The 57,671-nt window shown below is 40.3% G+C and carries 46 protein-coding genes, 1 tRNA gene and 3 pseudogenes (2 of these 50 only partly in view); 7 read left to right on the forward strand and 43 right to left on the reverse strand.

Features of this window, described 5'->3' with window-relative positions; genetic code table 11:
- Positions 1–125, forward strand: a pseudogene (locus PCY16_RS10110) (amino acid ABC transporter permease); the annotation flags it as partial.
- A 73-nt stretch (positions 126–198) separates the two neighbouring features.
- On the opposite strand, the gene PCY16_RS10115 reads toward PCY16_RS10110, so the two are convergent.
- The 9 genes from PCY16_RS10115 to metK form a co-directional block, all read right to left on the reverse strand.
- Positions 199–1,080 (reverse strand): DNA/RNA non-specific endonuclease, encoded by an 882-nt coding sequence (locus PCY16_RS10115; protein ID WP_195414131.1) that lies wholly within the window; start codon positions 1,078–1,080, stop codon positions 199–201.
- Positions 1,081–1,141: 61 nt separating this feature from the next.
- Entirely contained in the window at positions 1,142–1,330 is a 189-nt protein-coding gene (locus PCY16_RS10120) for a DNA-directed RNA polymerase subunit beta (RefSeq protein WP_195414132.1), read from the reverse strand.
- Between the two features lies 1 nt (position 1,331).
- Entirely contained in the window at positions 1,332–2,603 is a 1,272-nt protein-coding gene (gene murA, locus PCY16_RS10125) for a UDP-N-acetylglucosamine 1-carboxyvinyltransferase (RefSeq protein ID WP_064525319.1), read from the reverse strand.
- Positions 2,604–2,670: 67 nt separating this feature from the next.
- Positions 2,671–2,907, reverse strand: a complete 237-nt coding sequence (locus PCY16_RS10130) for a DUF1146 family protein (RefSeq protein ID WP_004182616.1) — start codon at positions 2,905–2,907, stop codon at positions 2,671–2,673.
- 270 nt (positions 2,908–3,177) lie between these two features.
- Complete coding sequence (locus tag PCY16_RS10135) at positions 3,178–4,281, reverse strand: glycosyl hydrolase family 8 (protein WP_004182617.1); 1,104 nt, start codon at positions 4,279–4,281, stop codon at positions 3,178–3,180.
- 8 nt (positions 4,282–4,289) lie between these two features.
- Complete coding sequence (locus PCY16_RS10140; RefSeq protein ID WP_004182618.1) at positions 4,290–5,600, reverse strand: glycosyltransferase; 1,311 nt, start codon at positions 5,598–5,600, stop codon at positions 4,290–4,292.
- A gap of 142 nt (positions 5,601–5,742) precedes the next feature.
- Positions 5,743–6,516, reverse strand: a complete 774-nt coding sequence (locus PCY16_RS10145; RefSeq protein WP_301354553.1) for a hypothetical protein — start codon at positions 6,514–6,516, stop codon at positions 5,743–5,745.
- Between the two features lie 2 nt (positions 6,517–6,518).
- Positions 6,519–7,670, reverse strand: coding sequence for a non-hydrolyzing UDP-N-acetylglucosamine 2-epimerase (wecB, locus tag PCY16_RS10150; protein WP_060972114.1), 1,152 nt, complete (start codon positions 7,668–7,670; stop codon positions 6,519–6,521).
- An 874-nt stretch (positions 7,671–8,544) separates the two neighbouring features.
- Positions 8,545–9,738, reverse strand: a complete 1,194-nt coding sequence (gene metK, locus PCY16_RS10155; RefSeq protein WP_195414182.1) for a methionine adenosyltransferase — start codon at positions 9,736–9,738, stop codon at positions 8,545–8,547.
- Between the two features lie 279 nt (positions 9,739–10,017).
- On the opposite strand from metK, the gene birA reads away from it, so the two are divergent.
- Positions 10,018–10,956, forward strand: coding sequence for a bifunctional biotin--[acetyl-CoA-carboxylase] ligase/biotin operon repressor BirA (birA, locus tag PCY16_RS10160; RefSeq protein ID WP_195414183.1), 939 nt, complete (start codon positions 10,018–10,020; stop codon positions 10,954–10,956).
- Here the strand turns inward: birA and PCY16_RS10165 are convergent.
- The 4 genes from PCY16_RS10165 to miaA form a co-directional block, all read right to left on the reverse strand.
- The gene (locus PCY16_RS10165; protein WP_002883500.1) at positions 10,943–11,128 is read right to left on the reverse strand and encodes a DUF3272 family protein; all 186 of its coding nucleotides are present in this window, start codon (positions 11,126–11,128) and stop codon (positions 10,943–10,945) included. The two genes, birA and PCY16_RS10165, sit on opposite strands and share 14 nt — an antisense overlap.
- 312 nt (positions 11,129–11,440) lie before the next feature.
- A complete protein-coding gene (dnaX, locus tag PCY16_RS10170; RefSeq protein WP_070577309.1) occupies positions 11,441–13,093 on the reverse strand; it encodes a DNA polymerase III subunit gamma/tau in 1,653 nt (550 codons plus the stop codon).
- Positions 13,093–13,593, reverse strand: a complete 501-nt coding sequence (locus tag PCY16_RS10175) for a GAF domain-containing protein (protein WP_301354554.1) — start codon at positions 13,591–13,593, stop codon at positions 13,093–13,095. Before PCY16_RS10175 ends, dnaX begins: the two co-directional genes overlap by 1 nt.
- 33 nt (positions 13,594–13,626) lie before the next feature.
- Positions 13,627–14,538, reverse strand: coding sequence for a tRNA (adenosine(37)-N6)-dimethylallyltransferase MiaA (gene miaA, locus PCY16_RS10180; protein WP_195414184.1), 912 nt, complete (start codon positions 14,536–14,538; stop codon positions 13,627–13,629).
- A 75-nt stretch (positions 14,539–14,613) separates the two neighbouring features.
- Between miaA and PCY16_RS10185 the strand changes: the two genes are divergently transcribed.
- Together PCY16_RS10185 and PCY16_RS10190 are read left to right on the forward strand one after the other, a co-directional pair.
- Positions 14,614–14,790: a DUF3042 family protein gene (locus PCY16_RS10185; RefSeq protein ID WP_002883513.1), complete on the forward strand. Its 177-nt coding sequence runs from the start codon at positions 14,614–14,616 to the stop codon at positions 14,788–14,790.
- 72 nt (positions 14,791–14,862) lie between these two features.
- The gene (locus PCY16_RS10190) at positions 14,863–15,387 is read left to right on the forward strand and encodes a hypothetical protein (RefSeq protein ID WP_070577313.1); all 525 of its coding nucleotides are present in this window, start codon (positions 14,863–14,865) and stop codon (positions 15,385–15,387) included.
- A gap of 173 nt (positions 15,388–15,560) precedes the next feature.
- Here PCY16_RS10190 and PCY16_RS10195 read toward each other — a convergent pair.
- The 18 genes from PCY16_RS10195 to PCY16_RS10280 form a co-directional block, all read right to left on the reverse strand.
- Positions 15,561–15,632 (reverse strand) — tRNA-Arg (locus PCY16_RS10195).
- Positions 15,633–15,682: 50 nt separating this feature from the next.
- On the reverse strand, positions 15,683–16,030 hold the full coding sequence (gene rplS, locus PCY16_RS10200) for a 50S ribosomal protein L19 (RefSeq protein WP_002883489.1): 348 nt from the start codon (positions 16,028–16,030) through the stop codon (positions 15,683–15,685).
- A 127-nt stretch (positions 16,031–16,157) separates the two neighbouring features.
- Positions 16,158–17,384 carry a voltage-gated chloride channel family protein gene (locus PCY16_RS10205; protein ID WP_195414185.1) on the reverse strand — a complete coding sequence of 409 codons (1,227 nt, stop codon included), beginning with the start codon at positions 17,382–17,384 and terminating at the stop codon, positions 16,158–16,160.
- A 9-nt stretch (positions 17,385–17,393) separates the two neighbouring features.
- Positions 17,394–17,666, reverse strand: a complete 273-nt coding sequence (locus PCY16_RS10210; protein ID WP_021145512.1) for a chorismate mutase — start codon at positions 17,664–17,666, stop codon at positions 17,394–17,396.
- Between the two features lie 73 nt (positions 17,667–17,739).
- Positions 17,740–19,275, reverse strand: coding sequence for a ClC family H(+)/Cl(-) exchange transporter (locus PCY16_RS10215; protein WP_175057556.1), 1,536 nt, complete (start codon positions 19,273–19,275; stop codon positions 17,740–17,742).
- Between the two features lie 52 nt (positions 19,276–19,327).
- On the reverse strand, positions 19,328–19,771 hold the full coding sequence (locus tag PCY16_RS10220) for a flavodoxin (RefSeq protein WP_002883520.1): 444 nt from the start codon (positions 19,769–19,771) through the stop codon (positions 19,328–19,330).
- Between the two features lie 85 nt (positions 19,772–19,856).
- A complete protein-coding gene (locus tag PCY16_RS10225) occupies positions 19,857–20,228 on the reverse strand; it encodes a hypothetical protein (RefSeq protein ID WP_021144289.1) in 372 nt (123 codons plus the stop codon).
- A gap of 12 nt (positions 20,229–20,240) precedes the next feature.
- A complete protein-coding gene (locus tag PCY16_RS10230; protein WP_014633224.1) occupies positions 20,241–20,960 on the reverse strand; it encodes a matrixin family metalloprotease in 720 nt (239 codons plus the stop codon).
- A 119-nt stretch (positions 20,961–21,079) separates the two neighbouring features.
- The gene (locus PCY16_RS10235) at positions 21,080–21,862 is read right to left on the reverse strand and encodes an alpha/beta hydrolase family protein (RefSeq protein ID WP_021146944.1); all 783 of its coding nucleotides are present in this window, start codon (positions 21,860–21,862) and stop codon (positions 21,080–21,082) included.
- Between the two features lie 134 nt (positions 21,863–21,996).
- The gene (locus tag PCY16_RS10240; RefSeq protein ID WP_155164676.1) at positions 21,997–23,658 is read right to left on the reverse strand and encodes a ribonuclease J; all 1,662 of its coding nucleotides are present in this window, start codon (positions 23,656–23,658) and stop codon (positions 21,997–21,999) included.
- A gap of 179 nt (positions 23,659–23,837) precedes the next feature.
- Positions 23,838–24,596 (reverse strand): ABC transporter ATP-binding protein, encoded by a 759-nt coding sequence (locus tag PCY16_RS10245; protein WP_002883503.1) that lies wholly within the window; start codon positions 24,594–24,596, stop codon positions 23,838–23,840.
- The gene (locus PCY16_RS10250; protein WP_002883493.1) at positions 24,593–25,462 is read right to left on the reverse strand and encodes an ABC transporter permease; all 870 of its coding nucleotides are present in this window, start codon (positions 25,460–25,462) and stop codon (positions 24,593–24,595) included. The genes PCY16_RS10245 and PCY16_RS10250 overlap by 4 nt, the downstream gene beginning before the upstream one ends.
- Positions 25,463–25,471: 9 nt before the next feature.
- Positions 25,472–26,473, reverse strand: a complete 1,002-nt coding sequence (gene trpX, locus PCY16_RS10255; RefSeq protein WP_073951058.1) for a tryptophan ABC transporter substrate-binding protein — start codon at positions 26,471–26,473, stop codon at positions 25,472–25,474.
- A 136-nt stretch (positions 26,474–26,609) separates the two neighbouring features.
- Positions 26,610–26,831: a DUF4649 family protein gene (locus PCY16_RS10260; protein ID WP_002890796.1), complete on the reverse strand. Its 222-nt coding sequence runs from the start codon at positions 26,829–26,831 to the stop codon at positions 26,610–26,612.
- Between the two features lie 184 nt (positions 26,832–27,015).
- Positions 27,016–39,771, reverse strand: a complete 12,756-nt coding sequence (locus PCY16_RS10265) for a GEVED domain-containing protein (RefSeq protein ID WP_301354555.1) — start codon at positions 39,769–39,771, stop codon at positions 27,016–27,018.
- Between the two features lie 748 nt (positions 39,772–40,519).
- On the reverse strand, positions 40,520–42,022 hold the full coding sequence (gene pyk / locus PCY16_RS10270; protein ID WP_004182640.1) for a pyruvate kinase: 1,503 nt from the start codon (positions 42,020–42,022) through the stop codon (positions 40,520–40,522).
- A gap of 69 nt (positions 42,023–42,091) precedes the next feature.
- A complete protein-coding gene (gene pfkA / locus PCY16_RS10275) occupies positions 42,092–43,111 on the reverse strand; it encodes a 6-phosphofructokinase (RefSeq protein ID WP_013990713.1) in 1,020 nt (339 codons plus the stop codon).
- Positions 43,112–43,203: 92 nt separating this feature from the next.
- Positions 43,204–46,314, reverse strand: a complete 3,111-nt coding sequence (locus PCY16_RS10280; RefSeq protein ID WP_037599189.1) for a DNA polymerase III subunit alpha — start codon at positions 46,312–46,314, stop codon at positions 43,204–43,206.
- A gap of 205 nt (positions 46,315–46,519) precedes the next feature.
- Between PCY16_RS10280 and PCY16_RS10285 the strand changes: the two are divergent.
- A pseudogene (locus PCY16_RS10285) lies at positions 46,520–47,769 on the forward strand (ISL3 family transposase).
- A gap of 120 nt (positions 47,770–47,889) precedes the next feature.
- Here PCY16_RS10285 and leuD read toward each other — a convergent pair.
- The 7 genes and pseudogenes from leuD to PCY16_RS10320 all read right to left on the reverse strand — a co-directional run bounded on the left by leuD (position 47,890) and on the right by PCY16_RS10320 (position 53,911).
- Positions 47,890–48,480, reverse strand: coding sequence for a 3-isopropylmalate dehydratase small subunit (gene leuD, locus PCY16_RS10290; RefSeq protein WP_002890790.1), 591 nt, complete (start codon positions 48,478–48,480; stop codon positions 47,890–47,892).
- Positions 48,481–48,491: 11 nt separating this feature from the next.
- Positions 48,492–49,883 carry a 3-isopropylmalate dehydratase large subunit gene (gene leuC / locus PCY16_RS10295; protein ID WP_037597711.1) on the reverse strand — a complete coding sequence of 464 codons (1,392 nt, stop codon included), beginning with the start codon at positions 49,881–49,883 and terminating at the stop codon, positions 48,492–48,494.
- A 30-nt stretch (positions 49,884–49,913) separates the two neighbouring features.
- On the reverse strand, positions 49,914–50,195 hold the full coding sequence (locus PCY16_RS10300; RefSeq protein WP_037598114.1) for a DUF1294 domain-containing protein: 282 nt from the start codon (positions 50,193–50,195) through the stop codon (positions 49,914–49,916).
- 4 nt (positions 50,196–50,199) lie between these two features.
- Positions 50,200–51,237, reverse strand: coding sequence for a 3-isopropylmalate dehydrogenase (gene leuB, locus PCY16_RS10305; RefSeq protein WP_037599057.1), 1,038 nt, complete (start codon positions 51,235–51,237; stop codon positions 50,200–50,202).
- A gap of 18 nt (positions 51,238–51,255) precedes the next feature.
- Positions 51,256–52,812: a 2-isopropylmalate synthase gene (locus PCY16_RS10310; RefSeq protein WP_195413566.1), complete on the reverse strand. Its 1,557-nt coding sequence runs from the start codon at positions 52,810–52,812 to the stop codon at positions 51,256–51,258.
- Between the two features lie 346 nt (positions 52,813–53,158).
- Positions 53,159–53,482: pseudogene (locus PCY16_RS10315) on the reverse strand (2,3-bisphosphoglycerate-dependent phosphoglycerate mutase); the annotation flags it as partial.
- A 39-nt stretch (positions 53,483–53,521) separates the two neighbouring features.
- Positions 53,522–53,911 (reverse strand): nuclear transport factor 2 family protein, encoded by a 390-nt coding sequence (locus tag PCY16_RS10320; protein WP_002890784.1) that lies wholly within the window; start codon positions 53,909–53,911, stop codon positions 53,522–53,524.
- Positions 53,912–54,056: 145 nt separating this feature from the next.
- On the opposite strand from PCY16_RS10320, the gene PCY16_RS10325 reads away from it, so the two are divergent.
- Positions 54,057–54,386 carry a helix-turn-helix domain-containing protein gene (locus PCY16_RS10325; RefSeq protein ID WP_002890783.1) on the forward strand — a complete coding sequence of 110 codons (330 nt, stop codon included), beginning with the start codon at positions 54,057–54,059 and terminating at the stop codon, positions 54,384–54,386.
- A 97-nt stretch (positions 54,387–54,483) separates the two neighbouring features.
- Here PCY16_RS10325 and PCY16_RS10330 read toward each other — a convergent pair whose 3' ends face one another.
- Positions 54,484–55,176 (reverse strand): phosphoglycerate mutase, encoded by a 693-nt coding sequence (locus tag PCY16_RS10330; protein WP_000240128.1) that lies wholly within the window; start codon positions 55,174–55,176, stop codon positions 54,484–54,486.
- A gap of 255 nt (positions 55,177–55,431) precedes the next feature.
- On the opposite strand from PCY16_RS10330, the gene PCY16_RS10335 reads away from it, so the two are divergent.
- Positions 55,432–56,367, forward strand: coding sequence for a dihydroorotate oxidase (locus PCY16_RS10335; RefSeq protein ID WP_060971492.1), 936 nt, complete (start codon positions 55,432–55,434; stop codon positions 56,365–56,367).
- A 62-nt stretch (positions 56,368–56,429) separates the two neighbouring features.
- Here PCY16_RS10335 and PCY16_RS10340 read toward each other — a convergent pair whose 3' ends face one another.
- Positions 56,430–56,630 (reverse strand): hypothetical protein, encoded by a 201-nt coding sequence (locus tag PCY16_RS10340; protein ID WP_002890779.1) that lies wholly within the window; start codon positions 56,628–56,630, stop codon positions 56,430–56,432.
- 59 nt (positions 56,631–56,689) lie between these two features.
- Entirely contained in the window at positions 56,690–56,965 is a 276-nt protein-coding gene (locus PCY16_RS10345; protein ID WP_002884048.1) for an HU family DNA-binding protein, read from the reverse strand.
- Between the two features lie 136 nt (positions 56,966–57,101).
- Positions 57,102–57,671 carry the 3' portion of a YpmS family protein gene (locus PCY16_RS10350; protein ID WP_064524638.1) on the reverse strand. It continues 3 nt past the right edge of the window, so only the last 570 of its 573 coding nucleotides appear in the window; the start codon falls outside the window, past its right edge; its stop codon occupies positions 57,102–57,104.
- On the reverse strand, positions 57,667–57,671 hold the final stretch of the coding sequence (locus PCY16_RS10355; protein ID WP_073687556.1) for an SGNH/GDSL hydrolase family protein. It continues 871 nt past the right edge of the window; the window shows 5 of its 876 coding nt (coding positions 872–876); its start codon lies beyond the right edge, outside the window; its stop codon occupies positions 57,667–57,669. The genes PCY16_RS10350 and PCY16_RS10355 overlap by 8 nt, the downstream gene beginning before the upstream one ends.

Below are 57,671 nucleotides of genomic sequence, written 5' to 3' on the forward strand. Positions count from 1 at the left end.
ACTACGAACCAAGCCAAATCTTTACCTTATACGGTATCGTGGCTTTAGCCTATTTCGTGGTCAACTTTGCCATCTCTAGCTACTCTCGCTACCTCTCTAAACAATGGGAGCAAGCTAGTGAATAAAAAAAAACTCACCTGAGGGTGGGTTTTTTTTTCTGGATACTAAAAACGACTCCAATCAGAGTCGTTCGTTGCTTTAATTCACCGTTACTTTTCCTGAATAATAATCTAGGGTAATCCCTTCTTGTACATTTGGAACAAAGACATTGAACTCAAGTGAGCCATCAGCTGACTTGGCTTCAAGATGTGATCCTGATGGAATGAGGTTATCCCCTTCATAAATAAGGGTAACGCGATAACGGACACGTTTGTTTTTATCCTGAGCTTTTCGTACCAGGCTTTCATAATAGTTTTGTCCCGTAGAACTTTCGCTATTAGCTTGGTTAGCCCAAGCAGTTTGAACGGCAATATTTTCTGGATTTGAAGTCGAGGCATCAAATCCTTTGAGACCACCTACAAGTGCATAGCCCAACAAATGACCTCTATCTACGGCATGGTTATACTCTCCTGAAAGATTGTGAACTTGATGCCATCCCGCAGGTGTCCAAGAGGTTGAGCCATTCCCTGTTTCTTGACGATTTTTGTACTGTCTGGTTGCTTTACTTAATAAGGCATTCGCAACTGTAGGAACCGTTTGTCCTTGAACCGTTTTGACTTGGTTATTGGCATAGGGTTGGCTAGAAACCTTAGCATTTAGATTAGTCTTATTACCATTAACAATATAAGCCCCTGCCCCATTCCATTCAATGGCGTTTCCTAGTTGACTCTTGACGGAGCTAGTCATCACCGTCTCAGCGAGCTGCTCTTGTGGTGTAGACTTCCCACTTGTTGAGCCGTTTGATTTGACGGAGTTATTGGATTTTCCCGAGACTAGACTGGCTACCTGCTTGATTGGATTATTAGGCGATAACTTATTGCTCGTCCCAATGTAACCTAAAACTGCAATCAAGACCGCTATTAGTAACGAGACTAGCTGACGTTTCTGTTTATTTGTTAAAGATGTCTTTCTTTTTGCCATTGTTCTCTTTCTTTTATATGAATGTCATGACTAAAGGAGCGGGATTACTTCCCACTCCCTTTTAATTTCCTGTAAATTTAGCAACAATTGCCTGCCAGGTTTCTGGTTTTAAGATGCTTATAGGATCCTTGCCCTCTCCTAAAACAGCATAGCCAATCATCAATCCGATTGCTAGAAAAGCAAGGCCAATCACACACACACTCAAAACAAGTAATAATTGACGAAAAACATAGCCTTTACCAGTTTCCATACTAAGCCTCACTTACACGTGAAATATTTGCTCCTAGTTTAGCTAGTTTCTCATGGAATTGATAGTAACCACGATCCAAGTGTGTCAACTTACCAACAGTAGTTGTTCCTTCAGCCACCATCCCTGTAAGAATTAGTGCTGCCGAAGCTCGAAGGTCAGTAGACATAACTTGAGCACCTTGAAGTGGCAAACCACCGTGAATCATAGCCGTATCACGAAGGATTTCTGAATGAAGTCCCATACGACGCATTTCTTCTAAGTGTTGGAAGCGATTCTCAAAGACTGTTTCAATCATGGTTGATTCCCCGTTTACCACTGCCATAAGTGCTGTAAATTGAGCTTGCATGTCAGTTGGGAAACCTGGGTGAGGTAGAGTTTTAACGGTTACTGGTTTCAATTGTGAAACATCAGATTTAACACGAATACCGCCGTCTTCTTCCTTAACATAGACACCCATTTCCAATAATTTTGAAATCAAAGGACGGTTATGTTCCCAAATAGCATCTTTGATAAGGACATCACCAGAAGTCATGGCTGCTGCTACCATAAAGGTACCTGCTTCAATACGGTCCTGAACAACTGCATGTTTAGTACCATGGAGAGCTTTAACACCTTTAATCACGAGTGATTCAGTTCCAGCACCTTTGACATCTGCTCCCATCTCGTTAAGAAGAAGGGCCAAGTCAACGATTTCTGGTTCACGCGCAGCATTTTCAATGGTTGTAACTCCATCAGCCAAAGTGGCTGCCATCATAAGGTTTTGAGTGGCACCGACAGATGGAAAGTCCATATAAATAGTTGCACCTTTTAGTTTTTCTGCTGTCGCAGTGATGTCACCACCAACTTGGGTAATTTTAGCACCCATTGCTTCTAAACCTTTGAGGTGGAGGTCAATCGGACGGCTACCAATCGTACAACCACCAGGCATTGAAACCTTCGCGTGGCCATTGCGGGCAAGAATTGGTCCAAGTACTACGATAGACGCACGCATCTTGCTCACATACTCATATGGCGCCTGATCGAGAATTTCTCCACTAGCATCAACGACAACGGTATTGTTTTCCTCGTCAAAGTCTACAGCAATATCTAAACCACGAACAACATTATTCATCGTGTAAACATCTGACAAGATTGGAACATTAGTTAAGGTTGTTTGACCTTCCGAGGCCAAGATAGTCGCTGCCAACAAGGGTAGGACAGCGTTTTTAGCACCTTCAATGACAACCTCACCACTTAATCGAGTGTTGCCACCCTGTACAATAATTTTATCCATAAGGATTCCTTTCAAGGGTCAATTTCATCTTTTTATATTATATCAAAAGTCTTTTAAATTCACTAATTTAAGATATTGAGCTTGCTAACGATTGACATAGCGTTAAAACATATATAAAGAATGAACTTACTAGAAAACCAATGGCAATACTAATAAAAAGCAAGAATAATCTCAATTTCCCAGTGTTAACAATAACATTCTTGGTTATTTTTTCCCAATCAAAAAGCGTATTCACCATCTGATAAGTTAAACCAATAAAAACCAAGTGGCTCGCTAGAGGAACCATATCATTTAAAATAGTCATCAAACTATTATATCATAGAAGACTTACATAAAACATAAGAAGAATCATTAAAAATACGACTTTTTACATTTGATTTCTTTATTAGTTTCCACCATTAAGAGCCATTGTTAACCAACTTAAGAACCTTTCAAAATGAGATTCCCCCGTGTTCATTCAAGATTGAAATTTAATTTATTTTCAATCATTAGTCATAAGAAAAAATCTTCCCTAATGCTACTGTTTCCAAATAACAGGTTTAGGGAAGATTTTGAGTCATTAGTTAACTATTACTTAGAAGAATTCCATGGCTACTAAAGTAATAATCGCAGAATCATAATAATTCTTAACAGGAAGATCCTGCATAAAGACAATCTTATTCTGCTGAACTAATTTCAAGTACTTTTGATCCTTCTCAGCCGCAAAAGCAATTGGTGCTTTAAAACTTGCAGCTTGGTGGTCGTCTAAAAACTTACCAGACAAATTGTAATTTGAAAAGACATTTTTCTGAGTCATAAAGAAATCCAACATCTTATTAAGGACTTTCTGACTCTTTTCATCGTTACTCTGAGTAAGATTGTATGGAAGACGACAAGCATTATAAGAATACGTTGAATCAAACTGATTTGAGATGGTGTAAGGCTTAACCACACGAGCCCCTGATTCATCCACCCAGATAAAGTCTGGAATTAATCCAGTCTTAGTTTTAGAACTAATCGTTTCAAGACTACTTAACATCTTGTTATTAATATCCAACCATTTTTTATCTTTTGTAACTTCATAAAAAGCTTGGAACTGCTTAGGTACAGTATCTGAAGTTCTCATAAGATTATAATATTTGGAATCTTTGTTCGCCCAGTTCCCAACAGTCAAAATTCCAATATTTTCATTATAGTTATACTTGAGAATATCCTGCAAGAGGGCCTTGGCCTGTGTTTGATACTCATCTTTATGGCTTGGCCATTGTTTTGAGGCTTCAATCAAGGCATAGGCAATATAAAGGTCCCCGTCAGTTGCATTGTGATCATCAACATTTTTAGCACTTTTTTGAACAATTTGTTCCCAAGACATCAATTGATTGCCTTCAATACGATGTGACAAATAATACTTGTAGAGTCTTTCAAAATCTTTTTGATTAGCTAAACCTTTCTTAGCTGCTCGCACGGTGATTAGCATTCCGTAACTTTGTGACTCGGAAAGAACAACATCTTTGTCTTTGTCATTAGTAGTTTTGACATATGCTTCGTTGCCTTTTTTGACTACGAAGTGTTTTTCCCATTTTTGATAAATTCTATCTTGAATATCAGTTTTCGTTTTCATTCTTATGGTAAACATTGAAAAAACAAATAAGCCAAGGATAACTACAAACCATAAATATTTAAAATATTTTGTTTTCATACATACTCCTATTCTGCAAAACGCTTAGTTTTAACCCATGTTGTTCCTTCACGATGAAGAATTTTATCCATGATAATAGACCACAACGAATCTAAAGAAACAATAATGAATAACTGTGCGTAACTAAAATAAGAGAGAATCGCTAACCAAATTTGTTTGCTGGTTGCTTGTCCAAATTGTGAAGCTAGGGCAACATTGATTTGCAATAAATATAATCCAATCATCAAGAGCCAGTTAAACAACATTAATTGAGCAATGTAAATATTACTTGCATCAAAGGCAAACGGAATCTGCACGGTTGGGAAAAAGATATGTAAAACAATGGCTAAGACATTAGCAAAGAAGATTAAATCAGATAAGACAATTGCACCATTAAACCAGAAGAAAATACAAGAGTAATTCGCTACTTCTAGTTTTACACGCCAATTTCCTTTACCGAACAAATGTTTAAAATTCGAGATAACAACTTCGTAATTACCTTTTGCCCAACGCTTACGTTGCATATAATAACTTTTAAGCGTTTCAGGTTCTTGTTGGAAGGCTTCAGAATTATATGCCAGGGCAATTAATTTACCACTTTGCATAATCTTGAAGGAAATATCGGTATCTTCGGTCAAGGCACCATTTCGCCAACCACCAATACTTTTAACGAATTCAGTTTGAATAATGAAGTTCGTTCCTGGAATACGACCAATTTTAAATAAATGCCACATTCCAACGTGGTGAACACGTTGCGTGACAACAATCTCTTGATTGATACAACGTGTTAAGAAATTTTGTTTTGCATTTCTTGTTTTATTACGGCCAAAGGACGCCACTCTTCGTTCTGGATCCTTCATCACTTCTTTAACTAAGAAGTAAAGTGCATTAGTTTCAGGCATGGCATCCGCATCATAAATACAGATATATTCTCCATCAGCCATTTTAAGGGCATCGTTCAGAACACCTGCTTTACCACCAGTACCTTTACGATTAATAATGGTAATATTACGTCCAGCATACTCTGGCAAGGCTTGAACAGCTAAACACTCTTGGTAAGTATTATCTGAACAGTTATCCGCAAACAAAAGTAGCTCTACCTTGTCATGAGGATAATTCATATTCAAGATAGCTTTAGCCGTTTGAGAGATAACAACATCTTCATTATGGGCTGGAACTACAATCGTAACCTTAGGATAATAAGGAAGTTCCTCCTTATCAACCTTAAAATCACTATGTTTCAACCAAAAATGAACAGCTGATACCAGAATAACAACACCCCAAATTAAGGAAATCCAGATGGATATTAGGGTGAAAATCATTAAAAACTGACTAACCATGTTTCACCGCCTTGAAATTATGAGAAACACGTTCATATATTACTGTATAAACAGTAAACAAAACAATGAAAGCAATCGCAAAAATAAGGCTAATACATAAAGCAAATACAAAAAACAAGTTTGTGATAGTCATAACTTCCCCCTAATACTCAACAATAATATCCGTTTCTAACTGACGGTTTAAATTACTCATTAATTCACTATAGTTATCAAATTTTTTGGAATTCTTTTTATCAATGACAAGAAAACCTGATTGAAATTGAATACCTTGATAACTACTTCCCCTAGTGAATGTCATTTCTTTTAGATGTTCTTCAAGACTAGTTTTATAAATCTTTTCTAAGTTTCTAGATTCATTTTTTGAGAGGATTAAGTAGCTCCCCTCAGAAACATAAAAGACTTGCTCAAAGCGATCCAGCTTATCTGAAATCTGATGATAGATACTAGTAAGCAAATGGTTATATTCACGAGGACTCAATTCAAAGAATTGTTCTTCATGAGACCAATGTATCAAAAGTGCTTGAACAGGTTTTTTATCCTCTAATAAATCACGATAAGCGTTACTAGCCTTGACTTCTTCAATCTGAACAGATGAAATAAATTTATAGAAGTAATACTTAATCTTTGAAAGTATCCCCATTAACAAAGGAAAACTGAATATAAGAACTAATGTATCATTCAGTGGAAGATAGACAACACCACTAACCAATACAAAGATACTTAAAGCAAAACTTAAAATGATTAGCCAAGTAATCAGAATCTCTGTTAAGAAACATACTGCAGCAATACCTAAAATCAGAAAGAAAACTTCAAACATGAATAAATTAGGATTGACTTGATTACAGTAGAGAAATAGTAATGCTTCAAAGAAAATCAAACATAAAATCCAATACCAGATTTTTTTATCTCTTTTCACACTCAATTTCCTCCTTCGTGAAACTCTGATACAGAATCTTCCAAATTAAAGTACACTTTAATCGCTTGAACAATTCTCTCAGATGCTTTACCATCACCATAAGGATTAGGAGCTTCAGACATTTCTTTATAAAGAGCTTCTTCAGTTAAAAGTGAAGTCATTGCTTCTTTCACCTTGTCTGGATCAGTTCCGACAAGTTTCAATGTTCCTGCTTTAACACCTTCTGGACGCTCTGTTGTATCTCGTAATACTAAAACAGGTTTTCCAAGTGATGGAGCTTCTTCTTGAACACCACCAGAATCCGACATAATAAAGTAACTTCTAGAAGCTAAATTATGAAAATCAAAGACATCTAAAGGTGCGATAAGATGAATTCTATCATGATCACCTAAAATTTCTTTTGCTACAGCTTGTACAGAAGGGCTCAAATGAACAGGGTAAACCACTTCAATTTCAGAATGCTCATCTACCATATGACGAAGAGTTTTAAATACTCGACGCATTGGCTCACCTTGATTCTCTCTTCGGTGCATTGTTACTAAGATAATTTTTTTATTCTCATCGATTTTATCGAGAACTTCATGATAATAATTATCTTTAACTGTAAGTTTTAAGGCATCAATCGCTGTGTTACCAGTGACATAAATTGCCTCTTTTTTATGATTTTCCGACAATAAGTTTGCTTTACTTTCTTGAGTAGGTGCAAAATACAAATCAGAAAGGCTGTCAGTCATCTGACGATTCATTTCCTCTGGATATGGTGAATATTTATCATAAGTTCTAAGCCCAGCTTCAACGTGACCGATACTTACTTTATTGTAAAATGCAACCAAGCCAGCAGCAAATGTTGTTGTTGTATCACCATGAACCAAAACCAAATCAGGTTGTTCCTTCTTAACAACTGGATCAAAATTAGCCAAAATTTTAGAAGTAATTTCCTGAAGTGATTGGTTTTTTCCCATGATATCCAAATCATAATCAGGAACTATCTCAAAAGTCTCCAAAACTTGGTCAAGCATTTGACGGTGTTGAGCTGTGACTACTGTAATAGTATTAATGGTTTCTTGATGTTTTTTCAACTCAAGAATTAATGGCGCCATCTTAATTGCCTCTGGTCTTGTCCCAAAGACAACCATAATATTTAATTTTCCCATAAGATCCCCCCTATGACCTATACGAAATCAATATAATATTGACAAATAACACTCTACATTATCACTTTATTATCCCCAATAATAAGGAAGATGAGATACTCTTCCTCCAAAAGCATTAAAGGGAATGCCCTGGCTTATTGGTCATATTTCGAAATGATGTAAAGTAGATAAAGAAAAAGGTCTCAATAAAAAGACTATCATTACGTATAAAATTCAAGAAGTTAAGACAAAAGTCAACTCATATCACCCAAGGATATCAATGGTTTTGAGCTATTTAGTCTTCTCCCTCGAATTTAAAAATACACTATTTAATAAATAAAAAAAAAAACTGCAGGAGAAAAAACGCTTTGCTAATAAAAGTGTTTTTGAATCCAGCAGTATTGCTAATTTACATATATTTCATAAAAACTTCTCCCCATTTTAAAGAGCGTCCCCTTTACTTACGCTCTATCCCTATCTTACAAATCAAAACATCGGTATGATAAAGCTATCCCAATACCATATCACATAGCACCAAGTACCAAGTACCAACAAGCAATCATTCAACTCTCCCCAAAAGAGTTAAAATGTTACAAACAGGTTGGCTTCGAGTTACTACTACCCATGTTCCCTATTCATATAGACACTATAATTATAGCATGTTATTTTTATTTTACAACCTTTTTTCAATTTTTTATTATTTTAATGTATGTGACAACCATTATAATGAAGTCGTTTGAATTAAACGTTCCTACTTAACAAATACTAATCAAATGATATTTATCTATATTTTAATAAATAATAATTAAACAGGCTTTTGTATTTAAATGGCTTTGCACATAAAAAAATCAGAATTCCTATTAAAATTCTGATTTTTTATTTCTAATTCTATTTCTTAATGATTGACGGCTTCTTTCAACGCTTCAACCTTATCCAATTTTTCCCATGGAAGATCGATGTCAGTACGTCCCATGTGACCATAGGCCGCTGTTTGACGGTAAATAGGACGTTTAAGATCAAGCATTTGAATGATACCTGCAGGACGCAAGTCAAAGAGATCACGGACAGCAGCTTCAAGTTTGCTTTCAGCAACTTTAGCAGTTCCGAAGGTATCAACACGGACTGACACAGGGTTAGCAACACCGATAGCATAAGCCAATTGTACTTCTGCTTTCTTAGCAAGACCAGCAGCTACGATGTTTTTAGCAATGTAACGAGCCGCATATGAAGCTGAACGGTCAACCTTAGTGGCATCCTTACCTGAGAAGGCCCCACCACCGTGTCGTGAGTAGCCACCATAAGTATCAACAATGATCTTACGACCAGTCAAACCAGAGTCCCCTTGAGGTCCTCCAATAACAAAACGACCTGTTGGGTTGATAAAGAATTTTGTCTCGTCATCCAAGTATTCGGCTGGAATAACTGCTTTAATGACTTTTTCAATGACGTCTTGACGAATTTGATCGTTAGTTGCTTCAGGATCGTGTTGCGTTGAGATAACGACTGTATCAACACGTACTGGTTGGTCATTCTCATCATACTCAACAGTAACCTGAGATTTAGCATCCGGACGAAGGTATGAAATCTCACCAGATTTACGCAAATCTGCCAATTTTTTAACCAATTTATGTGAAAGGCTAACTGGAAGTGGCATAAACTCTGGAGTTTCATCAATAGCAAAACCAAACATCAAACCTTGGTCACCAGCTCCGATAAGATCAAGTGGGTCTTGGTCACCAGTTCCACGAACTTCAAGTGATTCATTGACTCCTTGAGCAATATCTGGAGATTGTTCGATCAATGATGGGTGAACCCCAACAGATTCTGCTGCAAAGCCATATTCTGCATTGTTATAACCAATTTCAGCGATAGTATCACGAACCACACGGTTAATGTCCACATAAGCTGTTGTAGAAACTTCACCGAAAACGTGGACAGAACCAGTGTAGACAGCTGTTTCTGCTGCAACGTGTGCATCTGGATCTTCTGCTAAAATCGCATCAAGAATGGCATCTGAAATTTGGTCTGCAATTTTATCTGGATGCCCCTCAGATACAGATTCAGACGTGAAAAGTTTACGTTCTGACATATAAAATGTCCCCCTTTTAATATGAAAAATAATATTAGATAGAACAGATTTGACCGTCTCCTAATAGGTAAAACGCTATACTCCTAATAGAGCTAGACGCCGTTAAAAAGTTACAAAGAACCAACAGCCAACCCTAGGATGACTGTTGCCTTATCGGGACTTAATAACTACCGTCCATTATATCATGTTTTTTCAGTCTAGTCATATAGTTATTTATTATCAAGCCTTATCAATAATTTATAGTGAGCATTTTACCATCTTTTGTATTATACTTAGGATATGAAAACTTATGAACACGTTTATGACATCTTATCGAAGAGTCCTGACTTTGTGACGGGAGAGAGTTTGGCTAAAAGCCTTGGAGTCTCACGGACAGCCATTTGGAAGGCAATCCAAACACTACAAGAACAAGGAATTGACATTACAAGTGTACGGAAGAAAGGCTACTATTTAGAAAAGGGAGATATTCTTCTTCCTCAAGACATTTCTAAACAACTCAACATTCCAGTCTACTTTAATCCAGATTCTAACTCTACCCAACTTGATGCTAAACATGGCATGGAAAAGAATAATCCGACGCCCGCACTTTATCTGTCACCAAGTCAAAAAGCGGCCAAAGGACGATTTGATCGTCACTTCTTTGCCAGTTCACAAGGTGGTATCTACATGAGTATCCACTTAAAGCCAAACTGTTATTTTGCCGACTTACCACCTTATACCATGATGGCAGCAGCAGCTATTGTCAAAGCTATCCAGCGTCTAACTGGTATCAATACAGAAATCAAATGGGTTAATGACATTTATCTCAACAACAAAAAAATGGCTGGTATCCTTACCGAAGCCATTAGTTCTATCGAATCTGGTCGCATCACAGATGTCATTATCGGGGTTGGGCTTAACTTCTCAATCAGTGATTTTCCTAAAGAGTTAGACAATAAAGCTACTAGCCTTTTTACTTCTGAAAAACCAAGCATCACTCGAAACCAGCTTATTTCAGAAATTTGGAAGCTCTTTTTAACCATTCCAACTAGTGATTTAGTTAAAGTCTATAAAGAAAAGTCTCTCGTTTTAGACAAACAAGTGACCTTTGAACAAGCTGGAAAGAATTATACTGGTGTTGCTAAAGAAATTGGCGACAAGGGCCAACTTCTCGTTCTTACTGATGATGGTCAGGAAAAATGGCTGACCGCTGGCGAAGTGAGCCTTACTTCTTGGTAGACTTGTCGGCTGCACGCGCAATGCGTGAAACAACATAGGTTGTCCAAAGACGACGAAACAATAAATAACCAAAAAAGGCTGTAAAAAAGTAATAGCCGTGCTGTAAACTGTAATTAAAACAAACCGTTTCAAAAATAGTTTCAAGCGTAATAAACAAAATTTGTTGAATCATAAGATTATTATATCAATAGATAGAGCCTAGGACAAGCAGTCTAGGCTCTTTTCATTTTTACAAGGATAAACCTTCATCAGATTCAGAAATCTATCAAATTACACTGAATCTCCTCGCTTCTCTATTTCTAGGCTCGGACCTAAAAAGGTCCACTGGAACTTCCTCGCTTTTTCATTTCTGGGCTCGGACCTAAAAAGGTCCACCGGAACTTCCTCGCTTTTCTATTTCTAGGCTCGGACCTAAAAAGGTCCACTGGACCTTCCTCGCTTTTCTATTTCTAGGCTCGGACCTAAAAAGGTCCACTGGACCTTTTTAGTCCTCTATTTCTACAACATCAGAGAGAAATTCGAGTTCTTGAGGGATATATTCTTCACGATCTTCTTTATCTAATTCTTCCTTGGATTTGAGGCTTCGTGCAAATTCTGTACGGAGTTTTTCAAATTCTGCTTTAGGAACAGCCATAATATTAGGTGAGAAACCGGCAGCTGAACTCATGATATTTCCGAACATATCATTAAGATCACTACGTTTCATGACCTGTTCAGCATTAAAGGCAGCATTAAATGCCAGGATAGCATTTTCCTGATTGGCTAATACAGGCTCGGAGCCATTCAAAAGTGCCCTATTTTGTGGACTAATAGAATCCAAGATTTCAGACCAAGTTGCCTTTAGAGCATCTAGACACTGGCGTGATTTCTGCGGATTTTCCATGGTTTCACGCATAATAGTGAGAATCTTTTCACGATCCACCTTGTACTGATAAGCAGGTTTGGCTTTTCGAGTTGGTACTCCTTCTCCTTGGATTTTGCCCTCTTTAAGAGCTTTACGAAGACCTTCAACCTCGCGACGAAGACTATCTAACTCTTCTTGTAAATTTCCTGGAATTTCTTGTGACATCTGACTATGGGTTTCTGACAATTTTATAGTCAGCATCTCCGCATAGATTTTAGGATGTGTTCCAGTTTTAATTTCTGGCAAGGCACTTGTAACCAAGTCAATCAATTGGAAAAGTCGGTCTTGCTCTAGAGAAAGATTTTCTTCAAAAAGGGGACTATGGTGACTGTTCTCTCCACCCGCTTTGACAATCAAAAGATCACGGAAATACTCCAAGAGATCAGTCGCAAAACGACTCATAGACTTACCATTATCAAAGAGGGTTTCGAGATTTGATAAAGCTTGCGTAGTATCTTGATTGCGAACGTTAGCGACGAAACTATCCAAGGCTGTCAAACCAATAGAACCAGTGATTTCTTCAGCTACGGCTTGGCTGACATGATTATCAGGAGACAGACTCAGTGCTTGGTCTAAGATTGACAACGCATCACGCATACCACCTTCCGCACGACGAGCAATAATGGTCAAAGCCTCATCATCAAAGGTTAATCCTTCTTTTTCCAGAATTGAAGCCAAGTGCTCTTTAATAGCTCCCTGTTTGATCGATTTAAACTCAAAGCGTTGGACACGAGAAAGGATAGTTGCTGGAATCTTATGTAATTCAGTGGTCGCTAGGATAAAGACCACATTTTCAGTTGGTTCTTCCAAAGTTTTCAAAAGAGCATTGAAAGCACCTGTCGAAAGCATGTGAACTTCGTCAATAATATAGACCTTGTAAGTAGCACGACTTGGGGCATAGGTCGATTTGTCACGAATTTCACGAATCTCATCAACACCATTATTGGATGCCGCATCAATCTCTATAACATCTTCGAGACTACCGTTTGTAATATCGCGACAAATATCACAGTGATTACATGGCTCCCCATCAACTTGATTAGGACAGTTCATAGCCTTGGCAAAGATTTTCGCCGCACTAGTTTTACCGGTACCACGCGGCCCAGAAAAGAGATAAGCATGGCTGATTTTCCCTGACTCTACCGCCTGTCTTAGCGTGGTTGAAATCACTTTTTGACCAACCATTTCGCCAAATGTCTGACTACGGTATTTACGATATAAGGCTTGATACATTAGTTTACCTCAAACATTCCAAATGTAAGCTCGGTTTTCTCGAGTAGAATTTTGACAAATGCTTCAAGATAATCTTGGTCTACGTCGTTATAGTCTCCTACTTGGTGAGAATCCAAATCGAGAACACCAACTAATTTGCCATCTTTAACCATTGGTACAACAATTTCACTTCGAGCAGCGGAATCACAAGCGATGTAATTAGCGTGTTTGGTAACATCTTCGACAATTAAGGTTCTATTTTCTGCTGCAGACTGGCCACAAACACCCTTACCTAGGGCAATTCGAACACAAGAAACATTGCCTTGAAAAGGGCCAAGGATTAACTCATTATTTACATTATCCATCAGGTAGAAGCCTGTGAACACAGAATTTGGTAGAGTTGTATTCAAGAGTGCCGAGGCATTAGAAAAGTTGGCCAGAGCATTGTCTTCATTGGCAAAAAGTGCCTTAGCCTGAGCTAGCATTATTTCATAGGCTAATTTTTTTTCTTCGTTAGTCATAACTACCATTATATCAAAGATAGGTCCTTAAAACTAAGATTGACCTACCTTTTCTCCTTCCCTTTCATTTAAAAATAATTCAAGATCATGAATAACATTTTCAGGATATTCTGGACTAGAAATCTGATAAAACTTAACAGTCATCCGATTTCTGAACCAGGTTAATTGACGTTTAGCAAAACGACGCGTATTTTGCTTAAGTTTTTCCAAGGCTTCGTCCAAGGTCTGATTCCCAGCAAAATAAGGAAACAACTCCTTGTAGCCTATACCACGAGCTGACTGGGCGTCAGGATAATTATCATAAAGCCACTTAGCCTCGTCCAAGAGTCCAAGTTCAACCATCTTGTCCACTCGTGTATTGATACGGTCATAAATCAAGGAGCGTTCATCATCTAATCCGATAAGAAAGGGCTCATAAGTCGTCTCAGTATTTTCAAGATTCTCCGAAAAACGATGAAGTTCAAGTGCTCTAGTGGCACGACGTCGGTTAATCTCCTTAATCTCAATACCCAGGTCATCGATTTTGTCAAAAAGTTCCTGATCAGATAATTGCTCTAATTCTGAGCGATAGGATAAAACCTGTTTCTGGTCTACCTGTCCCCCTAGATGATACCCTTCTATAAGGCTTTGTAAATAGAGACCTGTTCCTCCTACTATAATAGGCAACTTGCCACGACTAACAATATCAGTAATGGTAGCCTCAGCCTCTGTTACAAAATCATAGGCTGAATAAGACTCATCAACATCGCGAACATCAATCAGATGATGCACTGCTGCAGCCTGCTCTTCAGGAGTGGCCTTTGCGGTTCCTATATTCAATTGTCGGTAAACCTGCTGGCTATCTCCTGAAATAATTTCTCCATTAAAGCGCTGGGCCAATTTAATCCCAAGCGCCGTTTTTCCCACAGCAGTAGGTCCAGCCACTACAATAAGTTTGGTTTTCATAATGTTTTCACTTGCTATTCTAGATATTTTTTTAGATAATATAAGCATATTATAACATATACGGAGGATAGTCTCATGGCTAAAAAACATTCATTCGCTAAAGGTGTCGCTACTGGCGTTATCGGAACTGCTGCTACTGTAGCAGGTGCTGTCTTCGCAGTTAAGAAAACCATTATCGAACCAGAAGAAAAGAAATTGGCTTTCATCGAAGAAAACCGTAAAAAAGCAGCTCGCCGTCGTGTAAGCCGCTAAAACTAATGACCAGGGAAACCTGGTTTTTTACTGTATTTTTACTCTTCATCTATGACTAAGAACGGAGCCAATTTGAAAAGAAAAAAATATAATATCATTACCTTCTCTTTGCTAGCTTTCTTCTTTCTCTTTGGTTTTTTATCAAAACATTTAAAAGAACCTGTAAAGCCCGTAGCAAAAACGCATCACATCTCTCACACCCTTTCATCAAAAAGTAGTTCATCTCATAAAAAAGAGAAGACCAAATCTTCAACTACTACTTCAAAAGAAGATAAAAAAAAAGATCAAGCATCCCCTTCTGTTCAAGCACCAAATCAAAAACAAAACAACCAAACATCCCACCAAGATGGAAATCAAGAAAAGTCCAAGCCTGCTGAAGGTGGACGAGGTTGGGGCGGACCAGAAGATGGCTCCTATGCCACAAACGGAGGAGGCGGTGGTGGTCACGATGCAGCCTTCGTCGCAGGTGCTGGTGGAGGAAGCAATCGTGCAAGCTCAACTGATCAGAGCAATGAGTGGGTTGACGACGTTGATAACAATCCTTACGAGTACCCACAAGCTTCATCAAGTACAGATACAACTGCCAATTCCAATTAATGAGATAACAAAATACTAATCATCACCAGTATTCTATTTTAAACCCTAGTTAGGACTAATCCTGACTAGGGTTTTTCTTATAAAAAAACACCTATAGTTCAATAGGCGTCAAATAGATTTAGCTTAAATTTGGGGCAGAATAGCTTAAAACCGCTTGGTTAAAGGCTTAAAAATGTCCCCTGCCGGAATCGAACCAGCAACGACTCCTTAGGAGGGAGTTGTTATATCCATTTAACTAAGAGGACTTATGAAAAAATCTGCCACGAGGACAGATTTTTTATGTGAAATCTGTAAATTATTTACGGATTTCTTTGATACGTGCAGCTTTACCTTGCAAAGCACGCAAGTAGTAAAGTTTAGCACGGCGGACTTTACCGTAGCGTACAACTTCAATCTTTTCAACACGTGGAGTGTGGATTGGGAAAGTACGTTCTACACCGATACCGCTTGAAATTTTACGAACTGTGTACATTTCTGAGATCCCTTGACCTTTGCGTGAAATAACTACACCTTCAAAGATCTGGATACGTTCGCGAGTTCCTTCGACAACTTTCGCGTGAACGCGAACAGTGTCACCAGGACGGAATGATGGGATGTCAGTACGAAGTTGACCTTCTGTCAAACTTTGGATCAATGGATTCATTTTTATATACTCCTATCTTACTAATCTTAAGAGCAACCTCTGTGTCTCAGCGGATTAGCCGTTATTTTTGTGTGTCCATTACACACTCTTAGTATCTTATCAAAAAATTATCAGGATGTCTAGTATATTATTGCATTTCTAGCATTTTTTGTTGCCCATAAATGCTCGTCTTATGATTGATGAGATAAGCAAAAGCCATGACAATCGCATAAGGGAGTGCATTAGCGGGACCAAAGACTTCAACGCCAATGAAAATAGGCGCTAAAAGGGTATTGGTACTGCTACCAAAGACAGACAGATAGCCTAGACCTGCTACAAGTGGAATTGGAAGGCCTAGAACTGGTGCTAAAACAGCACCAAGACTTGCTCCGATGGCAAACAAAGGAGTTACTTCCCCTCCTTGGAAACCAAGAGATAAGGTAAAGACGGTAAGGAGCAATTTCAAGAGCCAATCCAATGGATAAATGGTACCACCACCAACACTTAAAGCAATCAAATTCGTTCCAAGACCTGTATAGCGTCCCTTCCACAAAATCAAAAGAAGACAGGTTAAGACGACACTTCCTAATAGAACACGATAATAAGGATTTGGGAGCAGACTTGCTACTTTCTTTTTAGCTAGTGACAAGAGATAAGCAAAGAGATTTCCTACTAGACCAAAGGCCAGACCTAAAAGAGCTAATTTCATAAACGTCTCAAGGTCAATAGTCAAACTTTCGGATACAAAGTGGCTAAATTTTTCAAGACCTAAGAGATGGCTTGTTGTACTAGCCACAAAAGATGCAATAAGAGTCGGTACTAAGATTGGCAGGCTTAACTGTCCTAAGGTCAAGACTTCAAGAGCAAAGAAGGTCGCGGCGATTGGTGTTTGGAAGAGCCCTCCAAACCCAGCTGCCATCCCCATGGTTAAGAAAATGCGTGAAGCATTAGGGAGCTTAAAGTAGCGACTAAAAGCATGGGAAACTGTGGCTCCGAGCTGAACAGCCACTCCCTCACGACCTGCAGATCCCCCGAATAGGTGGGTCAGCCATGTGGTCACAGTCACAAGTGGAATTAACCTTAGGGGGACTTGATCCTCCTCATTATGTCCTACCTTGAAAATCAATCCCATTCCCTGTGCTGCCTTGCCAGCAAGCTTTTGGTAAAGGTAAACTATCAAAAGGCCTGCTAAAGGAAGTGCTGGGACCAGATAAAAGATATGCTGGTCACGGTATTCCGAGAGTCCTATAAGCACGCGCCCAAAAATAGCATCAATCAGCCCAACTATCACTCCTAGAAAGACAGCATAGAGACTTAAAATCACTAAATTGGAGTATGAGAGACCTTGACTCTCACTTAATTGTCTAACTTTCATCTTAATAACCTACTTTCCTTCAATCTTGCCTGCTTGATAAGTGCGTGAATGTTTCATAATATCTGCAAAGCTAGCTACGATAGGCTCTTGGTACTCTGGATTTGCGACACTCGCTGCTACTTTATCTAGCAAGGCTTGCTCACGCTCAGGATCATAGATCGCCTTTCCAGTGCGCTGTTTAAAAGCACTAACTCGAGTTACTAATTTCATACGTTCTTCCAACAAGGCCACAATCTCATTATCAACTGTGTCAATCTGTTGGCGAATCTCATTTAAGTCCATACTGACCTCCTTTTTTCTCTTCATTATAACAAAAATGACCTGAGGACAAAAGAGCCTCAAGCCATTGAATTGCTTATAAAAAGAGTTTTCTTACCTGACTGATATTACTTTCATTAACAACCAAATATAAGGTTGCTCCTGCTTTTAGACGTGTGTCTCCACGAACAACCTCAGACTGGTCTTGAAAAATCTGAGTGGAAATCAAAACCCCGTCAGGTAAGGTTAAATCCTTAACCAAGCGACCAGCTAAACTCTCTGTAACTGGTAAATCAATCATCGTCGGTATATTATCAACTTGTTTTGGTTCGTGGGCAATCAGATTGTGAAGCATGGCTTCATAGACGGGTTCTCCTCCCATGAAATCCATGACAAGATAGGCAATCAGGGTCACAACTCCAATTGTCATCAATTGGTGAAGGTCACCCACCATCTCAGTCACTAAAATCATAGCAGTGAGCGGTGCCTTAGATACCGCACCGAAATAACCAGCCATACCAAGAATGATAAAAATAGGGAACTGACTGACTTGTAAGAATCCTAGATTTTCAAAAGCTGCCGCAAATACGCTACCAGAAAGAGCACCTAGAGTCAAAATCGGCAAGAAAATCCCACCAGGAAAACCTGAACCAAAGGACAACATACTCCAAATAAAGCGAATAGCCAAATAGAGGATAGCCACAGTTAGAGCAGGATGTAAACCATTTAAAGCAAGAATCAATTCATTCCCACCACCTAAAAGATGTGGGAAATAAAGACCAATAGGAATGATAAACAGAACTGCCAAAAGGCCATGAAAATGAGATGGCAAGTGAAAGATTTTCCCTAACCCTTGGTAGACCTTACCAATACGTAAGACAACCCACTCATAACCGTATCCAAGAACACCTAGAAAAATCCCCAAAACAATAAGAATCCAATAATCTTTCAAAGGAAATACGGGTAATTTTTCTGTCATAGCAAGGACCGGTACCTGACCAAAGATGCGTAGGGAAACAGCATTGGCTACTAAGGATGCCGTTAAAGCTGTCACCCAAACATGACGAGAGAAATGATGATAGACTTCTTCGACGACAAACAAAAGACCAGCAATCGGGGCATTAAAGGCAGCCGATAACCCTGCTGCTGCTCCAGCAGCAATCAAGACACGCTTCTCACGTGCAGAGAGCTTAAGTCCCTTGGCTAATCCCTTAGCAGTCATGGCACCTAGTTGAATACTAGGTCCCTCACGTCCTAACATCAGTCCCATTGAAATCCCAAGGACTCCACCTAGGAATTTACGCCATAATACTGACCACCAGGACGGATGTAGGAGCCCCATCAGTTCCCCTTCAACATGGGGAATCCCTGAGCCCTTGATGTCTTTTTCCTGCTTAATAAGGTAACCAATAAAAAGGGCAATCAAGAGATTAACAAGTACAATTCCCAGAATCAGAAGTGGATTATGAAGGGCGTCTTCGTAAATAGCTACAGAAAATGCGGCCCCTTTGGCAATTAACCAACGAAAAAGACTGACCACTGCTCCTGCTGTCACCCCCACTAAGAGCCCTCGCCAAACGGACCAAAGGAGATGTTGAGATTGCGTCCTAAAATCTCTTTCTATTTCATTCATAAAAAACTCCATTTTTGACTACAATAAAAGCAGACTTTACTCTGCTTTTTTCTTATGCTAATGCTTCTGAAACTTTTTCAGCGAAAGCTTCAAGGTTTTCGATATCTTCATCTTCAGCAGAAAGGTCAACCTTGACGCTATCAGCACCCTTAGTCGCCCCTGTGAATGTGAATTGATTTTCAAACTCATCCACTGAATGACAGAAATAATCGTAGAAGGTATCTCCTGAACCTACAACACCAAAGATTTTACCTGACAAGTCGAGGTCAGCCAAATCTTCGTAAAAGTCAACGATTTCATCTGGCAACTCACCATCACCATAAGTGTAAGTCGCTACGATACAGATGTCCGCATCTTCAAAATCAGCGGCATCAACCGTTGTACACTCGTCTACATCTACAGTGTGACCCAATTCTTCCAATTTTTTGGCAACGATATCTGCGATTTCTTCCGTGTTACCGGTCATACTGGCATAAACGATTTTTGCTAAAGCCATAATGTCCTCCAAAATAATAAATTAGCTATATTATATCATATTTCTTCAGAAAATAAATGACCTAACAACTCAAAAAAACTGCCCATCAGGACAGTTTTAGATTTTGTAAGAGTTCAAAGTGTCGATAAACTAGCCATAAGCCAAGACCAACTATCAGAATGAGAATCACTGCTCTCATGAGACCTCTCAGAAAAGTCAAGAGCCAAGTAAGAAGCATAGAGGTGATTAGCCAACTCCAACCAGAGGCCCCGTATAGGGTTTGAATACTCTCAATAGAATGGCTGGTCAGCATTTTTACCCAATTGGGAATATAAATCCAAATACCTTCACCTGATAGGCCCAAACGATTGGCAATCATGGTTCCTGTTGTTTGCAACCAAGTAAAGACCCCAGCATTGAAAAGAAAAAGGAAGGTTTGCATGGGGTAACGTCTAGCAAGGCGTTTCAAATAGCGCATGACAGCCCCTCCTTAATTAGCATAAAGAGCATGGACCGTATCAATATCCACCTGTTGAATCCCGTAATAAGATCCTGCTGATTGCATAACGGATGTCTTAGAGTCATCATGGTCTAAGCCAATGGCATGTCCCAATTCGTGTTCAGCCGTATTCACAATACGCTTGTGAGTATAACCAAAATCACTATTCAAGAGGAAATAACGGTTCAACTTCACATCTACATGAGTGATGCGATTGGTCAAAACATTGGTTTGAGTGTCTGCTAAACCTGCTGCCTGTGAATTCACATCGGAATAGTCAGTCGCAACAATGTCAGCTGTTGAGGCATCATCAGTTAAAGTAAAGATGAAAGCACCCGTGTTATTCCAGTTGGTGATAGCCTCCTTATAAGCAGCTACCAAGGTTTCATCGGTAGACTGAATATAGATGCTAGCTGTATTTTGTGCCCATCTAGCTCCATTAGACTCTGGAATGGTATCTGTCGTTGATAGGTTAGAGACAACTTTCTCAACGTCACTAGTACTGGTTCCACTAAAACCTAGCTCTACTTGATGAAAGGCTTGGTTAATGTTTGTGGCTAAGGTACTTGAAGAATTATTGGCATAGTAGACGAGTCCATAACCAATAAGGGCTAGGACTAGGGCAAGTTTAAATATAGCCCAAATAAGATTCCAAATAAATTGTAAAAGAAGTTTGGGAATATAGAAGATTACTCTGAATAATTTTTTCATTATTGAGCCTCCTTTTCGAAACTTCCCCTAGTATATCAAGCTCTAATAGTTCTGACAAGCAAAAAATATCACTTTAAGCTTTTATCATCTCTTTGATAAGATGTTACAAACTTGACCTATTAAGACAAGCGTTCTTCTTTAACGTAATCAATAGGTAACCATTCTAAGTAGGCTTCTAGTTGTTTTTCCCAGTAATACCACTCATGTCTTCCATGGTCTGTGCTGTAGTCAATGTCTAAACCAAGGGCCTTCAAATCAGCAACTGCCTTATCTTGAGAATCAAAAAGGAAATCCTCGAGGCCACACCAGGCAAAGAATTTGGTTTTCTTATCATGTTGTTTGGCTAGGTTAACCAGTTTATGCTGCTTAATGTCTTTTCCTTCCAAATCGCCAAAGACTCCTTGCCAGTATTCCTTAGACTCACTCGTTTCATCTGTAATCATCTCTACTGATAATCCAAGGGCACCAGAGAAGGAACCCGCACAAGCAAAGTTATTTGTCGTTAAGGCTAGTTTGAAAGAACCATAGCCACCCATAGAAAGTCCAGCGATAAAGGTCTTTTCACGCTTCTTAGTCATACTAGGGAAGAAACGTTGCATGACTTGAGGAAGCTCCTTAGCAATGGCATCGTAATACTTAACCCCGTAATTGGTATTTGTATACCAGCCATTTTCAGAATTAGGCATAATAACAATGAGATTAGTCTTACGAAGGAGACGCTGAATATTGGTACGGAAGGCCCAAGAATTATGATTGCCCCCCATGCCATGAAGGAGATAGAGAACTGGGATGTCCGTATCACTTTCCGTTTCAGCAATCTGATCACGATCTGGATAGATGACATCCACTTGGCGGTATTGTCCTAGAACATCTGATGAGTATTCAATTTGAAAAAAAGCCATTTGTTTTTCCTTTCTTAATGTTAGAAAAGCTGGGACACCCCCAGCTTTTGATTTTAGAACAAAGTCTTGTTAAAACTTTCCTCAATGTCTATGGTGCAAGCGACACGCTCACACTCTTATGTTTTAGTCAGTTATTAGCGGACTTCCATGACAACTGGAAGGATAGCTGGGCGACGTTTGGTTTGGTCGAAGAGGAACTTAGCCACATCGTCTCGGACAGCACCTTTAAGTTCACCCCAGTCGAAGCTGTCTCCTGCCAAGTAATTTTCAACGGTAGCATTAACAATGTCAGCAGCCTCACGGAGAATATCACGGCTCTTCTTCACATAAACGAACCCACGTGTATTCACACGCGCTTTAGAGACAATCTTACGTTCCTTCTTGTTAACAGTGATAGCTACGATAAAGATACCATCTTCAGACAAGACCTTACGGTCACGAAGGACGATATTACCCACATCACCAATGGCATTACCATCAATCATAACATCACCAGCTGGGACAGCTCCTTCATGAAGGAAACCTTGATCCTCTGACAAGTGCATGATGTCACCGCGTTTAACGATATAAATATTTTCTGGAAGAATACCAACTTCCAAGGCTAACTCTGCATGTGCTTGAAGGTCACGGTACTCCCCTTGGACAGGGAAGAGATACTGTGGACGAAGGAGGTTAATCATCAATTGAAGTTCGCGAGCATTGGCATGTCCAGAAACACGAAGGCTCTGCGTAATCATCTTAACAGTTCCACCAGCTTTATAGATAGCGTTGTTGACACGTGCCACTACGGCTTCCTTAGCAATGCTTGGAGTTGTAACGATATAAACCAAATCTCCATCCTTGATTTGAACGTAACGGTGACGACCAACAGCCATCTTTTGAAGGCCATCGATTGGTTCACCCATACGACCATTTTCGAGGATAATCAACTCGTGGTCTTCAAACTTGTTCATGTCTTTTGGTTTGACAATAAGTTTTTCATGCTCCACAGTCAATTTTTTGAGACGGATGGCTGTGCGAACAATATTTTCAACGTCAAAACCAGTAAGAACAACGCGACGTCCGTGATCAGCAGCTGAATCGAAGACTTGTTGAATACGTACCAAGTTTGAGGCAACTGCAGCAACAATAACACGTCCTTCTGCATCGGCAATGACTTGGTCAATTTCTTGACCAACTTCTGCTTCCGAAGCTGTTTGTTCAGTACTTGTCGCATTTGCTGAGTCTGACAAGAGGGCCAAAACACCTTCACGTCCAATTTCAGCCAAACGACCTAAATCAGTTTTGTAGTAAGGACGGGCAGCTTGGTCAAACTTGAAGTCACCAGTATAGACAATATTACCTTGGTCAGTGCCAAGAACAATCCCCATTGATTCTGGAATAGAGTGCGTTGTTTTGAAGAATGAAACTTCAGCATCTTCAAATTCAATTTCAGTTTCTGCATCAATAACATGGAAGTTATTGAATTTCTTAACGCCAGCATTTTTTACAAAAAGCTTAGCCAACTCAATAGTAAGTGATGACCCAAAGACTGGTACTTTGACGTCTTGCAAGATATAAGGTAGGGCACCAATGGCATCAGCATGTCCGTGAGTCAAGAAAATCCCTTGGATACGATCTCTATTTTCAATCAAGTAATCTAAGTTAGGAATGACAAAGTCAACACCTAGTTGTTCATTTTCAGGATACTTTAGACCAGCATCCAAGATAAAGATAGAGTCGTTAATCTCAACAATATAGAGGTTCTTAGCATTTTCACGTACTCCACCTAGGGCAATAATTTTAATATCGCTCATGCTTGTTTTTCTCCTTTTTAGTTTGACTCTCTTCTAGAGCCTATTTTTACAGACGGTCCAAGAAGCTGAACGTTCGTGCGAACAGTCTCCTTGTCGATTTACAGGCCACAACAAAAAGTTGCATACTCTTTAAGTATACAACTTTTTAGCTTATTTTACAATTTAGAGTCAGACGAGACTTACTCAAACATAGCGTAATAGTCTGTGATATCCAATTGACCTTTTTCTTCCTTGGTAAGGTCTTTAATGATTTGACCATCCTTCATAACGATCAAACGATTGCCATATTTTAGGGCATCTTCCATGTGATGGGTAATCATCAAGGCTGTAAGATGGTCGCCCGTCACAAACTCATCAGTCAACTCCATGAGGGCTACACTGGTCTTAGGATCCAGGGCTGCAGTGTGCTCGTCTAAGAGCAAGAGCTCAGGACGTTTAAGTGTCGCCATCAAAAGACTGAGAGCCTGACGCTGACCACCTGAAAGGAGACCTGCTGGTGTATCTAAGTGCTTTTCTAAACCATTACTGATACGTTCAATCAGACCTTGGAACTCCTCTGTGTAGAGATGAATTTGGCGTGATTTAAGCCCTCGTTTTTCACCACGGTATTTGGCAATCAAGAGGTTTTCTGCAACAGTCATACGAGGAGCTGTCCCCATTTTAGGATCTTGGAAGACTCGTGAGAGGTACTTAGCACGCTTCTCAGCAGGCAGAGCCGTAACATCTTCACCCATGATGAAAATCTGACCACTGGTCAACATGAGTGTCCCTGCAATGACGTTGAAGAGGGTTGATTTTCCGGCACCATTTCCACCAAGAATGGTAATAAAATCACCTTCTCTAATGGTAAGATTAACATGGTCCAGGATGGTTTTTTCGGTGTCAAAACCGTTATTGACCTTAACAGTCGCATCTTTGAGTTCTACAATAGCTGTCATCGTGATAAGGTCACCCCCTTAAAGAATTTTCGGCGTAGGACAGGCGAAATCAAACAAATAGCCAAAACAATTGCACTAAAGAGTTTGAGGTAGTTAGTGTTAAAGCCAAGAGCAATAACCGCTGTCAAAAGGAACTGATAGAGGATTGAACCAATACAGATGGCAATCAAACGTTCCAACAGAGTCAAGTTAGTCGCATATAGGACCTCACCAATGATGATGCTGGCAAGACCAATGACGATAACACCAATACCTTTAGAAACATCGGCATAACCGTCCTGTTGGCTAATCAAGGCTCCTGAGAGGGCAATGATACCGTTTGAGATAACAAGACCCATCACTTCCATATTGTCTGTGTTGATACCAAAAGATTTGGCCATATCTCTATTATCACCTGTGGCAATATATGCTTGACCTAGGCGCGTGTTAAGAAAGGCAATCAAGGCAGTGATAACAATGGTTACAGCAATGAGACCAACAATCAAGAGGTTGTAGTCCTTGCTGAAAGGAAGTAAATCTTGAATAGTCTTAATATCAAGAAGTCCTAGGTTGGCCCTTCCCATAATCATAAGCATGACTGAGTTAAGAGAAGTCATGACCAAAATCCCTGCCAAAATAGTAGGAATTTCTCCCTTGGTATAGAGGAGACCAGTCACAAGTCCAGCACCACAGCCGGCCAAAACAGCAACCAAGGTTGCTAAAATTGGATTCCAACCAAAGTTCATAAGAGTTACTGCTACTGCCCCACCAAGAGGAAAGGAACCTTCTGTTGTCAAATCAGGAAAATCCAAGATACGGAAAGTCATGTAAATCCCAAGACCTAGGATTCCGTATAGAAGCCCCTGATAAATAGATGAAATAATCATAAGTCCTCCTTATTTATCAGCTTTAACAGCGATGTCTGACTGTTTAAGTACATCGTCAGGGATGGTGATGTTGAGGTCTTGAGCAACTTTAAGGTTGAGCGTTGGAGTACCATCATCAATAACATCAACTGGGATATCCTTAACTTTCTTACCTTTAAGAACCTTAACAGCACTACGAGCTGTGGCTTTTCCAAGTTCATATTGGCTTTGAGCAACTGAGGCCAAACCGCCCTCTTTCACCATAGTATCGACAGTCGTATAAACTGGAATCTTAGCTTGGTTGGCTGATGAGATTACTGTTGAAAAGGCAGAGGCAATAGTATTATCTTGTGGCGTCCAGATAGCATCTACCTTACCAGTCATGACTGACATGGTTGTATTGATTTCATTGGTTGATGGTACGGCATACTCGACCACATTTAGGCCATCTTTTTCAGCAAATTTCTTAAAGCTCTCAACCTGTGATTTAGAATTATCCTCGCTTGAAGCGTAGAGAATACCAATTGTCTTAGCATTTGGTGTCAATGATTTGACCAATTCCACTGTCTGCTTAATCGGCACTTGGTTAGAGGTACCAGTGACATTGCCTTCTGGATGCTTGAGGTCCTTAACCAATTTGGCCCCAACAGGGTCTGAGATAGCTCCCATAATGACTGGAATGTTCTTGGTAGCTGCCGCTAGTCCTTGTGCTGCTGGCGTTGCAATACCGATAACGACATCATTCTTGTCATTGACCAATTGTTTAGACATGGTTTGAATTTTAGACTGGTCTCCTTCGGCATTTAGGAGGGTGATTTTAACCTTGTCTCCCTTATAACCAGCTTCCTTAAGACCATCCTCAATTCCCTTCTCGATTTGATCCAGGGCATCGTGAGTCACGAACTGGAGGATTCCTACTTTGACGACCTTATTAGCATCTTGGTGCTCTTTTTTGAAAAGATCTGTACCAATAGAACCGAGCGTCAAGATAGCTAAGAAAACCAAAGTCCAAATTAAACGCTTGTTTTTCATATGTGTCTCCTTCTATAAATTCTTCCTTTCTATTGTAAGTCATTTTCAGTCAATTAGCAATATTCTTAATTTATAAAAATTACCTTGATCAAAGAAAAAGAATCAGAACACGATGTCTGATTCTTTTCCCTTATTATTACTGATATTGTGCCAAGTCTAGCTTCATAATATAAAAGTAAAGGTCGCCATATTGTCCTTTGTAGCCAATATCATGTCCGTTTATCGTCACCTTAGTGACTGGTGTTGAATCCGGTAAGGCAATCCAACAAGCTTGCTGTGCTCTGACAAATTCATTGTAATCTTCAAAAGAAGTATGTTTTTCTTGCTTTGCAGTATTTAAATAAGTTACTTCAATCATCGAGGGATCTCCTTTTAATCCTTTAATTAAAGTCTAGATTACGCTTCCTAGAGAGTAAAGTCAATCATGACGACTTAAAAAACTAGCAGGCTAGGCTATACAAATAGACCCCATGGCAAATGCCATGAGGTCTATTTTAATTGGAATCTGGATTCTTAATGTCCTATACGACCGTTAAATCATTTTAACGTTTGCGTCGTTTTCCGCCATAGAGTCCAAATCCAGCTAGAAGACTTGCCAAACCAAAGATTGCAAGGTTTGAATCCTCGCTACCAGTTTCTGGAAGTTGAGCTGTCTTATCACTTGGATTGATAAAGTGAGCTTCTTCTTTTGTTTCTGGAAGTACTGGAGCCTTAGGCTCTTCTGTTTGTGGAGCTGGCTGTGGCTCTAGTGTCGGAGTTGTATCCGGCACTGGTGTTGGAGTCACAATTTGTTTGTAGATGTGTTGAGTATTACCATTTTCATCTACAATTGTCTTCACAAATTCATAACCTGGAATTTCTTTCTTAGGTTGTTGGCCATCTTCTGTTGGATAACCAGGGATTGGCGTACCATTTTCATCAACGTATGACGTCGTTACTTGCTCGTAGACATGTTCGACATCACCATTAGGTAATTTCTTAGTTTCTACGAAGCGGTAACCTGGAATTTCAGCTTTTGGCTGTTCACCATCAACTGTAGGATATCCTGGGATTTCCTTACCTTCTTTATCAACAAACTTAGTGATTGGAAGGACAGTTGGTGTGTAGGTTGCTGAAGCCTTAGTTCCGTTAACATCTTCACGAACCACTGTGACTGCTGGGGCAGTTCCTGTAAATTCAGTTTCTGGTGTGAATGTTACAGTACCATCGGCAGCTACTGTGTAAGTTCCGACACCTGCAATAGTCTTAGTTGTTGAGCCATCTTCAAAGGTAGCTGGTACTTGGTTATTCATTGGTACACGGCTATCGCCTTCAGTGAAGCTTGGCTTACCTGTTTGCGTTTGACCTTTATTACCAATTGAAGTAACTGATTCTGCAGTTGGTGTTACTGGTGTTACGGTTGGTGTATAGGTAGCTGTAACGGCTGTACCGTTCTTATCAACACGTTTCACGGTCACACCTGTACCTGTTCCTGTGAATGCTTTTTCTGGGACGAAGGTTACAGTTCCATCTGGAGCAACTGTGTAAGTTCCTTCACCTGGAATAACTTTAGTTGTTGAGCCGTCTTCAAAGGTAGCAGGTACATCATCATCCATTGGGACACTTGGGTTACCAGGCGTAAAGCTTGGTTTACCTGTTTGTGTTTGACCTTGAATATCTGTAGATGTTGCTGGCTCTGAAGTTGGTGTAACTGGAGTTACTGTTGGCGTGTAGGTTGCTGAGGCTTTGGTTCCGTTTTTATCTTCACGAACCACTGTTACAGCTGGTGCAGTTCCTACGAATGATTTTTCTGGAACAAAGGTTACGGTTCCGTCTGCTGCTACTGTGTAAGTACCAACACCGTCTACAGTCTTAGTCGTTGAGCCACCATCGAAGGTTGCTGGAACATCATCGTTCATTGGCACACGGCTGTCGCCTTCTGTAAATACTGGCTTACCAGTTTGTGTAGCACCTTGGATATCTGTTGATGTTGTTGGTTCAGCAGTTGGAGTAACTGGAGTTACTGTTGGTGTGTATTTCGCTGTGATTTCAGTTCCGTTCTTATCAACACGTTTCACGGTTACGCCTGTAGCAGTTCCTACGAATGATTTTTCTGTGACGAAAGTTACTGTACCATCTGGAGCAACGGTGTAAGTTCCTTCACCATCTACTGTCTTAGTGGTTGAACCATCTTCGAAGGTAGCTGGAGCATCCTCATCGATTGGAACATTTGGATTCCCTTCTGTGAAGGTTGGTTTACCAGATTGTGTTTGACCTTGGATATCTGTTGATGTAGCATCTTCAGAAGTTGGAACGACTGGAGTAATCTTAGTTGTGTAAGTTGTTTCTACAGTTGTTCCATTAGTATCCGCAGCTTGAACTTTCACTGGAACAACATCACCTGAATAAGATTTGTTTGTTGGTATGAAGGTCACAACACCTGTCTCTTTATCAACGGTGAAGGTACCAATTACATCACCTGCTGGTGATTTCGCAAACACTGCCGCTGCTGGTTGGCCAGTTTCATCAAGAAGAGTAATGGTATCTTTGTCGATTGGAGCAACGGAATCTCCCTCGGTAAAGGTTACTGTTCCAGTCTGCACCACGCCTTGAGGACCAGTTGATTCTGCTGGTGTAGCAGTTGGAGTCACCGGTGTTACTGTTGGTGTGTAAGTCGCAGAAGCTTTGGTTCCGTTCTTATCTTCACGAACCACTGTCACTGCTGGTGCAGTTCCGACGAATGATTTTTCTGGAACAAATGTTACAGTTCCGTCTGCTGCTACTGTGTATGTACCGACACCGTCAACTGTCTTAGTCGTTGTGCCATCGTCGAAAGTAGCTGGAACGTCATCGTTCATTGGCACACGGCTGTCGCCTTCAGTAAATTCAGGCTTACCTGTTTGGGTTTGACCTTGTTTACCTGTTGTTTCAACTGGTGTCGCTGTCGGTGTTACAGGAGTTACTGTTGGTGTGTACTTAGCTGTAGCTGGTGTACCATTCTTATCTACACGTTTAACGGTTACACCTGTACCTTCTCCTGTGAATGATTTTTCTGGGACGAAGGTCACTGTGCCATCAGGAGCTACAGTGTAAGTACCTTCTCCTGGAATAACTTTAGTTGTTGAGCCATCTTCGAAGGTAGCTGGAGTATCTTCATCGATTGGAACATTTGGATTTCCTTCGGTGAAGGTTGGTTTACCTGTTTGAGTTTGACCTTGGATGTCTGTAGATGTTGCAGGATCAGCAGTTGGGACAACTGGAGTGATCTTCGGTGTGTAAGTTGTTTCAGCAACTGTTCCGTTTGTATCTTTACCTTGAACCTTAACTGGAACCACATCACCTGAGTAAGATTTATCCGTTGGGGTGAAGGTCACAACACCTGTTTCTTTATCAACAATGAAGGTACCGATCACGTCACCTGCTGGTGATTTCGCATCTACTGAAGCAGCTGGCTGACCATTTTCATCAAGAAGAGTAATGGTATCCTTATCAATTGGTGCAACTGGGTCACCTTCAGTGAAGGTGACTGTTCCAGTTTGAACCACACCTTGAGGTGCTTCAGATTCAGCAGGAGTTGCTGTTGGAGTTACTGGTGTCACAGTTGGTGTGTATGTCGCAGAAGCTTTGGTTCCGTTCTTATCTTCACGAACCACTGTCACTGCTGGTGCTGTTCCAGTAAATGATTTCTCTGGAACAAAAGTTACAGTTCCGTCTGAAGCTACTGTGTATGTACCAACTCCATCAACTGTCTTCGTAGTTGAACCATCGTCGAAAGTAGCTGGAACGTCATCGTTCATTGGTACACGACTATCACCTTCAGTAAATTCAGGCTTACCTGTTTGGGTTTGACCTTGTTTACCTGTTGTTTCAACTGGTGTCGCTGTTGGAGTTACTGGTGTCACAGTTGGTGTGTACTTAGCTGTAGCTGGTGTACCATTCTTATCTACACGTTTAACGGTTACACCTGTACCTTCTCCTGTGAATGATTTTTCTGGGACGAAGGTTACTGTGCCATCAGGAGCTACAGTGTAAGTACCTTCTCCTGGAATAACTTTAGTTGTTGAGCCATCTTCAAAGGTTGCTGGTACATCATCATCCATTGGGATTGCAGGGTTACCAGGTGTGAAGCTTGGTGTACCTGTTTGAGTTTGACCTTGGATGTCTGTAGATGTTGCAGGATCAGCAGTTGGGACAACTGGAGTGATCTTCGGTGTGTAAGTTGTTTCTACTCTTGTACCATTTGTATCAGCTGCTTGAACCTTAACTGGAACCACATCACCTGAATAAGATTTATCAGTTGGTGTGAAGGTTACAACACCTGTTTCTTTATCAACTGTGAAAGTACCAATTTCTTTACCTTCTGGTGATTTAGCAACTACAGATTCTACTGGCTGACCATTTTCATCAAGAAGAGTAATGGTATCCTTATCGATTGGTGCAACTGGGTCACCTTCGGTGAAGGTCACAGTTCCAGTTTGAACCACACCTTGAGGTGCTTCTGATTCAGCTGGAGTTGCTGTTGGGGTTACTGGAGTCACAGTTGGTGTGTACTTAGCAGTAACTGGAGTACCGTTCTTATCGACACGTTTAACCGTTACGCCTGTACCTTCTCCAGTGAATGATTTTTCTGGAACAAATGTTACGGTTCCGTCTGAAGCAACTGTGTAAGTTCCTTCACCAGGAACGGTCTTCGTAGTTGAGCCATCTTCAAATGTTGCAGGTGTATCATCATCCATTGGAACATTTGGATTACCTGGTGTGAAGGTTGGTGTACCTGTTTGCGTTTGACCTTGTTTGTCAGTAGATGTTGTATCTTCTGCAGTTGGTGTAACTGGTGTTACAGTTGGTGTGTATGTCGCTGAAGCTTTTGTTCCGTTCTTATCTTCACGAACCACTGTTACAGCTGGTGCAGTACCGACGAATGATTTTTCTGGTACGAAGGTTACTGTTCCATCTGCTGCGACTGTGTAAGTACCAACACCGTCTACAGTCTTAGTCGTTGAGCCATCGTCAAATGTTGCTGGAACATCATCGTTCATTGACACACGGCTATCGCCTTCAGTAAATACAGGTTTACCAGTTTGTGTAGCACCTTGGATATCTGTAGTTTCAACTGGTGTTGCAGTTGGAGTTACTGGTGTCACAGTTGGTGTGTACTTAGCTGTGATTTCAGTACCGTTTTTATCCACGCGTTTCACTGTTACGCCTGTAGCAGTTCCAGTGAATGATTTTTCAGGAACGAAGGTTACTGTTCCATCTGGTGCGACTGTGTATGTTCCTTCGCCATCTACTGTCTTAGTGGTTGAGCCATCTTCGAAGGTAGCTGGAGTATCCTCATCGATTGGAACATTTGGATTGCCTTCAGTAAAGCTTGGCTTACCTGTTTGAGTGGCACCTTGGATATCTGTCGATGTTGCATCTTCAGAAGTTGGGACAACTGGAGTGATCTTCGGTGTGTAAGTTGTTTCTACTATTGTACCATTTGTATCAGCTGCTTGAACCTTAACTGCGACAACATCACCTGAATAAGATTTATCCGTTGGTGTGAAAGTAACCACACCTGTTTCTTTATCAACGGTGAAGGTACCAATCACGTCACCTGCTGGTGATTTCGCTTCTACTGATGCTGCTGGCTGACCATTTTCATCAAGAAGAGTAATGGTATCCTTATCAATTGGTGCAACTGGGTCACCTTCAGTGAAGGTTACTGTTCCAGTTTGAACAAGACCTTGAGGTCCCGTAGATTCAGCTGGTGTTGCTGTTGGAGTTACTGGAGTCACAGTTGGGGTGTAAGTTGCAGAAGCTTTGGTTCCGTTCTTATCTTCACGAACAACCGTTACGGCCGGCGCTTTACCTGTGAATGATTTCTCAGGAACAAAGGTTACTGTTCCATCTGCTGCTACTGTGTAAGTACCAACACCGTCTACAGTCTTAGTCGTTGAGCCATCGTCAAATGTTGCTGGAACATCATCGTTCATTGGCACACGGCTATCGCCTTCAGTAAATACAGGTTTACCAGTTTGTGTAGCACCTTGGATATCTGTAGTTTCAACTGGTGTTGCAGTTGGAGTTACTGGTGTCACAGTTGGTGTGTACTTCGCTGTGATTTCAGTACCGTTCTTATCCACGCGTTTCACTGTTACACCTGAAGCAGTTCCAGTGAATGATTTTTCTGGGACGAAGGTTACTGTTCCATCTGGAGCAACTGTGTAAGTTCCTTCACCATCGACAGTCTTCGTAGTTGAGCCATCTTCGAAGGTAGCTGGAGTATCCTCATCGATTGGAACATTTGGATTTCCTTCGGTAAAGGTTGGTTTACCAGATTGTGTTTGACCTTGGATATCTGTCGATGTTGCATCTTCAGAAGTTGGGACAACTGGAGTAATCTTAGGTGTGTAAGTTGTTTCTACTGTTGTACCATTTGTATCAGCTGCTTGAACCTTAACTGGGACAACATCACCTGAATAAGATTTATCCGTTGGTGTGAAAGTAACCACACCTGTTTCTTTATCAACGGTGAAGGTACCGATCACGTCACCTGCTGGTGATTTCGCTTCTACTGATGCTGCTGGCTGACCAGTTTCATCAAGAAGAGTAATGGTATCCTTATCAATTGGTGCAACTGGGTCACCTTCAGTGAAGGTAACTGTTCCAGTTTGAACAAGACCTTGAGGGCCAGTTGATTCTGCTGGTGTAGCAGTTGGGGTCACCGGTGTTACTGTTGGTGTGTAAGTTGCAGAAGCTTTGGTTCCGTTCTTATCTTCACGAACAACCGTTACGGCCGGCGCTTTACCTGTGAATGATTTCTCAGGAACAAAGGTTACTGTTCCGTCAGCTGCTACTGTGTAGGTACCAACTCCATCAACTGTCTTCGTAGTTGAACCATCGTCGAAAGTAGCTGGAACGTCATCGTTCATTGGTACACGACTATCACCTTCAGTAAATTCAGGCTTACCTGTTTGGGTTTGACCTTGTTTACCTGTTGTTTCAACTGGTGTCGCTGTCGGTGTTACAGGAGTTACTGTTGGTGTGTACTTAGCTGTGATTTCAGTTCCGTTCTTATCCACACGTTTCACTGTTACACCTGAAGCAGTTCCAGTAAATGATTTTTCTGGTACGAAAGTTACTGTACCATCTGGAGAAACGGTGTAAGTTCCTTCACCATCTACTGTCTTCGTAGTTGATCCATCTTCAAAGGTCGCTGGTGTATCTTCATCAATTGGAACATTTGGATCACCTTCAGTAAAGGTTGGTTTACCTGTTTGAGTGGCACCTTGGATATCTGTCGTTGTTGCATCTTCAGAAGTTGGAACGACTGGAGTAATCTTAGGTGTGTAAGTTGTTTCTACTGTTGTACCATTTGTATCAGCTGCTTGAACCTTAACTGGGACAACATCACCTGAATAAGATTTATCCGTTGGGGTGAAGGTCACAACACCTGTTTCTTTATCAACGATGAAGGTACCGATTACATCACCTGCTGGTGATTTCGCTTCTACTGATGCTGCTGGCTGACCAGTTTCATCAAGAAGGGTAATTGAATCCTTGTTAATTGGCGCTACTTCATCACCTTCTGTGAAGGTTACTGTTCCAGTTTGAACCAAACCTTGAGGTCCCGTAGATTCAGCTGGTGTTGCTGTTGGAGTTACTGGAGTCACAGTTGGTGTGTAAGTCGCAGAGGCTTTGGTTCCGTTCTTATCTTCACGAACAACCGTCACAGCTGGAGCTGTTCCAGTAAATGATTTCTCTGGAACAAAAGTTACAGTTCCGTCGGCTGCTACTGTGTAGGTACCAACGCCATCAACTGTCTTGGTAGTTGAACCATCGTCGAAGGTTGCTGGAACGTCATCGTTCATTGGCACACGGCTGTCACCTTCAGTAAATTCAGGCTTACCTGTTTGGGTTTGACCTTGTTTACCTGTTGTTTCAACTGGTGTCGCTGTTGGTGTAACTGGTGTTACTGTTGGGGTGTAAGTCGCAGAGGCTTTGGTCCCGTTCTTATCTTCACGAACAACTGTTACAGCCGGCGCAGTTCCGACAAATGATTTCTCAGGAACAAACGTCACCGTACCGTCAGCTGCTACTGTGTAAGTACCAACGCCGTCAACTGTCTTAGTCGTTGAACCATCGTCAAATGTCGCTGGAACATCTTCATTGATAGCTACTGTTTTCTCAACACCATCAACGGTTACTGTTCCACCCTTGAATTCAGGTTTACCAGTTTGAGTCGCACCTTGGATATCTTTTGTTTCAGCTGGAGTTGCTGTCGGTGTTACCGGTACGATTTCAGGCGTGTAAGTTGTGTCCACCTTGATACCGTTTGAGCTTTCAGCTTGAACCTTGGCCGGTGTTACTACACCTGTGTATGATTTATCAGTCGGTGTGAAAGTGACTTGACCAGTAGCTGAATCGATAGAGTAAGTACCAATTTCAGTTGTACCATCTGCGGCATAAGCTGGTGTACTTGTCACTTCATTGCCATCATTATCCAAAAGCGTGTAGCTATTATCTTTGATCGTAATAGCTTTATCTTCACCATTCACTTGAACAGTTGTTCCTGCAAAGGTTGGTGTACCGGTTTGAGTCGCACCTTGGATATCTTTTGAAGTTGCAGGGTTTGCAGTTGGAACTGCTGGCACAACAGTTGGTGTGTAGGTCGCATCTGAAGTAATGGTTGCAGTCTTACCATTAGCATTTGTAATCGTAGCAGTTGCCTGAACAGTTACTCCTTTTGCAGTACCAACAAAGTCTTTTTCTGGCGTAAATGTTACTGCTCCAGTCGTTGGGTCGATAGTATAGCTACCTTCACCTGCTACTGTCACTGTTGTTTCGTCAGTTGGTTGACCAGTTGCTGGATCCACCAATTTCTTGCTAGTGATTTCAGCAGTCTTGTCGTTACTCAAATCAAAGGTTGGTGTTTGGGTTTGAGGAACGTTTTGAATATCCGCAGAAACCTTGTCTGTAGGAGTCACTGTAATTGGTGTTACTGATGGTGTGTAAGTCGCTGAAGCTTTTGTTCCGTTCTTGTCTTCACGAACGACTGTAACCGCTGGTGCTGTTCCTGTAAAACTTGGTTCTGGAACAAATGTAACAGTACCGTCTGCTGCTACTGTGTAGGTACCAACGCCATCAACTGACTTGGTAGTTGAGCCATCATCAAATGTTGCTGGAACATCATCATTCATCGGCACACGGCTATTACCCTCAGTAAATACAGGCTTACCTGTTTGAGTTGCACCTTGAACATCTGTTGATTCAGCTGGTGCTGCAGTTGGAGTTACTGGAGTCACAGTTGGTGTATAAGTTGCAGAGGCTTTGGTTCCGTTCTTATCTTCACGAACAACCGTCACTGCTGGTGCAGTTCCAACGAATGATTTTTCAGGTACGAATGTAACTGTTCCGTCTGCTGCTACTGTGTAAGTACCAACGCCGTCAACTGTCTTAGTCGTTGAACCATCATCGAAGGTCGCTGGAACAGCTTCATTAATCGCTACTGTTTTCTCAACGCCATCTACTGTTACAGTTCCGCCCTTAAATTCAGGTTTACCAGTTTGCGTTGCACCTTGGATATCTTCTGTTTCAGCTGGTGTTGCTGTCGGGGTTACTGGAACGATTTCTGGTGTGTAAGTTGTATCTACCTTGATACCGTTTGAGCTTTCAGCTTGAACCTTGGCCGGTGTTACTACACCTGTGTATGATTTATCAGTCGGTGTGAAAGTGACTTGACCAGTAGCTGAATCGATAGAGTAAGTACCGATTTCAGTTGTACCATCAGCAGCATAAGCTGGTGTACTTGTCACTTCATTGCCATCATTATCCAAAAGCGTGTAGCTATTATCTTTGATCGTAATAGCTTTATCTTCACCGTTTACTTGAACAGTAGTTCCTGCGAAGGTTGGTGTGCCTGTTTGAGTCGCACCTTGGATATCTTTTGAAGTTGCAGGGTTTGCAGTTGGAACTGCTGGCACAACAGTTGGTGTGTAGGTCGCATCTGAAGTAATGGTTGCAGTCTTACCATTAGCATTTGTAATCGTAGCAGTTGCCTGAACAGTTACTCCTTTTGCAGTACCAACAAAGTCTTTTTCTGGCGTAAATGTTACTGCTCCAGTCGTTGGGTCGATAGTATAGCTACCTTCACCTGCTACTGTCACTGTTGTTTCATCAGTAGGCTGACCAGTTGCTGGATCTACCAATTTCTTGCTTGTGATTTCAGCAGTCTTATCATTACTCAAATCAAAGGTTGGTGTTTGGGTTTGAGGAACGTTTTGAACATCCGCAGAAACCTTGTCTGTAGGAGTCACTGTGATTGGTGTGACAGTTGGAGTGTACTTAGCTGTTGCAGTCTTGATGTAGTCCTGTTGGATCTTACCATCTTTGTTTCGACCAACTGGCGCTGACAATGTAACATCCACACCTTTGGCTGTACCAGTAAAGCTTGGTTCTGGAGTGAAGGTTACTTCACCCGTTGAAGGATTAATCGTATAAGTTCCTTCCCCTTCAACTGTTACAGATGGCGCATCAGTAGTGCGACCTGTAGCTGGATCTACCAACTTAGCCGGGTATTCTGCACTTGGAGTGATTGCAATCTTATCACCATTTAAGTTAGTAGCAGTTGTATTAAAGGTAGGTGTTTCTTTTTGAGTTGCCCCTTGAACATCAGTCGAAGTTTTGTCAACCCCTTCAATTTCAATTGGAGTGACTGTTGGAACGTATTGACCATCCATAGTATTCAACTGACCATTAATGTTTGCTTCTTGGTCTGGGAATTTGGTTGACCATCCAGTATCGTAACCGTTGTTATCTGAACGACGGATAGAAATACCATCAGCTGTTCCAAGGAAGTTATCTTCTGGGATAAATTCAACGTCCACATCTTTACCGTTGGCAGTAATCTTATACTTCCCTTGACCTGGTACAACATAGTAACCTTCCGCATCAAGTGTTGCACGGTTGCCATCTTTGTCAACGATGTATGGTTCTACTGTCTCGTCGATGACTGCATGAGAGTTAGCTTCATACTTGTGCTCTCCACGTGCTGTAAAGGTTACAGTTGCTGTTTGTTTAGTAGCTTGAGGACCAGAAGTTTCCTTGAATTCCCCTTTTGGTGGGTGGGTAATTTGAGTCTTGAAGTCTTCCACTTCCCCTGAGAAAGCCATACCAGTTGGGCTTTCAATCTCAGTAGCTTTCTTGGCAATACGGACACGAGCACCAAGTTCGTTGACGCTAGGGTCGATATAAGTCTTGCTGTTTGCAAAGGTCAACTCAACAGTGCCATCTTGTGTGATTGTAGCGAGATTTGAGCGTTCATCCTCATCGAATTTACCATTTTGGTTAAAGTCTACCCAACCATAGATATGTGCTTCTGAAGCTCCATCCAAATGGGCTTCAACTGACATCTTGTAGTTACCTGGGCGTGTACGGTCCATCTTGATCATCTCATTGGTTGTCCCTTTGAGATCGCTTGGAAGCAATTGGTTAATTCCTTCATCGGCCGTAGTTGCCTTATCATCACCGAACCAGTCAAGAACAGTATTCTCATCCATATCAGGACTCACGTTACCAAGATACGGTTGATTTACTTTAGCTCCAGTAACACCGTCAACAGTTGCAATGGTATGGACTGCTTTCCCATATGACTCAGGAGCATCCCCTTCATCAAGTGGGAAGAATCCTAGCATGGCAGACTGTTTACCAGCTGAAGCGATATAAAGTCCCACTTCAGATGCTCCACGTGTCATCACGAGTGGAACTGTTCTATTTCCTTCAGAAATGTTTGGTCCAAAGATACCGGTTCCTAGACCACTCGTAACTTGGTCAGGATTTCCAAAGTACTTCCATGCTACTGGTTTCTTATCTGGTCCAGCTTGAGGAGAATTATCACGAAGTTGTCTTAGGTTAATGTTATTATATTTAGGTTTAGAACCAAAAAGATTCTCTGTATCTTGTGGTTCATAAGGAACAGAGGTGGCTGGTCTAGTAGTTTTCTTCCATTCCCCAATGTGCTGCCAACCTTGTCCGTTGGTAGTGAACATAACAAATTCACCAGGGTTAGCAGACTCACCATCAGCCATAACAATAGCTGGCTTAACTTTCTTTCCACGGAAGGTTGCAGAGATTTCAAACTGAATTCCAATATTCCCACCATTATATGCAGAACTCATGGTAGTCTTTTTGGCTTTCGTATCAACGTTTTCATGTTTAACTTCAGTCCAACGGTTTTGGGCATCAGCGATAACGTCGGCTTCTTTGCCATCATTAAAATATTGCCTAGCAATTGGTGAAGTAACACCCTTTACATATCCATTTTTTGCATTTGGATCATAGGTCGCTTTTTCAGCTTCTGTAGCCCCTTGTTCTTCCATCCGTTTTTTATAGATTTCAGTCGCTTGGAATGGTTTCAAGGATTTGACTTTTACAGTGACTACATAACCAGGCATGATTTCCTTGGTATAGGTAGCCCCAACTTGAAGTGCTAAGCTCTCTTCTAACTCATTTGGTTTTAATTCATTTTTAGCGACCTGGATTGTTTTTGCTCCTGTCCAGTTGGCTACATCTCCAAAGTCCAACCAAGAGATTTGGCTAGTCATAGATTTGGCATCAAGATCTGTTGTAAAGCCAGGTTTTTCAACTTTTGGAGTTGAGGTTGCGTCTTCTACATCATCACCAATCAAGTTTGGATCATTGGCATCACCAAGGGCACGACGTGTACGACGGCGACCAGAAGTTTCTGCTGTTACAACAGGTTGCACTACAGCAGACGCTTCGGCACCACTTGAAAGAGCATTCGTTGTAGAAGCTTCTGCTTGAACGTCCACACCTTGTGCTTCAGATGCTGTTTCTGAAGCAGGTGTCTCAGATGATGCTGATGTAACAGAGGCTGTCGTTGAAACTCCCGTAGTATTGCCTACACTTGTAGAGCCAGCAACACTAGTGGTAGATGCTGCAGTACTTGCTGACGTTGACGAAGCTGCTTGAGATGTTGTCTCACTAGAAGCTTGTGTTGTAGACGTTTCAGAAGTAGCTGCGCTAGCATTTGAAACGGTTTGAGACTGACTATTAGTCTCAGAAATTGATAAGAAATTTGCGACTTCCGTCGAAGCTTGAGCAGTAACAGCATTCTGAGAAGATGTCTCATCACTCACTGTAGCAGTAGTGCTAGCTACATCTCCTGCTTGGACTTGGTTAGCTGTTTCATCGGCAGATACTTGACTAGCAGTACCAACCATAACCAGAGTTCCAAGAAGAACGGAGCAAACCCCTACATTCAGCTTACGAATCGAAAATCGACTTATACGATCATTAAATAAATCTTTACCCACTTTGGTAATCCTCCACACTTATACTATTAAGTATCTCACCCCTCAATGAGATTAAAAGTATTTAAAAATACTAATCGTTAAATATTTTAACAAAATTCCTAATATTTGTGAAAAGAAATGCTCTTATTTTCAATTTTTTTATAAGGTTCACTTAAAAATAATCATGTAAACAGTAGAATGATTATAGATATCACTATTTTTATAAAAATTTCAATTAATAATTTTATAATTATATACTTTTAGAATTGTCAGTAAAAAGAAACTTATGATTTCATTTTTTTCAAAAATCGATTATCAGAATTAATAATTCATTAGAACTTTTAAATTAGTAAGTCATTATTGAAATAAAAATGGTTTGTTATCAACTCAGTCCTTCTAAAAATTATAGCTTATAACCATCTTAACTATAGTTTAGAAGCCTATTTAACGACATTTTTTATCCTGTTGTTTTCAACAAAAGCAAAATTTCTTTGAAAAGATAATTTCCCTCTTCTCTAAAGACCTTCTAAGTCATATGACACTTAGAACTAAATCTGTTGAAAATACAAACCAAATCAGCCATCTTGCTTTAAACCATTCGGAATAAATATGATATTCTTCACTTTTTCACTTGTTATTATTATCCAATTCATTTACCTAGCTAGGAAAAAAGCTCTATAATCTCTTCAATAGTTTAACCTACTAAATCGATTATAGAGCCAAAAAAAGAAGATCCAAAGACCTTCTTTCAATTTAAGTTCTACTTAAATTATTTTACTGTGCGGATACGCATAGTGTTTGTACCACCTGTACCTACTGGAACACCAGCAACGATAACAATGTTATCACCAGATTCTACAAGACCTGATTCCAATGCAACTTTTTCAGCAACATCAAACATATCATCAGTTGAGCTTGGTTTTTCAGTAACTACTGGAATAACACCCCAGTTAAGCATCAATGATTTTTGAGTAATTTCATCGAATGTTACAGCCAAGATATCAGCTTCTGGACGGTATTTAGAAATCAAACGAGCAGTGTTACCTGATTCAGTAAGAGCAACAACAAGTTTGATATCCATTGAGTTAGTAGCATCTTTAACTGCAGACGCAACTACTTCAGTCTTAGTTGAACGGTCAAATGTAGATGAATCAAGACGACCATACTCTTTAAGAAGAGTTTGAGCGTTTTTATCAATTGTAGCCATTGTACGAACTGATTCAACTGGGTATTTACCATTTGCAGATTCACCAGAAAGCATTGTAGCATCTGTACCATCGATAACTGCGTTGAATACGTCAGATACTTCAGAACGAGTTGCACGTGGTTTTTCTGTCATTGTTTCAAGCATGTTAGTAGCTGTAACAACAACTTTACCAGCAGCGTTTACTTTTGTGATAATCATTTTTTGGTAAACTGGAACCATTTCGAATGGTACTTCGATACCCATGTCACCACGAGCGATCATGATACCGTCAGCAGCTTCGATGATTTCATCAATGTTATCGATACCTTGTTGGTTTTCGATTTTAGCCAACAATTGAACGTGACCATTACCAGTTTCTTCACAGATAGCACGAACTTCTTGTACATCTTTTGCAGTACGTACGAATGAGATAGCGATAAAGTTAAGACCTTGTTCAAGACCAAAACGGATATCAGCGTTATCACGTTCAGCAAGTGCTGGGAAAGGAATTTTAGTGTAAGGGATGTTTACACCTTTTTGTTTAGCGATGATACCATCATTTTCAACTTCAACGATGAATTCACGTTTTTCAGCATCTTTGTCAACAACACGAAGACCAAGTTTACCATCATCGACAAGAACTTGTTTACCAACTTCTACATCGTCAAAAACGTCAAGTGCACCTGCAACGTTCAAAGCGATAACGTCGCGAGTTGATTTGATACCTTGTTTAGTAGCAACACGAATTTGTTCACCAGTTTTGTATGCATACTCTTTAGCATCACCTTCGAACAATTCAGTACGGATTTCAGGTCCTTTTGTATCAAGAAGGAAACCTACTTTTTGACCAGCAAGGTCTTCTGCCATACGAACGACATCCATACGTTCACCTTGTTCAGCGTGGTCACCATGTGAGAAGTTGAAACGGAAAACGTTGGCACCTTCCTTGATCAATTGAGCAATGTTTTTAGCAGATGCTTCACGGTCAAGTTTTTCACCCCAGTAACCATCTTCACCAAATTTTTTGCCGCCACGGATTTCAACCGCAGGACCAAGTGTTGCAACGATTTTTACACGTTTATTCATGATAAATAAAACTCCCTTATATTTTTTGTCGCATTAGCGACGGATTAACAATAATTTAAGTAACTGAGATTAGCTCAAGTTAGACAATGAACGGTTAAGGTCTGCAAAGTCAAGACGTGCTTTGTGAGGATTGTTGACGATAATTTTACCGTCTTCAGTAAGACTGAACAAAGCTCCTTCTTCTGCTGTACCAAGGATTGGGCTTTCAACAAGCTCTTCATTGTGGATACCAACAGCTACACCACCAATACCTTGTTTAAGGAGGTCAACCGCATGTGCACCCATCCATGAAGCAAGAACACGGTCACGCGCAGTTGGTGAACCACCACGAACCACGTGTCCAATGTTTGTTGCACGAAGATCTGAAGTATCTCCAGCTTCTTTCATTTTAGCTGCAAATTCTTCAGCACCCATGACACCTTCAGCAACTACGATTACATGGTGAGTTTTAGCACCTGATTCGTAACCTTCTTTAACTTTACGTACAACTTCATTAATATCATACTCTTCTTCAGGTACGATAATTTGGTCTGCACCAGAGGCAATACCAGCCCAAAGAGCGATATCACCGGCGTTACGTCCCATAACTTCAACGACGAAAGTACGTCCGTGACTGAAAGCAGTGTCTTGAATCTTATCGATAGCTTCTGTTGCTGTTGCAACAGCAGTATCAAAACCAATTGTGTAGTCTGTACCAACGATATCGTTATCGATAGTTCCTGGAAGACCAACAGCTGGGAAACCATGTTCAGTCAAACGCATAGCACCATGGTAAGAACCATCTCCACCAATAACTACTACACCTTCGATTCCATGTTTTTTAAGTTGCTCAATACCTTTAAGTTGACCCTCAAGTTGGGCAAACTCAGGATAGCGAGCAGACTGAAGGAAAGTTCCACCACGGCTGAGGATGTTGTCTACGCCTTTGGCATCAAGTTGGAAGATATCTCCTTCAACCATACCAGCGTATCCACGGTTAATGCCAAAGACTTCAATTCCTTCAGAAATTGCTTTGAGAACAACTGCACGAGCGGCAGCGTTCATACCAGGGGCATCTCCACCACTAGTTAAAACAGCAATACGTTTCATTATTCCTGATACTCCTTTTATATATTTAACATTTTCATTATAACACAAAGAATTCTAAATGACTTTAAATTTGAAAAGATTTATTGTTTTTTTTACCGTAAAACCGTTTTCAGCACATAAGGTGCTAATTCCCGATTAAGTTCCTCGTTCTTAGTTACTCTGTATCTTTGACTAACGATAGTTTCCTTACTTCCTTGATAACGGATAATGACAGGAATGTGTCCAGGATACTTAGCTAATATTTGAGAAACTTCTATGTCTTTATCATGATTTTCAAGTAAAATCCAAAAACGCTCCGTGCTAGCTTCCTCCATATTTGACAAGATTAACTGAATGCGTCCATCACGCTCTTGGGTCCGTCCATCAAGATAAAAGAGACCACCTTCACTTAATTTATCCTTATGATAGAAATAAGTTTCTGGAAATAGGGTAACATCAAGTTTATTGATCCCATCAGTGACGTTCAGAAAGGCCATCTGATCACCTTTTTTAGTTCTGATAATTCGAACGGATTCTATCTGAACCAAAACTGTTGCCTTAGTATTAACAGCCAAATCAGAAATGGCTTGATAGGGACGAGAGGCCATTTTTTGAGCCAAGTGTAAAGGATGGGGGCTAAGCCCAACTCCTAGTAACTCCTGTTCTAAATTATAACGATCCTTCTGGCTATAGTCTTCATAATCAACCCAAGAGTAGGATGACTCTGCAAACAAACTTCCTAACTCATTGACAAAAGTAAAGAGGTTGCTTAAATTACCAATGATTTTCTGACGATTTGGTTCAAAAATATCAAACAAACCAATCTGGATAAGAGGTGTCAGACTATCAACTTTCTGATATTTGCTAGGAATACGTGTCAAAAAGTCTTCTATAGAAATGTATTTACCATTTTGTTTGCGATCCTCAATAATCCAAAGGGCAAAATCTCTTGGCAAGCCTTTGATAGTCTTAAGACCTAATACAATCTTTCCATCTGAAATCTTGTCCAGATAGGGAATTCTATTAATATCAAGGCTGGCTAGAGAAAAGCCATTTTCAATTGCATCCTTAATGTAATCACTAGACGAATAGTTTAACATGACGTCATAGAAAATCTGAGGGTAATGCGTTTTGAAATAGGCTAATTGAAAGGCTAGTGCTGAATAAGCATAGGCATGACTTCTATTAAAGCCATAACCTGCAAACTTAGCCATCATACTAAAGAGTCGTTCAGCAATCTGTGGGTTACGTCCCAACCGACGACTTCCTTCCATGAACTCTTCGGACATCTTGGACATTTCATTGGCATCTTTTTTCGACATTGCCCGACGAAGCAAATCGGCTTTTCCGAGTGTGAAGCCTGCAAATACTTGGGCAATCTGCATAACCTGCTCCTGATAAAGCATGATACCATACGTAGGCTCAAGGATTGGTGCAACTACTGGATCAATCAAATCTACTTTTTCCTTACCATACTTACGAGCGATGAAATTATCTGTATAATCGCTAGCTCCAGGTCGGTTAAGAGAGGTTGTCGCTACCACTTCTTCGAACTTAGCGGGTTTAATCCGTTTAAGAAGGTTAATAGCACCCGCCTGCTCAAACTGAAATATTCCCTTAGTTTTACCCTTGGCAAAAAGAGCTAGGGTCTGAGGATCTTCCAAATCAATTGATTTGATATCTATAGCGACTCCCTGCTCTTCTTCAAGTTTCTCCTTCATTTTTTGAACAAAGGTCAAATTACGGAGGCCCAAGAAATCCATCTTAAGCAAGCCGTTGGCTTCGACCGCGGAGGCATCGTACTGAGTAACCATCATATCCTCACCAGCTTTTAGAGGAATATGGTTGGTTAGGTCATCGTCACTCATCACTATACCAGCAGCATGGATTGAGGTCTGTCTTGGCTGGCCTTCAATAGCCTTAGCAATCTCAAAAGCCCTCTGAAATTCTTGTCTTTGATTAATCAACTGTCTAAATGACATATTCTTCTCATAGACAGAGGTCAAGGTGTCACGAAAAGAAATCTTTTTACTAAGTTGTGACAGTTCAAATTCCTTGGCTCCGAAACGTTTAAAAACATCTCGGATAGCCTGTTTGGCCCCAAAAGTTGAAAAAGTAACAATCTGAGCAGAGTGCTTACTACCATAACGGTCCCTAACATAATGAAGAAACTCGCTTCGATAGATATCAGGCAAGTCGATATCTATATCAGGCATGCTATAACGTTCTTCATTTAGAAAACGCTCAAAAAGCAAGTCATTTTTAACGGGATCAATTCCAGTAATATCAAGGACATAAGCCACCAAGCTTCCTGCAGCAGACCCACGTCCCATTCCCATATAATAACCACGGCTACGCCCAAAGCGTAATAAATCCCAGACAATCAAGAAATAATCATCAAATCCCATCTGATGAATGATAGACAATTCTTTGTCTAAACGTTCCTGATAAACTGCTTCGCTTAACTTTTTTGTTTCTAATCCAGATTGGGCTAATTGACGTAATTGGTCAACTGCTGGCATATCACGATTAAAACGGGGAAGCTTCAAATCCGTATCAAATTGATAAGTAATGTCTGAAACAAGTTGCTCCAAATTGTTCAAAGCCTCTGGAATATCACTATATGCACTTTCCATTTCTTGAGGCGAGAAAAGAAGCTGATTCATAGGACAAATAGAGGCCTCTGACAAGGAAACGTTTTGTGAGATGGCATGCAACATCTGAATCGTCGAGCGGTCTGCATTCTCAAAATAACGCACTGTATGTAAAGGAATTACAGGATAATCAAACTCTTTGCCAGCATCTTCTGGCCTTATCCCAATAAAAACCTCTGAACCAAGAGTCATCCCTGGCTCCCAGTCTTCACTCGGAAGGATGAGGGCAATAGCATTTAGATAGTCCGAAAAAGCTGTAAACTCGCGTTGCCCTGAGGAGAGCTCTGTTGCCAACTTCATCAAATTTTTATAGCCCTGATTATTTTTTGCTAATAGACGAAAAGGAATTTTTCTTCCCTCGTAAAATAGATTAGCTTCCATACCAATCAAAGGACGTAAACCCTTGCTACTTGCAAACTGAGCAAAATGATAAGCAGCATAGAGATTGTCACGATCCATCAAACCAAGGGCTTGATAGCCAAGCTCTTTGGCACGCTTAATGTAGGTGGTCAAATCTACAACACTATCCATGAAACTATAGACAGATTTTGTATCCAATTGTGCAAACATGAAGGCCTCCTTTCTATCCTTCTATTATAGCATACGCTCCTTGTAAAAACGCCTCTACCATGTTAACTGTTTCAAACAAAAAGGGCTCTATAATTTCTGTAGTGGGTAAAACCACTGTAGAGGATTATGGAGCTTTTTCAATGTACACAAAAAGTCCCATAAGAACTATAATGAAAAGCGACCAAACCATCATTAGGAAGAACTCATGAGACTTATTAAGAATACCACAGAATTAATCGGAATTAAAGACCCTAACATCATTATTTCTCTTGTTTTGGAAACTAATACTCATATCGAGATTCATGCAAAACTTGATTACCCTGCACCATCATGTCCTCATTGTCAAGGAATAACGATCAAATATGACTTTCAAAAATCTTCTAAAATCCCTCTTCTCGAACAAGCTGGAACTCCAACACTACTACGTCTGAAGAAACGTCGCTTCCAGTGTAAAGTGTGTAAGAGAGTAACGGTGGCTGAAACCTCAATCGTTGAGAAAAACCACCAAATCTCCAACCTTGTCCGACAAAAGGTTGCACAACTTCTAACTGAGAAGGTATCACTAACGGATATTGCCAGAAGACTTCGTGTATCGACGTCCACTGTCTATCGTAAACTTGACCAGTTTACTTTCAAGGAACATTATGACAAACTCCCAGCTGTTATGTCCTGGGATGAGTTTGGGTTCAAGAAAGGTGAACTCGCTTTTGTGGCTCAAAACTATGAGACCAACAAACTCATAACCATCCTTGATAATCGCTGCCAAACTACTATTCGAAACTACTTTTTGAAGTATCCATTGAAAGTCCGACAACAGGTACAGTTTATCACGATGGATATGTCTGGAGCTTATATTCCACTGGCTCGCAAACTCTTTCCTAACGCCAAAATCGTTCTTGATCGATTTCACATTATTCAGCACCTTGGGCGTGCCTTTTTAAAGACAAGAATTGCGATTATGAACCAGTTTGATAAGAAGTCTCTACCCTATCGAGCCTTGAAAAATCACTGGCGACTCTTTCAAAAGGACAGCCGTAAGTTATCTCTCAATTCTTTCTATTCAAAGACTTTCCGTCAAACATTATGCCCACATGAAGTCGTTGAGAAGACACTGAATTTCTCAGAAGAACTCGCTAATTATTATAACCTCTATCAGCTTTTGCTTTTTCACTTTCAGGAGAAGAGAGTAGATGAGTTTTTTGAACTCATAGAGGAGAATATAAGCAAGGTCAATCACTACTTTCAAACGGTCTTTAGGACTTTTCTTAGACACAAGCAATACATCAAGAATGCGCTAGAAACAGACTATTCAAATGCCAAACTTGAAGCAACTAATAAGTTGATTAAAGACATCAAACGGTTGGGCTTCGGTTTTAGAAACTTCATCAACTTTAAGAAACGTGTCTTCATCACTCTGAACATAAAAAAAGAGAAGACCTATCAGGTCCTCTCTAGATGTTAGCTTTTCGTCACCCACTACAGTTGACAAAGAGCCGATAGAACAACACCTTAAACATTGTCCTTATCCCATTCTTTTAAGTCCTCATTATTATTTTACAAACACATCATTGTTTCTTATTGCCAATATGATGGGCGTTGTTTTTCATAGGCAGCAATCAAATCTTCATATTGAAGAGTGATTCCAATATCGTCAAGCCCTTCAACCAATTTACGTTTCCACTCATGATCGATATCAAATGGAAACTCTCCTGCTGAAGATTTAATCACTTGGTTTGGAAGGTCAATCGTAATTTCCTCACCTGCAGGAAGAGCAGCCAATTTTTGACGTACTTCCAAGGGTTGAACGATTGGCAACATACCATTCTTCAATTCATTGTTATAGTGAATATCTGAAAATGATCCAGCAATAACACAACGGAAACCGTAATCTTCCAATGCCCATGCAGCGTGTTCACGAGATGATCCCGAACCAAAGTTATCACCAGTAACCAAAATGGTCGCATCGCGATACTCAGGTTTATTGAAGACGAAATCAGGATTTTCATCGTAATCATCATTAAGGTAACGCCATTCAAACATCAAATTCTTACCGAAACCTTTTTTATCAACAGCTTTCAAGAATTGTTTGGGAATGAGTTGGTCCGTATCGATGTTATCATTCATCAAAGGTACTGATTTCCCTGTATAGACGGTAAATTTTTCCATTATCTTCTCCCTTATGCTTGAACTTCTGGCATATCGCGGACATCTACAAATTTACCAGCGATTGCTGCAGCTGCTGCCATTGCTGGACTACAAAGGTGAGTACGAGCACCATATCCTTGACGTCCCTCGAAGTTACGGTTACTTGTAGATGCACAGTGCACACCTTCTGGAACATGGTCTGGGTTCATACCAAGACACATTGAACAACCTGGATCGCGCCATTCAAATCCTGCATCCATGAAAATTTTATCCAAACCAAGACGTTCAGCTTCTTTCTTAACTGGACGCGAACCTGGAACAACAATAGCTGTCAATGTCGGTGAGATATGTTTTCCTTTAACGAATTTAGCAGCTAACTCAAGGTCGCTAAGACGTGCGTTAGTACAAGAACCAATGAAGACATAGCCAAGATCAATATCTTTAGCATATTCACCAGGCTTAACGTCCATATACTCGTAGGCACGTTCATCATTAAAGTCCTTGATTTCTGGGAATGGTTGATCAAACTCAACACCCATTTCAGGGTTAGTTCCCCATGTAACCATAGGTGCCAATTCTGAAACATCAATAGTAATCACTTTATCATATTCAGCATCTGGATCTGAAACCAAAGTTTTCCAGTCGGCTACTGCTTCTTCGAATTTCTCACCCTTAGGTGCGCACGGACGCCCCTCAACATAATCATAAGTTTTTTGGTCTGGATTCATAAGACCCATCTTGGCACCAAATTCAATAGACATGTTACAGATGGTCATGCGTTCATCCATTGAAAGAGCATCGATAGCTTCACCACAATATTCAACTGCGTATCCTACACCAGCATCAACGCCATAGCGTGCAATAAGTGCAAGAATAAAGTCTTTTGAATAAACACCTGGCTGTGGTTTACCAACAAATTCAACCTTCATTTTCTTCGGTTTCACTTGCCACAAACATTGTGTCGCAAAGACATGTTCTACCTCAGATGTACCAATACCAAAGGCAATAGCACCAAAGGCACCATGAGTAGCCGTATGACTATCTCCACAAACGACAAATTTTCCTGGTTGACTACGACCTGTTTCAGGACCGACCATGTGGACAATCCCCTGACGAGCAGTACCGTGGGTAGCCGCATCAATACCAAATTCCTCAACGTTTTTCGCCAAAGTATCAATTTGGTTTTTAGAAATAAGGTCACGAATGTTAAAAATATCAACCGTAGGAACGTTGTGGTCTGTCGTACCAAAAGTTAAATCTGGGCGACGAACTTTACGTCCAGCATCACGAAGTCCTTGAAAGGCCTGTGGACTTGTAACCTCGTGAATATAATGCTGATCCACATACATCAATTGTGGTTCGCCCTCATTTCCAGTAACGACGTGGCGTTCCCAAAGTTTATCAAAAATTGATTTTCCGCTCATAAAATACTCCAATTATAATCTAAGGATTAGCTAATCCGAAAGTCTTGTTAGAATAAGGTATAAAAGAAAGACATCTATAACAATTCCTATAAGCCAGCAAAGCTTGAAGTACCATTTGTTAATTTTATGTCTAAAAAGTCTCCCACCTAGAAAGGCACCAATACCACCAAAGATCAGTGTCTGTAATAATAATGCCTTCTCAGAAATCCGTCTCTTATGTCGGATAGCCTTATGTTTATCAAGGCCATAAACCAATAAGACGACAATATTCCATACCAACAAAACACTTAGTAACACTAATTTCAGTGTCATGATTTTAGAGATTGCCAATAATAGCTGCTGTCATTTCAGCAGTCGAAGCCTGACCACCCAAATCACGTGTCAAGATGCCTTGATTCAAGGTCTTATCAACAGCATTTTCAATCAATTCTGCCCCTTCAGTTTCATTGAAACTTTCACGTAACATCATAGCTACTGACAAAATCATTGAAATTGGATTGGCAATACCTTGACCAGCGATATCTGGTGCTGAACCATGAATAGGTTCATAAAGACTTGGACCATTTTCAGAGTGACTGGCAGATGGCATAACACCTAAAGTTCCTGGAAGGACACTTGATTCATCAGACAAGATATCACCAAAAAGGTTTTCTGTCACAACCACATCAAAACGAGCTGGGTTGGTAATCATAATCATTGCGGCACTATCAACGAGTTGATGTTCAAGGGTTACATCTGGAAACTCCAAAGAAACTTCATCAGCAACCTTACGCCATAATTTAGAAGTTGCCAAAACATTTTGTTTATCAATGCTAGTGACCTTTTTGCCACGACCTTGAGCAATCTTGAAGGCACGACGCATGATACGACGAATCTCATCTGCTGAATAATCATTGATATCGCGAGCCTTATCTTCTTCCAAAATGTGCTCACCAAAATAAATACCACCTGTGAGCTCACGAACAACGACGAAGTCTACGCCCTCAATACGCTCAGGTTTAAGAGGTGACAAGTGTTTCAAGGCATCAAAGATGCGGACAGGACGGATATTAGCAAAGAGATTCAACTCCTTACGAATGGCCAAAAGTCCTTGTTCAGGACGAACTGGCGCATTGTCATATTTAGGTCCACCAATTGCAGCCAAGAGGATAGCATCTGCTGATTTAGCAGCATCCAAAGTTGACTTTGGAAGTGGATGACCCCCGGCATCAATGCCAGCACCACCAAATAGTTTAGCATCGATGTCGTAATCAAATCCAATTTTTGAAGCTACTTTTTCAAGAACTTCAAGACCTGCTGCCATAATCTCAGGTCCAATTCCATCACCTGAAAGTGTTACAATTTTCTTTGTCATGTTTAACTCCTCTTCGGCTTATGGAAGGTCACGATAAGAAACCTTACGTGCCATCTCACCAGCATTTTCTTTTTGAACCAATGTATTAGCATTGATATAGGCAATTGCTGATGCTTTCAAGACATCAAAGTCCAAACCAGATGCATTGAAAATAGTATCTGTATCTACATTTTCTACAGTTACAAGTACACGCGCTTGCGCATCAATACCATCAGTTACTGCGTCAATATTATAAGAAGTCAAGCGAACTGTTTGGTTGAAGAATTTGTCAATAGCATTGAAGATAGCTTCAACTGACCCTTGGCCATTTGCCAAAAATTCAACAGATTCACCATCTTCATTAGCCAAGCTTACTGTAGCAGTGATTGTTTCATCAGCATTAGTAGTCAAACGAAGATCTTCGAAGTGGAAACCTTCTGGATTATCTACACTTGTACCAGCAACAAGTGCACGAATATCTGCATCAGTAATATCATGTTTTTTCCCAGCCAAGACTTTAAATTTGGCAAAGAGTGGTTTGATATCTTCTTCCACAAAGTCAAGCTCAAGTTCTTTCAATTTTTCAACAAAGGCATGACGTCCTGACAATTTACCAAGAGGAAGACTGTTACTCTTCACACCTACCAATTCTGGTGTGAAAATTTCATAAGTTTGTGGGTTCTTAAGAACACCATCTTGGTGGATACCTGATTCATGAGAGAAAGCATTTCCACCAACAACAGCTTTATTTTTAGGAACAGGAATTCCAGAGAAGCGAGAAACAAGCTCTGAAGTATTCATTGTTTCATTAAGAACAATATCACTTGTTGCTTGGAAAAAGTCTTCACGAATTTTCAAAGCAACAGCTACTTCTTCAAGAGCAACATTACCCGCACGTTCACCGATACCATTAACAGTTCCCTGTACACGTCCAGCACCGTGTTTAATTGCTGTCAAAGTATTTGCAGTTGCCATACCGAGGTCATCGTGACAGTGAACACTAAAAACAACTTTATGGTCTGATTTAATATTTTCAGTCAAATGATCAAAAATACGTGCAAACTCTTCTGGAGTCGTAAATCCTACTGTATCTGGAATATTAATATATGATGCACCAGCATCAACCGCTGTTTGAACAACTTCAGTCAAGAAATCAAGCTCAGTACGAGTAGCATCCTCTGGTGAAAACTCAACAACATCGAAACGTTCTCGCGCATAAGTCACATGCTCTTTTACAGCTTCAAGAATTTCTTCTTTTGATTTCTTCAATTTAAACTCACGGTGAATCGGACTTGTTGCGATAAAGACATGAATTTGTGGATACTTGGCATCTTTCAAAGCCTCATAACAAGCATCAATATCAGATTTTACTGAGCGAGCCAAGCCGGTAACAGAAGTTGTTGTCATAGCTTCTGCAATTTGTTTTACTGCCTCAAATGAATCTGGGCTAGCTGCAGGAAAACCTGCTTCGATTACAGAAATTCCCCATTTTTCAAGTTGCTTAGCAATGGCAACTTTTTCTTTGATTGAAAAGTTAACACCTGGTGTTTGTTCCCCATCACGAAGACTTGTATCAAAAAATTCAACTTTACGCATAGACAATCCTCTTTCTAAAAGTAAAAACGATAGTAGTAAAAAAACATCTCACTCGGAAACCCAAGCGAGATGTTTTTACCTCCCGCTTGGTAAGCCAAACAGGACTAATGCTTTTGCACTAGCCCTCATTACGCAATAGCAAAACAGTTGTAGTTGCGAATGTCATTTGACTCATTTCCTTTCGATGTATCTTGGTTAATATGATACATCTTTCCAACTTGAAAGTCAAGGAAAAATTACTGAATTGACTGACTTTTCTGACCACTTTTTACATTTATTTTCAAGAAAAGAAAAAAGCTGACCGAAGTCAACTTTTTATTTGTTAATGATAACTACTTATCTCAGCTTATTTTCCGAGGTAGTATTCGCTAACAACGTTCAATTTTTCGTCAAATTCGAATACCAATGGTGGGAAGTTTGGAATTTCAACATCCATGATTTCGTCATCTGACAAGCCTTTGATGTGTTTTACAAGGGCACGGATTGAGTTACCGTGTGCACCTACGAATACGTTTTTACCATCTTTAAGAGCTGGAGCGATTTTATCCTCCCAGAATGGAAGGGCACGTTCCAAACTAACTTTCAAGTTTTCAGCATCTGGAATTACTGAGTCATCAAGTGAAGCGTAACGACGGTCAGTGTGTGCTGAGTGCTCATCATCACGATCCATAAATCAAATTTCATTTCAGATTATAGATTAATTTACTGCCTAACCCCAGAAAGCATCTTCTACTGCTTGATCTGATGAAAAGAGCCAAACTTCCTTGATCTTTCCATCATCCATGCGAAAAAGATCAATACCATTCATGTTGAGTTCCTCGCCGTCTGGGCGAGTTCCAACAAAGGTCACATTGGCTGCTACAAGGTCAATATTTTCAGACACCCAGTTAGTCAATACTTTGAAGGTACCGTTTGTTTTTTCTGAAAATTGAGCCAAGTGTGCTCCAAGTGCTTCTTTTCCAACAACTGTACCGGAATTACTATGCTGACCTGGCTGGTGCCAGATAATATCATCTGCCATAGTCTCAAAAACAGCTGGAAAATCACCTGTTATAAGACCATTGTTATATGCATTGAAAATTTCTAAATTTACTGACATGAGTTACTCCTCGTTTCTTTTATTTATGATATAATATTATCACTTACTAACAAAAAGACAAGTAGGCACTTTATTGTTATCTAGTATCAAATACGATACTATTATTGTCAAATAAGAGAATAATTTTAAAAAATTTGGAGGAATTATGGTAACCAAAGTCAGTGAATACGGAATTTGTCCTTTTGCCACGACGCAGCGTGTACTAACAGGCAAATGGGCTCTAGTCATCATCTATCAACTCAGTACGGGGACTAAGCGTTTTAATGAACTACAACGTCTAATTCCTGGCATTACCCAAACCATTCTAACACGACACCTCAGACAGCTCGAGAAGGATAAAATCGTGGAGCGTAAAGTCTATGCTGAAGTTCCCCCACGGGTCGAATACAGTCTAACTGAAATGGGTAGAAAATTTCAAGGTGTCCTAGATGCCATTGAAAGTTGGGGACTGGAGTATATCGAAACTCTAGACTAATTATCTCCTTGGTTCATCTCACCTTACAAAGTGAGACGAACCGAGAGTCACTTCTCAAAAAAAAGGCGGAATAAATCCCGCCTTTTATCTTTTATAATTATTTTCCGAGGTAGTATTCAGAAACAACGTTCAATTTTTCGTCAAATTCGAATACCAATGGTGGGAAGTTTGGAATTTCAACATCCATGATTTCGTCATCTGACAATTGTTTGATGTGTTTTACAAGGGCACGGATTGAGTTACCGTGTGCACCTACGAATACGTTTTTACCATCTTTAAGAGCTGGAGCGATTTTATCTTCCCAGAATGGAAGGGCACGTTCCAAAGTAACTTTCAAGTTTTCAGCATCTGGAATTACTGAGTCATCAAGTGAAGCGTAACGACGGTCAGTGTGTGCTGAGTGCTCATCATCACGATCCATTGCTGGAGGCAATACATCGTATGAACGACGCCAGATGTGAACTTGCTCATCACCAAATTGCTCAGCAGCTTCTGCTTTGTTTTTACCAGTCAAACCACCGTAGTGACGTTCGTTCAAGCGCCATGATTTTTCAACTGGAACCCAAAGTTGGTCAGATGCTTCAAGAGCCAAGTTAGTTGTTTTAATCGCACGTTTCAATACTGAAGTGTATGCTTGGTCAAATTCGATACCAGCTTCTTTAATCAATTTACCAGCGTCGATAGCTTGTTGAGTACCTTTTTCAGAAAGATCTACGTCAGCCCAACCTGTGAAAAGGTTAGCTTTGTTCCATTCAGACTCACCGTGGCGAGCGAAAACCAATTTTACCATTAGTTATGTCTCCTTTTTATTTTGGGTTAAACCCATTTACTGTATCTATTCTACCCAAAAAACCTTGAAAAAGCTAGCAAAATCCAAAAAATTCTGTAAAATTCTATTGCTTCTTGTCTTGGCAAAAAGAGACGATATCAGAATTTCGTTTTAGAGGCTTTAGCCCGTCCAATATTTCCTTGTTTTAGGCCCCTTTTCATGCTAAAATGAGATGAAATAGTAACATTTTACTTTGTGATCTTTAAGGAGGATCTTATGGTTTCTACTGCTACAAAAGTTGGTCAGTTTACGTTTGATAACTGTCTTATGAATGCCGCTGGTGTTCATTGTATGACTAAGGAAGAATTGGCAGAGGTTGAGGCTTCAGCTGCAGGTTCATTTGTCACAAAAACAGGAACACTTGAGGCCCGTCCCGGTAATCCTGAACCACGTTATGTGAATGTACCTCTTGGGTCAATCAACTCAATGGGATTGCCAAATAACGGTTTCGAATACTACCTTGACTATGTCATTGAATTACAAAAGCAACCCAATACTAAAAATCATTTTCTTTCTCTCGTTGGTCTTTCTCCTGAGGAAACACACACCATTCTTAAAAAAGTTCAAGAAAGTGACTATGAAGGGCTGGTTGAACTCAACCTTTCATGTCCTAACGTTCCGGGTAAACCTCAAATCGCTTACGATTTTGAAACAACAACCGAGATCCTAACTGAAGTCTTTTCTTACTTTACGAAACCTCTTGGTGTGAAATTACCACCATACTTTGATATTGTGCACTTTGACCAAGCTGCTGCCGTTTTCAACCAATTCCCACTTGTCTTTGTTAACTGTGTGAACTCAATTGGTAATGGCCTTTACATTGAAGATGAGTCTGTTGTCATCAAACCTAAGAATGGTTTTGGTGGTATAGGTGGTGACTACATCAAACCTACTGCCTTGGCAAACGTTCATGCTTTTTACCAACGTTTGAAACCTGAAATCCAAATTATTGGTACTGGTGGTGTAAAATCTGGTCGAGATGCTTTTGAACACATCCTTTGTGGCGCAAGTATGGTACAAGTTGGTACTGCCCTTCAAAAAGAAGGTGTCGCTATTTTTGACCGTATTACTAAAGAACTTAAAGAAATCATGGAAGAAAAAGGTTACGAAACTCTTGAAGACTTCCGAGGAAAACTTCACTACATCGACTAGTCTATAAAAAAAGTTTGGAAGATTTTCCAAACTTTTTTTGTTATTTGATGAGGATTCTCTTATTAGACAAGACCATCATCATCGCGTTCATCCCAGTCTTCAAAAGGGTCCTTGCCCTCTTTTTCAGCTTGAAGACGTTTCTGACGCGCTTCTTCAATTTGTTCTTCACTTGGCTTCATCAGTTTGCTAATAGCAACAATACCTGATAGTTTAATAACAGTAAAAACCAAAAGAAAAATCAATACCACTGTTATGGTTTTCATAGATTTCCTTAACTTATTTCGTATAAATCAAAACCCCTAAAATCTTAGGGGTTTTTACATTATTTAACTGCGTCTTTAAGAGCTTTACCAGCTTTAAATGCAGGAACTTTAGAAGCTGCGATTGAGATAGCTTCACCAGTTTGTGGGTTACGACCTTGACGAGCAGCGCGTTCGCGTACTTCAAAGTTACCGAAACCAATCAATTGTACTTTTTCACCTGCAGCAAGGAATTCTTCGATAGAAGCGAAAACTGCATCTACAGCTGCTGCTGAATCTTTTTTAGTAAGCTCAGTTGCTTCTGCAACTTTAGCGATCAAATCTTGTTTGTTAGCCATTGTAACAATCCTCCAATTTATTTCTAAGCGAATAGTATTTTTAGCGCTTGAACAAGTATTATCTTATCCTAAAAGGCCTATGAGGTCAAGTAATAAACGCTAATTTAATCGCTTTTTTGCAAAAAGTAAAGGCTTTTTAATTTATTGTCTTATAGATGTCAAATTCGATACGGTCATTAACCAAATCTAGGCTTTGAGCACGTGCTGTTATCCCCTTCTCATTCTTCATAGACTGAATATTTAGGGTAACCTTTCCCTTCTTACTATCGATTGCGATGTAATCAGGAAGGTTAGTCGAACGTTTAATCATCTTAAGGGCATCCGAAACAGGCAGTTTCAAGGTTCCAGCTGAAAGCTCAGAAACATGCAGTACAATTGCTCCTGATTCACTAACAACCGGCGTAAAATAGACATATAGAGGAACAGGATGACCTAAAACCTTATAGCTACTTTCAAAAACGATTTTAGAATTGGTAACCTTGACCTTGAAACGCATCTTATCAGTCGAATAATCCTGGGCAAAGCCTGTAAGAGCAGCGTCAAGCTCATCCTTAGTCATACTATATTTTCCAATTTTAGTTGCTCCCTTGGGTAGGGATACAGAACTTGTCGTCTCCACTGGAGTCATGATTCTATATGTCACAACACTTACTAGGGCTAGATTTAAGGCCAAGAGTCCTAAAAATAGCCACTTCCATATCTTACT

The sequence above is a fragment of the Streptococcus sp. SS4 genome (genome assembly GCF_030440125.1).
GTDB lineage: Bacteria > Bacillota > Bacilli > Lactobacillales > Streptococcaceae > Streptococcus.

Bases quoted from the DNA above. Each gene is read 5' to 3' on its own strand.
- PCY16_RS10165 (WP_002883500.1), bottom strand. From the start codon at position 11,128: ATGATTCAACAAATTTTGTTTATTACGCTTGAAACTATTTTTGAAACG.
- PCY16_RS10320 (WP_002890784.1), bottom strand. From the start codon at position 53,911: ATGTCAGTAAATTTAGAAATTTTCAATGCATATAACAATGGTCTTATA.
- PCY16_RS10330 (WP_000240128.1), bottom strand. From the start codon at position 55,176: ATGGTAAAATTGGTTTTCGCTCGCCACGGTGAGTCTGAATGGAACAAA.
- murA (WP_064525319.1), bottom strand. From the start codon at position 2,603: ATGGATAAAATTATTGTACAGGGTGGCAACACTCGATTAAGTGGTGAG.
- PCY16_RS10310 (WP_195413566.1), bottom strand. From the start codon at position 52,812: ATGCGTAAAGTTGAATTTTTTGATACAAGTCTTCGTGATGGGGAACAA.
- PCY16_RS10240 (WP_155164676.1), bottom strand. From the start codon at position 23,658: ATGAGCGATATTAAAATTATTGCCCTAGGTGGAGTACGTGAAAATGCT.
- metK (WP_195414182.1), bottom strand. From the start codon at position 9,738: ATGTCAGAACGTAAACTTTTCACGTCTGAATCTGTATCTGAGGGGCAT.
- PCY16_RS10345 (WP_002884048.1), bottom strand. From the start codon at position 56,965: ATGGCTAACAAACAAGATTTGATCGCTAAAGTTGCAGAAGCAACTGAG.
- PCY16_RS10220 (WP_002883520.1), bottom strand. From the start codon at position 19,771: ATGGCTTTAGCAAAAATCGTTTATGCCAGTATGACCGGTAACACGGAA.
- PCY16_RS10205 (WP_195414185.1), bottom strand. From the start codon at position 17,384: ATGAAAGTTAGACAATTAAGTGAGAGTCAAGGTCTCTCATACTCCAAT.
- PCY16_RS10115 (WP_195414131.1), bottom strand. From the start codon at position 1,080: ATGGCAAAAAGAAAGACATCTTTAACAAATAAACAGAAACGTCAGCTA.
- dnaX (WP_070577309.1), bottom strand. From the start codon at position 13,093: ATGTATCAAGCCTTATATCGTAAATACCGTAGTCAGACATTTGGCGAA.
- miaA (WP_195414184.1), bottom strand. From the start codon at position 14,538: ATGAAAACCAAACTTATTGTAGTGGCTGGACCTACTGCTGTGGGAAAA.
- PCY16_RS10250 (WP_002883493.1), bottom strand. From the start codon at position 25,462: ATGATTATTTCATCTATTTATCAGGGGCTTCTATACGGAATCCTAGGT.
- PCY16_RS10185 (WP_002883513.1), top strand. From the start codon at position 14,614: ATGGCTAAAAAACATTCATTCGCTAAAGGTGTCGCTACTGGCGTTATC.
- rplS (WP_002883489.1), bottom strand. From the start codon at position 16,030: ATGAATCCATTGATCCAAAGTTTGACAGAAGGTCAACTTCGTACTGAC.
- PCY16_RS10225 (WP_021144289.1), bottom strand. From the start codon at position 20,228: ATGCGCTATTTGAAACGCCTTGCTAGACGTTACCCCATGCAAACCTTC.
- wecB (WP_060972114.1), bottom strand. From the start codon at position 7,670: ATGGGAAAATTAAATATTATGGTTGTCTTTGGGACAAGACCAGAGGCA.
- PCY16_RS10140 (WP_004182618.1), bottom strand. From the start codon at position 5,600: ATGGTTAGTCAGTTTTTAATGATTTTCACCCTAATATCCATCTGGATT.
- leuB (WP_037599057.1), bottom strand. From the start codon at position 51,237: ATGACAAAGAAAATTGTAACACTTTCAGGTGATGGAATTGGACCTGAG.
- leuD (WP_002890790.1), bottom strand. From the start codon at position 48,480: ATGGAAAAATTTACCGTCTATACAGGGAAATCAGTACCTTTGATGAAT.
- PCY16_RS10340 (WP_002890779.1), bottom strand. From the start codon at position 56,630: ATGAAAACCATAACAGTGGTATTGATTTTTCTTTTGGTTTTTACTGTT.
- pfkA (WP_013990713.1), bottom strand. From the start codon at position 43,111: ATGAAACGTATTGCTGTTTTAACTAGTGGTGGAGATGCCCCTGGTATG.
- PCY16_RS10245 (WP_002883503.1), bottom strand. From the start codon at position 24,596: ATGACAGCTATTGTAGAACTCAAAGATGCGACTGTTAAGGTCAATAAC.
- pyk (WP_004182640.1), bottom strand. From the start codon at position 42,022: ATGAATAAACGTGTAAAAATCGTTGCAACACTTGGTCCTGCGGTTGAA.
- PCY16_RS10135 (WP_004182617.1), bottom strand. From the start codon at position 4,281: ATGAAAACAAAATATTTTAAATATTTATGGTTTGTAGTTATCCTTGGC.
- PCY16_RS10335 (WP_060971492.1), top strand. From the start codon at position 55,432: ATGGTTTCTACTGCTACAAAAGTTGGTCAGTTTACGTTTGATAACTGT.
- PCY16_RS10325 (WP_002890783.1), top strand. From the start codon at position 54,057: ATGGTAACCAAAGTCAGTGAATACGGAATTTGTCCTTTTGCCACGACG.
- leuC (WP_037597711.1), bottom strand. From the start codon at position 49,883: ATGAGCGGAAAATCAATTTTTGATAAACTTTGGGAACGCCACGTCGTT.
- PCY16_RS10215 (WP_175057556.1), bottom strand. From the start codon at position 19,275: ATGAATGAAATAGAAAGAGATTTTAGGACGCAATCTCAACATCTCCTT.
- birA (WP_195414183.1), top strand. From the start codon at position 10,018: ATGAAAACTTATGAACACGTTTATGACATCTTATCGAAGAGTCCTGAC.
- PCY16_RS10300 (WP_037598114.1), bottom strand. From the start codon at position 50,195: ATGACACTGAAATTAGTGTTACTAAGTGTTTTGTTGGTATGGAATATT.
- PCY16_RS10210 (WP_021145512.1), bottom strand. From the start codon at position 17,666: ATGGACTTAAATGAGATTCGCCAACAGATTGACACAGTTGATAATGAG.
- PCY16_RS10260 (WP_002890796.1), bottom strand. From the start codon at position 26,831: ATGATTGAAGTAACTTATTTAAATACTGCAAAGCAAGAAAAACATACT.
- PCY16_RS10235 (WP_021146944.1), bottom strand. From the start codon at position 21,862: ATGGCTTTTTTTCAAATTGAATACTCATCAGATGTTCTAGGACAATAC.
- PCY16_RS10130 (WP_004182616.1), bottom strand. From the start codon at position 2,907: ATGACTATTTTAAATGATATGGTTCCTCTAGCGAGCCACTTGGTTTTT.
- PCY16_RS10230 (WP_014633224.1), bottom strand. From the start codon at position 20,960: ATGAAAAAATTATTCAGAGTAATCTTCTATATTCCCAAACTTCTTTTA.
- PCY16_RS10175 (WP_301354554.1), bottom strand. From the start codon at position 13,593: ATGACTAACGAAGAAAAAAAATTAGCCTATGAAATAATGCTAGCTCAG.
- trpX (WP_073951058.1), bottom strand. From the start codon at position 26,473: ATGAAAAACAAGCGTTTAATTTGGACTTTGGTTTTCTTAGCTATCTTG.
- PCY16_RS10280 (WP_037599189.1), bottom strand. From the start codon at position 46,314: ATGTTTGCACAATTGGATACAAAATCTGTCTATAGTTTCATGGATAGT.
- PCY16_RS10120 (WP_195414132.1), bottom strand. From the start codon at position 1,330: ATGGAAACTGGTAAAGGCTATGTTTTTCGTCAATTATTACTTGTTTTG.